The organism is Micromonospora sp. NPDC048947 (assembly GCF_040649495.1).
Taxonomy (GTDB): domain Bacteria; phylum Actinomycetota; class Actinomycetes; order Mycobacteriales; family Micromonosporaceae; genus Micromonospora; species Micromonospora alfalfae.
This window is the reverse complement of sequence record NZ_JBEZFO010000002.1, coordinates 57,672-112,724: the sequence shown is the minus strand read 5'-3', so window position 1 is coordinate 112,724 and position 55,053 is coordinate 57,672. Positions and strand designations below refer to the sequence as shown.

Below are 55,053 nucleotides of genomic sequence, written 5' to 3'. Positions count from 1 at the left end.
GCCGGTCACGGCGTACCTCTTCGGGTTGGCGGTTGGCCGGGGCGCGGAGCCGGCGGACGTCGCGGCCCGGCTCAGCGCGCTGGCGGGCGCCTGGCCGGTCGAGTTGGGCGCCGACCCCACGGACCCGACGGCCCCCTGACCGCCGCTGTCCGATCCCGGTCGGGGCTGATTCGAGCCACGGGCGGCGTGGGTAGGGTGATCGTGACGGACGGAGGCGATCATGACGGCTGACCACCCCTCGGCGCCGCACGGTGAGCTGCCCGGTGCTTCGACTGAGCCGGCGGAATCGATCCTGCTCGACGAGCCCAGCACCACCGACCTGCGGGCGAAGGTGACCGAGGCGTGGCGGGAGTTCGCCCGCGCGCTCGCCGTACGGCTGCGGGAACTTCCCGTCGGCGCGCACCTCGACGTGACCCTGGACCCCACCGCGTCCGGCACCGGGGACGCCGTCTATTCGATAAGCGTCGACGTGGACGCGGACCGGGTGTTGTCCGCCCGCGCTGTCGGCAACGCCGCTCTGCCGGCGGGCTACCGACTGGACCGGGGCGCGGTGGCGGACATGGTCGCGCTCGGTTGGTCCCCGCCCGGGGTGGTCGCCGGCTCCGGCGGTTCGTTCGGGCTGAACGCCACGACGGCCGAGTCGACCCAGGTCGCCACGCTGCTCTCCCGCACGCTGCGGGACGTCTACGGTGCTCCGCACCCGGCCTTCCTCGTCTATCTGGTGCACGACGCGGAGGGCGAGCCGCTGACGGTGGAACCGCTGGGCACCGCCCGCAGCGAGTTCGGTCCGGACGCCGACGTCGAGGCGGACCTGGAGGAGGCGCTGGCCGAGGCGGCTGCCGCTCAGGTCGAGCAGGACGACGTGCTCGACCTGGCCGATCGGGTCCGCACAGTGGTCTCCACCATGTTGAAGTCGGACACCGACCGGTTGCAGATCGACTCGGACGGCGACATCACCATCCGCGCAGGCTCGGCGATGGTCTTCGTGCGGGTGCGGGACAATCCGCCTCTGGTGGACGTCTTCTCCCCGGTGCTCACCGAGGTGGAGCCGACCGAGCGGCTCTACGTCAAGCTCTCCGAACTGACGAACCGGATGCCGATCGGCCGCCTCTACTGCGCCGACGACACGGTGTGGGCGTCCATCCCGGTGTTCGGCCGCAACTTCCAGGCGACCCATCTGATGCTGGCGGTGCAGGTGATGACCGGTCTCGCCGACGAGTTGGACGACCGCCTGCACGGCGAGTTCGGTGGCAAGCGGTTCTTCGGTGAGGGTGACAAGCCGGTCCGGCGCGACGAGTCGGAGCACCGCACCGGCATGTACCTCTGAGCCCGATCAGGCCACGTCCAGCAGGGTCTTGCCGATCGTCGCGCGCGCCTCGATGGCGGCGTGCGCGTCGGCGGCGCGTTCCAGTGGGAAGCGCTGGCCGATGAGCGGCCGGAGCTGGCCGGCCGCCGCGTCCGCCAGGGCCCGTTCGGTGTACGCCCGCAGCCGGGCCGGTGGCACGTCCGGGCGGACCACTGTGACCTGGCGTGCCGTGGCGGCCTCCGCCGACACCGGGGACCACTCCCCGCTCGCCAGCCCGAAGCTGACCATCCGGCCGCCCGGAGAGAGCAGGTCGAAGGCGGTGCGGGCCACCGGGCCACCGACCCCGTCGAGCACCACGTCGACCCCGCCCACCGCAGCGCGGACCTGCTCGGCCCATTCAGGCAGCAGGTAGTCGACGGCCAGCTCGGCGCCAAGGCCGGGTAGCAGGTCCACCTTGCGTCGCCCACCGGCCACGCCGATCACCCGGGCCCCGGCCCGGACCGCGAGCTGCACCAACAGGCTGCCGACGCCGCCGGCCGCGGCCTCCACCAGCACCCGGTCACCTGGGCGGACGCCGACCGCCTCGATCAACATGGTGGCGGTCCGCCCGTCGGCCAGCAGTGCCACCGCCTCGTCCAGAGCCAACCCGGCCGGCACCGCGATCGTCGCCGACGCGTCCACCGCCGCGCGTTCGGCGTAACCGCCGGAACCTCCGGTGGCGCTGACCACCCGCTGCCCGGTCAGCGCCGGGTCGACGTCCGACCCGACCGCCGTGATCACCCCGCCGACGCCGTTGCCGGGGATCAGTGGTGGGGTGAGGCGGAACGGGCCGGGGTGGCCGGCGCGCAGTTGCGTCTCGATGAAGGTGATGTTCGCGTGCGCGACGTCGATCAGCACCTGGCCGGGACCGGGGACCGGGTCGGGCGCGGGACCGGGCACCAGCACCTCGGGTCCGCCGAACTCACGTAACCAGATCGCCCGCATGACAGTCCCCTCGGCCCGGATGGGCTGCCTCGCCCACTCGGGGCCAGTCAATCTCCTCAACCTGGGTTGAGGTCAAGAGGTGCTGGCGGACGGGCCGACGCCGGGCGATTCGACCAGTCGGGAGAGCACGATGGTGCTGCGGGTGGAGGTCACGAAGGATTCGCCACGCAGCCGCTCCAGTGCTGCCTCCAGGTGGGCGATGTCGGCGGCGCGTAGGTGTACGAGTGCGTCCGCCTCCCCGGAGACGGTGTAGGCGCCGACCACCTCGGGGTGTCGGCGGGCGGCCACGCCGATCTGCGCCGGGGTGGTCCGGCCGGCGCAGAAGAGCTCGACGAAGGCCTCAGTGGTCCAGCCGACGGCGGCCGGATCAACGACGGCAGTGAATCCCCTGATCACGCCGGTGGCGCGCAGGCGGTCGACGCGCCGTTTGACCGCTGGGGCGGAGAGTGACACCCGGGTGCCGATGTCGGCGTAGGACGCACGGGCGTCCGCGACGAGTAACGCAATGATCCGCTGGTCTACCGCGTCGATCTGCAACGTTCCGCCTCTGGAAAGCAACGCTTGTGGCTGTTTTCAAAGTTCTACGGTACCTACTCTTGGTGACCGTGAACCAGCAGCGTTTCCCGCGAAAGCGGACATATCTCATGTGCTCGCCGGAGTATTTCGCTGTCGAGTACGCGATCAACCCGTGGATGGACGTGACCACACCGGTGGACCGGGACGCGGCCGTCAAGCAGTGGGACCGGCTGCGTGAAACGCTTGTCGGCCTCGGCCACGAGGTGCATCTGCTCCCCGCCGAGCAGGGCCTGCCCGACATGGTCTACGCCGCGAACGGTGGCTTCGTGGTGGACGGCAGCGTCTACGGCGCCCGTTTCAAGCACGAGCAGCGGGCCGCTGAGGCCGCCGCCCACCACGCCTTCTACGAGGCGCAGGGCTGGCGGTTCATCGCACCCAGCGAGACCAACGAGGGTGAGGGCGACTTCGCGTACGTGCCGGAGGCGCACGGGGGGCTCATCCTGGCCGGGCACGGCTTCCGTACCGAGATCCCCGCGCACGCGGAGGCGCAGGAGGCGCTGGGCCGTCCGGTGGTGTCGCTGCGTCTGATCGACCCCCGCTTCTACCACCTGGACGTGGCGCTCGCGGCCATCGACGACGCGAACGTCGTCTACTTCCCGGGCGCGTTCTCGGCGGCCAGCCAGCGGGTGCTCACCCAACTCTTCCCGGACGCGGTGATCGCCGACGACGAGGACGCGATGGCCTTCGGGCTCAACCTGGTCAGCGACGGCGCGAACGTGGTGCTCAACAGCGAGGCCACCCGCCTGGCCGGCAAGCTCAAGGCGGCCGGGTACACCCCGGTCCCGGTCGAGTTGGCCGAGCTGAAGAAGGGCGGCGGCAGCGTGAAGTGCTGCATCGCCGAGTTGCGGCACTGACCCGCGAACGTCTCGGGGCCGGCCTCCCACTGGGAGACCGGCCCCGAATCGTGCTCCGGGTGGGCGTTCAGCCCAGCGTGGCCAGCTCGTTGATCAGCACGTTCGACATGACCTGACCGTCGCGCTGCACCTCGCGCAGGTACCACTTCTGCTGCGGGGTACGCGGCTGGTTGAACTGCCAGATGCCACGCGGGCTGTCGATCTGGCCGATCTTGCCCAGTGCCAGGTTGACCTGCTGCGGAGTCGGTTTCCCACCGGCCAGTTGGATGGCCTGGTCGAGCACCTGCGCCGCGTCGTACGACGCCATCGCGTACGTGGTGGGGGTGACCTGGTACTTCTTGCGGTACGCCGAGGCGAAGACCCGGTTCGACGTGTTGTTCAGGTCGGCCGAATAGTTCAGCGCGGTCTGGATGCCCAGCGCGTTGTCCTTCAGGTTCTCCAGCACTGTGCCCTCGGTGAGGAAGCCGGGCGCGTAGATCGGCCCGGCGAACTTCTCGCGCAGCTGCTTGATGAACTCCACAGCGGCCGCTCCGGCGAAGAAGCAGAAGACCGCTGTGGGCTTCTTCGCCAGCGCCTTGGTGATGTCCGAGGCGTACGTCGTCTTGCCGGGGTTGGAGGTGGCGTTGGTGTAGGTCACCGGGTCGCCGATCCGCGGGTCGGTCGCGCCGAACTCCTGCCGGAAGCCGCGGACCACGTCCGGGCTGCCGACGTTCTCCGGCATGATGATCGCGATGCGGCCGTTCGCCGGCAGTTGGTCGCGTAGGTAGCGGCCCAGCGCCTTGCCAGCCTCGTCGAGCACGTACGAGGTCCGCCAGATGTAGAAGACGCTCTGGAGGCTGCTCGGTGAGGCGTTGGAGCCGATCAGTGGGACCCGGGCCTGCTCCACGGTGTCCCGGATGCCGACCATCACCGCCGAGTTGACCACGCCGGTGAGTGCCAGCACGCCCTGCTTGAGCAGGCCCTCGACGGCAGCCTTGCCCGTCTTGGCGGTGTCGCCCTCGTCGGCGGTCAGCAGATCCACCGGATGGCCGCCCAGCCGCTGGTCGTGCAGGTCGAGGAAGAGCTGGAAGCCATTGGTGATGTCGTCGCCGATGCTCTTGAAACCACCGGCCTGCGGCGTGATCAAACCGATCTTGATCGGGCCCCGGTCGGCGGTCTGATCGGCGTCACCGTCTGAGCCACACGCGGCGACGAACCCGGTGGTCCCGAGCGCGGCCAACAGTTGGAGCGCCCGCCTGCGATTCATCTGCGACACCGAGTTCCTTCCAAGGAAGCGTTACAGGGCCGAACACCGCCCCACCGGCGTTCTACCTGGTCCGCGACGCTGCGTCAATGGCTAGTGATCATCGTGCAGGGACCGCAACACGGCGAGCACCTGAGACCAGGCGACGGCCTCCGGGTCGATCAGCCCGAAATGCTCGCATCCGGGCAGTTCAACAAGGGAAATATCGGAACCTGTGACACGCGCCTCTGTGACGAAATCCCGGCTCATCTCCACCGGGACCTGACGATCGTCGGAGCCGTGCACAACTACCGTCCGTGTTCGTATCGGTACCAACATCCGTGGATCCGCTGCCGCGTACCGGTCCGGGACCTGTGCCGGTCCGCCGCCGAGCAGCGCGGCGACAGCGCCCGAGTCCAGATCCCGCCGGTACGCCTCGCCCAGATCGGCCACCGGGGCCAGGGCCAGCACCGCGCCCACCGTTGCCGGGGCGGTGGCCGCCACGTACAGCGCCAGGTGGCCGCCGGCGGAGTGCCCGACCAGGATCGGCGGGGCCGGGCTCACCCGGCCGGGCAGCGCCTCAGCCGCCAGCATCGGCAGCTCGGCCACCCCGGTCAGCACGTCGGTCAGGGTGCCCGGCCAGCCACCTCCGGGCTGCCCGGTACGGCGGTATTCCAGCTGCGCCACCGGGTAGCCGTCAGCGGCGAGGGCCGCGGCCAGCGGGCTGGTGTGCCGTCTGTCGTACTCGGCCCGCCAGAAGCCGCCGTGCACCACGACGACCAGCGGCCGGGCCGGCCCGGTTCCCGCCGGGAGACGCAGATCGGCCACCTGATCCGGGTGGTCCCCGTACGCCACTGTCCGGTCGGGTTCCGGTGCGGGCCGGGTCAACACGGCGCGCGGGTCGACAGGCATGGCGCGACGGTAGCGCGCCCCGCCCGGGTGGTTCGGCCCCGGTAGTCGGTCCCGGCCGGCATGGCTCGCGTCCGCTGGGTAAAGATGGACCCCATGACCGAAGCGCGCTCCGCTGGACAGAACGACGAGCCCGGCCCCGACGACTCCGGCCACTCCGGCACGGTGGTGGTGGTTGGCCCGGACGGCCGGCCGATCGGCACGATGCAGACCGACGAGGGCCAGGGCGAGGACCCGACCCGCCTGGTCGAACAGCCGGCCAAGGTGATGCGGATCGGCAGCATGATCAAGCAGTTGCTGGAGGAGGTGAAGGCCGCGCCTCTCGACGACGCCAGCCGCAACCGGATGCGGGAGATCCACGAGCGGTCGATCGTCGAGCTCAAGGAGGGCCTCGCCCCTGAGCTGCGCGACGAGCTGGAGCGCATCTCGCTGCCCTTCGCCGAGGACAAGGCCCCCAGCGAGGGCGAGCTGCGGATCGCGCACGCCCAGCTCGTCGGCTGGCTGGAGGGCCTGTTCCACGGCATCCAGGCGGCCCTGGTGGCCCAGCAGATGGCCGCCCGGGTGCAGCTGGAGCAGATGCGCGGCGGCCGGCAGGCGCTGCCCAGCGGCCCCGGTGGGGTCGTCCCCGGGATGCCGGGCATCGGCCAGCCGGGCGGCGGCGAGGGTCACAACACCGGTCAGTACCTCTGACCTCAGTCCACCCCGAAGACCTTCTCCAGGTACGCCGCCACGCCGTCCTCGGTGTTCGCCGTCGTCACGTCGTCGGCGACCGCCAGGACGGCGCGGTGCGCGTTGGCCACCGCCACGCCACGCCCGGCCCAGGTCAGCATCGGCACGTCGTTGGGCATGTCGCCGAAGGCCAGCACGTCAGCCGCGGCCACCCCGAGCTGGTCGCAGTACCAGGCCAGCCCCGCCGCCTTCGTCACCCCGGCTGCCGAGATCTCCACAAGCCCTGAGGACGACGAGTGCGTTGCCTCGGCCAGCCCCGCCACCGCCGTGGCGATCAGCTCGGCGAAGGCATCCGGGTCCTGCTCGCCGGCGCGGGCGAGGAGCTTCACCGCCGGCACCGAAAGCAACTCCTCCGGCGTCTCGATCGGCCGGATGCCGTTGGCGTCGGCATCCCAGCGCAGCGGGTAGTGCGCCTCGTGCCGCATCTCCCGGCTGTCCAGGATCTCCACGGCGAAGCTGATCCCGGGCACCTCGGCCCGTAGCCTCCGGGCGACCTCGGCCAGGTGGTGCGGGGCGAGCGGGTCAGCCCGTACCACCTCGTCGGAGAACGGGTCGTAGACGACGGCGCCGTTCGCGCAGACCGCCGGCAGCGGTCGGGCGAGCTGGTCGTACACCATCTTGAGCCAGCGGACCGGACGGCCGGTGACCAGGACGACCGGCGTGCCTCGCGCGGAGATCCGCGCGAGCAGGTCGGCGGTGCGTGGGCTGACTGTGTGGTCGTCGCGGATCAGCGTGCCGTCGATGTCGGTGGCGATGAGGCGGGGTGTGTCTCCCATTACCGGGACAGTAGCCGGTCCAGATACACCGCCACCCCGTCGTCGTCGTTGCGCAAGGTCACCTCGTCGGCGGCGGCGCGCAGCGTGGGGTGCGCGTTGGCCACTGCCACCCGCGACCAACCGGCCCATTCGAACATCGGCAGGTCGTTGGGCATGTCACCGAAGACCAGCACATCGGCCGGGTCGACCCCGAGGGTCTGCGCCACCACTGTCAGCCCGGTCGCCTTGTCCACGCCGGGCGGGCAGATCTCGATGAAGCCGAGCCCGGCCTGGGTGAGCGTGGCGACCTGCGGCGGGACGATCCGGCGGGCCACCGCCAGCAGTTCGTCCACGTGATGGTCGGCGGTCCGGGCGAACGCCTTGATCACGTCGCAGGCGAGGCACTCGTCGCGAGTGCGCGCCTCGAAGCGGTCCTGGTAGGGCCAGCTCTCGTGGTAGTCGCCCCACAGCGGGGCGTCGTGCTCGTCAGACGCCTCGACCATCACTGTCAGCGGGCCGACCTCCGCCTCCAGGTCGGCGAGGAGTCGGGCCAGCACCTCGGCGGGCAGCCGCTCATCGCGGAGCACCACCGGGCCGCTCGGGTCGCTCTGGTCGACCACCCGTCCGCCGCCGGCCATCACCAGGAAGTCGGCGGCCCGGATGTCGTTGCGGGTCAACTCGGTCAACCGAGGGCCGCGTCCGGTCGCGCCGACCACCGGAATCCCGGCGGCGCGCACCCGGTCGAGCACCCCATGGGTGTACGCGGAGACGGTGTCATCGCTGCGGACCAGCGTCCCGTCGAGGTCGGTCGCGATCAACTTGGGCAGTCCCGGGCGGGTCATCGTTCCTCCTTCGCCCGCCGCCGTCGCACCGCCAGGGGTCAGGGAACCCGAGTCCCAGAGTGACGGCGGGCAGCAACCGTACCTCGCGGAACGGGTCGCATCCATGGCTTCCAGGCGAATCGGACGCCAACCCCGCCCCCGCGCGCCGTCCCCCCACCCGTCCCCGCGATCTTGCACTTTCGGTTGCCGTTCTGCGTGTTATGCGCTGTATGTCGGCGCAGTAAGTGCAAGATCGCCGCAGGGAGAGTGGGTGGGGTGGGGGTGGGAGTGGGGGGTGGGGGGCGGGCTAGGGCTGGGGGTCGGGGCGGGTGAAAGGGGCGGCGGGGGTGACTGTCAGGTCGGCTGGGGCCGGTAGGCCGTCCTCGATCGGGTCGGGGCCTCTGCGGCGGCGCCAGGGGCGCGGTGCCGGCGGGTCGGCGGAGCGGTCGTCGTCCGGCGGCCCGAACGCGCCGGAGGGTGCGGCGGGGGCCAGCTTCAGGGCGGCCCCGAACAGCACACAGGCGACGAACGCCATCACCAGCCCACGGCCGTACTCGATGTGAAAGCCGTCCTCAAGCGAGTAGAAGAAGTTTCGCTGACCGGGGTTGTCGAGGCTGGCAGTGGCGGCCAGCAGCAGCATCAGCAGGGCACCGGCCAGGGTGAGGCCGGTCAGCCGAGCGTTCGGCCGCACGGCCGCCGTGCCGCGCAACGTCAGCGCCACGGCGCAGACGAGGGCGAGAAGCCCAACCAGATAGCCGACCCCGAAGCCACCGACCTCGGACACCCCGGCGGGCACCTCGAACGTCGCATTGCCGTCGGGCCCGCCGTTCGGCAGGCTCATCACCAGCCACTCACCGATGAGCGAGGCGATCGCGGCCACCGCGCCCAGACCGGCGAGCAGCAGGGGCAGCCGAGGATCCTGCGCGAGGTCGCCCAGGGACCAGGCGAAGCGGCGTCGCGGGGTCGGCTCGTCGGCACCCCACTCGATCACCGCCGGGGCCTCGGATCGGTCACCCTGTCGCGGGATCGGAAGCTCCTCGGACATCGGCCACCCTTCCGCCGGTCACGGACCTGTGTCGCATCATGGCACAGCAAGCTGGTGGTGACAGGGATCGCAGGGCTGGCGAGCGCGCCGGTCTGTCGCTCGGCGGTCGCCTTTCCGCTAGCGTTTGCCCCATGCCTATCCGTACCGCTTCAGCACAATGGCAGGGCAATCTCACCGAGGGCGCGGGCACCATCCGCACCGGTAAAGGCGGCCTGTCCGGCAACTACTCCTTCAAGTCGCGCTTCGAGGAGGGTGAGGGCACCAACCCCGAGGAGCTGATCGCCGCGGCGCACGCCGGCTGCTTCTCGATGGCGTTCTCCAAGGCGCTCGCCGACGCGGGCTCGACGGCCACCTCGGTCGAGACCACCGCCAAGGTGCACCTGGACAAGACCGACGCCGGCATGACGGTGACCCGGATCGACCTGGAGACGGTCGGCCAGGTCCCGGGGATCGACGACGCGGAGTTCCAGAAGCTCGCCGAGGCCGCCAAGGCCAACTGCCCGATCTCCCGCCTGCTCTCGCCGGGTGCCGAGATCACCCTCAACGCCCGCCTGGCTGCCTGAGCAAGCAGACCCACACCGTACGTCCACGGAAGGAGCCTCCGCCCGATCCTGGGTGGTCGCTTCTTCCGTGCATGTGCGGACGACGGCCACTGTCGTCCAGCAGGACCGGGCCGTGTGCCCCCGCGTCGGGCACAATGGGCGAGGTGCCGGTGGAGATGAGCCGTGAGCGCTTCGAGGAGTTGGTCGGCGAAGCCCTCGACGAGGTGCCCGAAGAACTACTCGGCCTGATGAACAACGTGGTGATCCTGGTCGAGGACGACCCGCCACCGGGCGAGGTCGACCTGCTCGGCCTCTACGAGGGACATGCGCTCACCGAGCGCGGCTGGGACTACTCCGGCGTGCTGCCCGACCGGATCTTCATCTACCGCCGTCCGATCCTGCGGATCTGCGACAACGACGAGGACGTCATCGACGAGGTGGCGGTGACAGTGGTGCACGAGATCGCCCACCACTTCGGCATCGACGACGCGCGCCTGCATTCGCTGGGCTGGGGCTGAGCCCCCGCGCCGCACGACCCGCCGCACGACCCGCCCGCGCCGCGCCGTCTGTCCGACGGCCTGTGCTTGCCGAGGTCGCCTACCGTCGGTGCAGCGAACGCGACACTATTCAGGAGGCCCTTTCATGCGCAGCGAGCTGTTCTCCGCGGAGAATCTGGAGAAGGAGTCCGCGCAGCCCGGCATGCGGTTGCAGAACTCCAAGATGTTGAAGATCGAGCTCAACGGCGAGGCGATGGCCCGGGTCGGGTCGATGGTCGCCTACCAGGGGAACGTGCAGTTCCAGGCGTTGGGTTCAGGTGGGCTCGGCAAGTTCCTCAAGCAGAAGCTCACCGGCGAGGGCGTCCCGCTGATGAAGGTCACCGGGCAGGGTGACGTCTTCCTCGCCGAGCTGGCCAAGGACGTGCACATCATCGACCTGGAGCCGGGCGACGCCCTCTCCATCAACGGCAGCAGCGTGCTCGCCTTCGACTCCACCCTCCAGTACGACATCAGGATGGTCGGCGGCGCCGGGATGGCGTCCTCGTCCGGCCTCTTCAACTGTGTGTTCAGCGGCTACGGGCGGATCGCCATCACCACCAAGGGCACCCCGGTCGTGCTGAACGTGGACGCTCCGACGTACGTCGACCCCCAGGCCGCGGTCTGCTGGTCGGCCAACCTCCAGACCGGCTACCACCGGGCCGAGCAGCTCGGCCTCGGCACTCTGCTCGGACGTCGCACCGGTGAGTCGTTCACCATGAGCTTCGCCGGTCAGGGCTTTGTGGTGGTGCAGCCGTCCGAGGAGCCGCCGGTCATGGGCAGTGGCCAGCAGCAGCAGGAGGGCGGCCTGCTCGGCGGTCTGCTGAGCTGATCGCGAGTGGCGCGGGGCGCACCTGATCTGTCGAGCTGACCGCGGCGCGGGCGCCCCCGTTCTCCTGGGGCGCCCGCGCCGGTCAGGTCAACTCGCCGGTACGCAGGCGGGTCAGCCAGGCCGCCGCGTCGGCGTAGTCGACGTCGGAGAGGCCCGCTGGCGCGGGCACCGGGCGTTCGCCCGCCTCGGCCCACCGGTGCCGGGGGTAGGAGCCCAGGAAGCGGACGTCGGCACAGACCCTGCGGAGCCCCTGCAACGCCTCACCCAGGCGTACGTCGGCCACGTGGCCGACACAGTCCAGGAAGAAGACGTAGCGGCCCAGCGCCTCGCCGGTCGGCCGGGATTCGATCCGGGTCAGGTTGACCCCACGGACGGCCAACTCCATCAGCACGGACAGCAGCGCGCCGACCCGGTCGTGGGCGATGTAGACCGCGAGCGAGGTGAGGTCGTCACCGGTCGGCGGCGGTGGCGGCCCGGGGCGGGACACCAGCGCGAACCGGGTCACCGCGTCGGGGTGATCGGCGATCTTGTCGGCGAGTGTGGTGAGTCGGTGCCGGGAGGCCCCGATCGGTGCGCAGATCGCCGCGTCGAACTCGCCAGTGCCGGCACCGGCGGCGGCCGCGCCGTTGGAGAGCACGTCGACCACCACAGCGTCGGGCAGGTGGTCGCGTAACCAGCCCCGGCACTGGGTGGACGCCTGTGGATGGGCCGCCACGGTGCGGATCGAGGTCAGCGGGGTGTCGGGCCGCGCGGCGAGCACGAACTCCACCGACAGGACCACCTCACGGGTGATCACCAGCGGCTCGCCCTCGGCCATCTCGTCCAGCGTGACGCCCACCGCGCCGCCGATCGAGTTCTCCAGTGGCACCAGCGCGGCATCGGCGTCGCCGGCACGGACGCTGTCCAGCGCCTCTCCGACGCTGCGCGCGGGCGTACGGGTGCCGCGCTCGGCGGCGGGTATGGAGCGCAGGGCCTGCTCGGCGAAGGTGCCCTCCGGCCCGAGGAAGACGAAACGTGTCGGCGGTGTTCCCGGCATGCCGACCAGCCTACGCACCCGGCCCGTTGGCCGGGCCGGCGTCGCAGGCGAGGGCGCGAATCCCGGCCGGGCTGGTGGCGCGTACCTCGATGGTGCAGACGTCCGTTCCGGCGGTGACCAGCACCGGGGAACCGGGCTCGCCCCGGGTGACCACCTGGAGTTCCTCGTGCCCGGTCACAGTCAGCACTGTGAACTGCCAGTCAGCGGCGCAGAGCGGCCCGGTGCGGACCTGGACCCGGACGTTCGCCGGCAGCACTCCGGCCCGGCCGCGCAACAGTTGCAGCACCCGCTGGCCGGTCGGCCCGTTGCGGCAGGCCGTCGCGACCAACCCGGCGTCCGGGGTGGGCGTGACAGTACCGAGAGACGGCGCGGTGGTGGGCGGGGTGGCCGGTGGGGTGCTCGGGCCGAACGGTGTCGGGGCCGCGGTGTGAGTGGGAGCGCTGGTCGGCTCCCCCAGCCCGGGTGGTGCGCCGCAGCCGGCCAGCGCCGCGACGGCGAGCGCCATCGGCAGGACTCGGGCGAGGCTCCGCGCCGCAACGCGGTCGGCTGCCCGGCCAGGAGCCGCCGGCGAGGGGTGGATCGTCGACCGCGGTGAGGGGGACGCGGGCGGGGGTGGGGTGAACGGCACGGGCCGATCCTCGGGACATCGGAGAATTCGTCGCGGCCGGGGTGGCCGAGCCCATCGTAGGGCGAGCGGCCGGTCGGGTGAAGGTCAGCCGGTGACGCGGTGCCCGGCGCGCTGGAGCGCTGCGGTGCCCTCAGTCAGCCGGACGGAAGGCACCAGCAGGTAGTCGGTGTCGAACGTGGAGAACGTGACGGCGCTGACCCGTGCCTCGGCGAGCGGGTCGACCAGCGAGGCCAGGCTGCCGGTGCCGGCCAGCGTCACCGGGGCGGTGACCCGTAGGCAGCGCCAGGTCGTCTCCACCACCGCCTGTGCCGGCGCCCGCTCGGTCGGGCAGATCACGGAGATCCCGTCGGAGGTCCAGCTCACCGTCACCACGTCCGCGCCGCGCAGCCCGCTCGACAGCGCGTCCGGCACTGTGCTGCCGGCGGCCAGCCGGCACAGAGCGTATTCCCCGGGCAGCAGAGCGATATCGAGCATGAGGGCACCCTACGGCCTTCGTACGGACCCATCCAGGCCACGCCACGTGCGGCGAAGGACACACTGCGCCGCAGGTCAGACCTCGGAGAAGAAGGTGAGGGAGCCGGTGACGGTGCCGTCGGTGAGCACCGGGGTGGAGATCGCGTCGACTGTCGCGTCGGAGCTGTTCGCCGAGGCGGCCTGCACCCTGAGTAGCCCACGGGCGAGTCGGCCGGAGGAGAGCGCGAGCAGGGGCGGAATCTTGTCGATCTCGGCTTCGGTCAGCTCGCCCCGGTTGGCGGTGAAGTCGAGCAGGCGCAGCCCGCCATCGAGCAACGGTCGCCCGATCAGCCCGGCTGGCTCCCCGAGACAGAGCAGCTCGCAACCGGCCGTGGAGATCGCGACCACCCGGGTGTCGGCGTCGATCAGCAGGCACGGCTCGTCGGCCCGGGAGACTGTCGACGACCATTGGCCGACGTTGTCGGACTCCGGCTCTGTCGAGGCCCGCACCGCCGGCACGAACGCTTCCGAGAGCGAAAGTTCGACGTGGGCCACCGCGCCTCCTATGTGCACCGATCGACTGTCCACGCTAGCGGGTCGCCGACGGAATCACCGAGCGCACCGGGTCACCGGGGCGCGCAGCGTGAACCGAGGCGACCGGTGACGGCGCGGAGACCGGTGAGGCGAACGGGGGGACCGGAGCCGCGTGGCGTCGCCGGTGACGTTACCGGCGGTGGGCCGGCTTGTCAGCGGCCGTTCGGCCCTCGTCGTACCACCGGTAGTCGGCGGTTGGACGGTACGTGCCGTTCAGCCAGGTGCCCGGGTTCTGTGCGACCCGGGAAAGCTTCTCGGCGGTGGCGGGGCTGATCCGGCTGCCGCCGGCCACGAGCAGCCGGTCCAGTTCCCGGTGGGTGGCCATCAGGCAGTCCTTCGGAAGGCCGTAGACGCTGATCACGCCCGAGCCGACGAAGGTCAGCACCGGCGTCACCGGAACGGGCAGCCCCACCGCGTCCGAGAGGGCCTTGCTGGCCCGCTTGGCGTCCCGGCGGGACTCGGCCACGTACGGGGGCCGCTTGCCGTTGATCTGCACCACGTCGCCGGCGACGAGCACCCTGGCCCGGCCGTGGTCGGCGATGGTGACGGCGAACAGGCCACTCGGCCCGATGGCGAGGAACCCGGCTCGGTCGTCCTGACCGCGGTCGAGGACGTCTGTCACGTCGGTGCGCGGCCACTCGATCACGTGCCAGGCAGGCCCGAGATGGTCGAGTTGGCCCAGCGCCCGTGCCCCGGCCGCCTCCAGGCGGCGTGCACCCCGCTCGGCCCGACGGCGGCGGGCCCATTCGAGCGGTGTCGGACGGACCGGTTCGAGAACCCCCGGCGCCTCGACGCGGGGGTGTGGCACCGCGACGGGCGGCAGTGCCCGAGCGGACGGTACGGCTCGTCGTGCGGGAAAGACAGTCATCGCGACCTCCGGCAAAAGGTCCCTCGAAGTTATGTCCTCACTACCCTACGTTGCCACTACCGGTGTTCGGCAAGCCGGAGCGCCGGAGTGACTGTGGATGAATGCCATATTCATCCACAGTTCTTTTCTCGGATGCCGCTAAACCCTGCCCTACGCTGCGGGAGTGACCCACTACGTCGACAGTGAAGTCGGGCGGCTCGGCACCGTACTGCTGCACCGGCCCGGTCCCGAACTGGCCCGGCTCACCCCGCGCAACAACGACTCGCTCCTGTTCGACGCGATCCCCTGGGTGGGGCGCGCCCAGGAGGAGCACGACGCGTTCGCCGCCGCCCTGCGCGAGCGCGGCGTCGAGGTGCTCTACCTGGCCACCCTGCTGGCCGAGACGCTTGCCGTCGCGGACGCCCGGGCCGAACTCACCGAGCAGGTGCTGCGCTCCCGGCGGCTCGGCGACACGCTGCGCGCCCGCGTCGCCGACCACCTCTCCTACCTGGACCCGGCCGCGCTGGCCGACGTGCTCACCGCCGGGCTGGCCCACGAGGAGTTGCGGATCAGCTCCGAGCGGCCGGGCGGACTGGTCTACACGCTGATGGACCGACACGACTTCGTCATCGACCCGTTGCCCAACCTGCTCTTCACCCGCGACTCGTCGCTGTGGATCGGCGACCGGGTGGGTGTCACCAGCCTGGCCATGCCGGCCCGCCGCCGGGAGACCACACTGACCGACGCCATCTACCGCCACCACCCCCGGTTCGCTGGCACCGAGTTCGTCTACCGCCCCGGCCTTGAGCATCTGGAGGGCGGGGACGTGCTGCTGCTCGCGCCCGGGGTGCTGGCGGTCGGGGTGGGCGAGCGGACGACACCGGCCGGCGCGGAACGCCTCGGCCGGCAGGTCTTCGCCGCCGGCCTGGCCCACACCATCCTGGTGGTGCCGATCGCCCAGAAGCGCGCCACCATGCACCTGGACACGGTGTGCACGATGGTCGACGTGGACGCCGTCCTGATGTACCCCAACATCGCGAGCACGCTGTCGGCGTACACGGTGATCGCCGGCGGGGACGGCGAGGACCCGCGGGTGGACGGGCCGGCGCCGTTCCTGCGGGCCGCCGCCGACGCGATGGACCTCGACCTGCTCCGGGTCATCGACACCGGGCTGGATCCGGTCACCGCGGAACGCGAGCAGTGGGATGACGGCAACAACACCCTCGCGCTGGCCCCTCGCCTCTGCGTCGGCTACGAGCGCAACACGGAGACCAACGCCCAACTGGAGCGGGCCGGCATCGAGGTGATCCCGATCGCCGGCTCCGAGTTGGGCTCCGGTCGCGGCGGACCGCGCTGCATGTCCTGCCCGATCACCCGCGACCCGCTACCCGTCGCCGGCTGAGCACGCGACGAGCGCAGCCGTCGCCGGCTGAGCGGAACGACCGCCCCGGCTCAGCGCAGGGTGAGCTGGCGGCCGAGCAGCCCCTGACGGGCCCGGCGGCCGGCGGCGTCGAGTGGGTCGGTGACGGTGAGCGCCTCGGCGTACCGCTTGGCGAACTGCGCCACCGGCTCCTCCCACTCGGCGGCCGGGGTCTCCTCCGGCAGGTCCCACACCGGCACGAGTCGACCGTGCGCGCGGAACATGCCGGCGAACTTGGTCTGCTCGCCGAGCGTCAGCGTGCCGGCCGCGCCGAGGCGGGCCAGCGCATCCAGGGCGGCGTCCTCGTCGTCCGGCAGCACCCAGCGCACGTGGGCCTTCTCCGGGACCTGACACCAGTACGCGGCCTTGGCCGCGGTCAGCCGGACCGTCGGGTAGATGGCCGCGTTCGCCCGCTCCAGCGACGCCTGGACGGTCGGATCGTCGGCGGCCCCGGGATCGAGCCAGAAGTCGAAGCCGTCGTGCATGGTGATGTCCAGTGGACCGTCCGCGAGGATGTCCTGGAGCCGGGGCCCGGGGCCGGGCAGTGGCGCCACGGCCACCTGGCCACCCGGCTCGGTACGCAGCGCGCTGAGCAAAGCGTCGGCCAGATCCCGCGACACGTCACCGGACTGCTGGTGGCGCTGGAGACCGATCAGCACCCGGCCGTCCGGCTTGGTGATGGCCGGGGCAGCCATGGGCAGCACCGTGGCGAGCGTCGCCGTCCGGTCGCCGAATTCCTCGACCAGGGCGGGCGCCAGCCGCAGCGGGGCGGAGGCGGCGGGCACCAACTCGCGCAGCGCGATCCACTCGGACTCGTCGACCAGCCCGTCGAACGGACGTGGCACGAAGATGTCCCGCACCTTCTCGCGACGGGGCGTGGTGTCGGCGGCGGCGCGCTGGCTCTTTCGACGCTTGGTCACGGCGTCACAGCCTAGAGCCCCGAGCGGCTCGGCGTGACCGGGACCCGCCCGAGCCGTCCTCAGCCCGCTGACACCAGGTTGGGTCGGGGTGTCGGTACCGGGTCGAACTCCGCCCAGACGCGCTGGCCCATGCCGTCCTGCTCGACGCCCCACCGGGTGGCCAGGCCAGCCACGATGTGCAGCCCGCGCCCGTCCGCCGCGTCCGGGCTGGCCGTCCGGAGCCGTGGCCCGGCGCTCGCGCTGCCGCCGTCGGTGACCCGAAGCTGAATCAGTGTGCCCTCGGCCGAGGGCCGCAGCTGCCAGGCAACCCGGATCACGCCGCCGGGCAGCGGTCTGGCGTGCCGCACCGCGTTGCCCACCAGTTCTGCGAGCACCGCGATCAGGTCCGCGAGGAGCGTCGGGGGTACGACGTCCGCCAGCTCGGCGGCGAGCCGGTGTCGGGCCAGCCGTGCCCCGCCCGGATGGTGGGGAACCACCACGCACCAGGCTCGATCCCTCGTTGCCGCTGCCACCGTCGCCTCCACGTCGCGCCACCCCTGGTCAACCGCGTGGTAGCCGCACCTCTGCGACCGTACCGCCGCCGGTCCTCGGACGTAGGGATACCCATCCATTCTGCTGTTCAACGATCCGGCGGACGAGATAGAGGCCGAGCCCGGCCCCCGGGTAGCCGCGACTGTCGCCGGACTCGCCCTGCCAGAACCTGTCGAACGCCCGTTCCACGTGCTCGGGTCGGATGCCGATGCCCTGGTCGCTGACCCGGAACGCCACCAGATGACCGTCACCCGAGGCGGTGATCTCGATGGGAGAACCAGGTGCCGAGTACTTGCCGGCGTTGGTGGTCAGCTCGGTCAGCACGGTGGCCAGGCTGGGCCGGTGACCGAGCGCTTTGGGCAGGTCGCTCGGGAGGCGGAGCACCAGCCGGCGGCGCAGCTCCGCCGGCAGGTCGACGACCGCGGAGCGCAGCGCCTCGCCGAGGTCGAACGGGGTGGGAGGGTCGTCGCCCGGCCCCACCTCGGCAGCCGAGCTGAGCAGACGGTCGACCAACCGGGCCAGCTCGTTGGCGCGTTGCCCGATCACCCGGGCCGCCTGCCGGCGGTCGACGTCGGTCAGCGACTCCCAGTGGTCGGTGAGGGTGTCCGCGTACCCCTTGATGACAGTGACCGGGGTGCGCAGCTCGTGGCTGGTCACCGCGACGAACAGTTCGCGGTCGTGGTCGCGGCGCTGCTGGTCGGTGATGTCGCGGAAGGTGACCACCCGTAACGTCCCCGGGCCGGGCAGGTCGCCAGAGGTGATCCGCAGCCAGCGGCCGTCCGGCATCCGGTGGTCCCGAACCTGCCCGGAGGGTGGCAGCGGGAACGGCAACGGGCGGCTCAGCGCCTGCTCGACCGTCCGGCCGGTGACCTGGGCGGCGGCCGGGTTCCAGAGCCGGACGTGCCCGTCCCGGTCGACGACGGCCAGCCCGTCGGCGAGAGCCGCCACCACCGGGCCGTCGCCGTGCACCGGCAGGCCACTCTGGTCGCCGTACATGTGCCCGACGCAGGAGGCGAGGTAGGCGATCACCCCCTGCTGCTCGGCGCCCGGCTCGTCGTCGCCCGGATAGAGGGCGTGCAGGCTGCCGACCGTGTGACCGCCGATCTCGGCCCGGGAGACGACCATCCGGCGCAGGCCGCTGCCGGCCAGTTCGCCGGCCAGCTTGCCGTTGAGGTCACTCACCCGCGCCTGGAGCACCCGTGGCCCGGAGAGCAGGCAGACGGTGTCCGGGTCGTCGACTGCCAGTGGTCGGCCGAGGGCCCACTCCGCCGCGCCGGTCGCGGCGATGACGCGACCGCCGGTCGGACCGAACTCGACGAACGCCATCCCGGTCGCGCCGAGCGCCGGCTGGGCCACCCGGAGCAGTTGGGTGAGGACCGGCAGGCCCGCGTCCCCAGAGTTGATCATCTCGATCACGACGGTGTGGCCGGCGAGGAGAGCGGGGAAATCGATACGCTCCGGCATGTGCCGAGTCTGCCCCGCCGACCCGGTTTTGGGCACCCCCGCCCGGTCGATGGGTCAGCGGTCCAGCCGGGCGAGGGCGTACGCGGGCCGGTCGGTGATGATCCCGTCCACCCCGGCGGCCAGCACCAGCTCCAGGTCGGTCGGCTCGTTGACCGTCCAGACGTACACCTGGTTGCCGGCCGCCCGCAGTGCGGGCAGCAACTGCGGGCGGGCCCGGACCAGGCCGATGCCCGGGCCGGCGATCCGGGTGCCGAACGGCAGCCGACCCAACCGCAGCCAGCGCGGCAGCACCTCCAGCAACAGCACCGTGGGCAGCGTCGGGGCCAGCTCGCGCACCCGACGGACCGCCAGCGGGGAGAACGACATGACGGTGACCTGCACCGGATCGTCCGGTGCGGGGTCGGCCAGCCCGTACCGGCGCAGCAGGCTGACCAGTCGCCGTTCCACGTTCGAGCCGTAGCGGGACGGGTGCTTCGTCTCCACGAGCAGTCGGACCGGCCGCCCGGCGGCGAGCACCGCGTCCAGGAGCCGGGCCAGGGTCAGCAGCCGGGTGTGCGACTCGTCCGGTGGCAGGTCGCCGTCCGGGGCGCTGCCCGGGTGCCACGAGCCGAAGTCCAGGGCGTCCAGCTCGGCGAGCGTACGCGCGCTGACCAGACCGCGACCGTTGCTGGTGCGGTCGAGTCGTCGGTCGTGCACGCAGACCAGGTGCCCGTCCCGGGTCAGCCGGACGTCGCATTCCAGGCCGTCGGCGCCCTCGTCGAGGGCGCGCAGGTACGCGGCGAGGGTGTGCTCGGGTAGGTCGAACGAGGCGCCGCGGTGCGCGAAGACCAGTGGCCCGCCCATTCCGCCGGCCTCAGATGACCTGGCCGGGCTGCCCGTTCGCGTCGACCACCGGTCGGCCGACCGCAGCCCACTGGCGCATCCCGCCGTCGGCGTTGCGCACCTGCTCCCAGCCGTTGTTGATCAGGTAGGCGACGACCTGGGCGGACCGCCCGCCGGAACGGCAGACGACAGCCACCTCCCGGTCGGTGGGCACCTCGGCCAGCCGGGCCGGTAGTTCCATCATCGGCAGGTGGTGGGCGGTGGGCGCGTGGCCGGCCGCCCATTCGTCGTCCTCCCGCACGTCCAGCAGGTAGGTCTCGTCGGCGATCTCGGTCACGGGCACGGTGGGAACCTGGGGTCCGAACACAGGAAGCAACACTAGATCCTCGTGGCCCGGTTCGGCACCGACCGGGCCGTCGGCACTGTCACAACCGGGTCACCCAGCGGGGGTTGGCCTGCGCCCAGGCCGGCACCCGGGTCCCGCGCAGCGCCTCGAAGAGCCCGTTGCCGCCGTTGTCCAGCACCACGTACGAGACCTCGTCGATGGTCTGCGGCGAGGAGGGCACCTGGACGCCGCGCATCCCGTCGGGCGGCAGGGCGCGCAGCGCGAGGAGCAGGTCCTCCAGGGGTACGCCGTTGGTGTCGACTGTCAACGAGCTGCCGACCGCCCGGAGCACCTGGTCCAGTTTGACGGGGTTGCTCCGCAGGTCCGCCCTGCCGGCGCTGTCCAGCATCGCCCGGAGCAGCTGCTGCTGGTGGTGCTGCCTGTCGTAGTCACCGCCGGGCAGGTCGTAGCGCTGTCGGACGTAGTCCAGCGCCTGCGCGCCGTCCATCTGTTGGCAGCCGGTGGCGAAGACCCGGTTGGTGTGGATCGAGCGGACCTCGGTGTCCACGCACATCTCCACCCCGCCGAGCAGGTCGATCACCTTCCGGAAGCCGGAGAAGTCGATCAGCGCAGCGCCGTCGAACCGGATTCCGGTGAGCCGGTGCAGGGTGGCGGAGAGCAGTTGGGCGCCGGCCTGCCCGCCGCCGCCGTGCTCGTACGCTGCGTTGATCTTGTCTTGACCGCCGCCGAAGCCGTTCGCGGGCGGGATCGTGACCAGCAGGTCACGCGGGATGGAGACCAGGTACGCCTCCCGCTGCCCGGCGGGGACGTGCACGATGAGGATGGTGTCCGAGCGTTGGTCCGGGCCGCTGTCGCCCGGGCGCCGGTCCGAGCCGACCAGGAGATAGTTGAGCGGCCCGTCCAGGTCGGTGCGCTCGGTGCGGGCGTCCGCGTCGAGCAGTTGCTCCTTTGTCACGGTGCGGTCGTAGCGGTGGCTGAGCGTCTTGAGCCCGGCCACGGCGAGCCCTGCCAGCAGGACGAGAGCCAGGCCGGTGCCGAGCAGGATCCGCGGCCAACGGGCGCGAGGCGAGCGGGCGGACGGGCCCGCTCCGGCCCGGTCCGCTGCGTTCCGTCCCCACCTGGACGTGACCGCCTCCCCGCAGCCGATACGTGAAACCTGCTCACGTCAGGCTACGGGCGGTGAGGAGGCCGTCGCTGGCTTTCCGCGACTCCGGGCCTCACTTGCGGCTGGAGATCACCTCGGGGTGGGTGAAGACGAACTCGGCGAGTTTGTCCTGCTTGACCGCCTGGAACATCGCCATCGTCTCTTCGTTCAGGCCCTCGGTGTTGTTGTTGTTGGCGTTGAAGGTGCCGTTGTTGGTCTTGAGCATGGTCAGCTCGTTGCCGGTGACCCCGCGCATGGTGAAGATGAAGTCCTCGATCGGCACGCCGCCGGTGTCCAGCACGAACGCCTTGCCCGCCGCCTTGATCAGGTTGTTCATCTTGGCCGGGTTGGACAACATCCCGCCCTCGGTGGCCTTCTTCGCCATCGCCTTGATCAGCTGCTGCTGGTTGGCCTGCCGGTCGTAGTCGCCGTTCTTGAGGGACTTGCGCTGGCGGGAGTAGTCGAGCGCGGCCCAACCCTCCATCTCCTGGCAGCCCTTCTTGTGCACCACCGGGGTCCGCTCCTTGCCAGTCTTCTTGGCGTCGGCGTTCCACATCGGCTTGCCGTCGACGTACGACATGTGCAGCGACTTGACCTCCTGGCTGACACAGATCCGCACGGTGCCCAGGGTGTCGATGACGTTCTTGAAGCCACCGAAGTTGATGATCGCCGCGCCGTCGAAGCTGATCCCGGTGAGCCGCTTGATCGTCTGGGCCATCAGCTGGGCGCCACCCTCCCAGCCACCGCCGTTGGCGGCACCGGCCTGGAACGCGGCGTTGATCTTTCCGGAGCCGCCGCCGTAGCCGCTCTTCTTGAACGCCGGGATCTGCGCCTCGGTGTCCCGGGGGATCGAGATCAGGTACGCCTGGTCGTGCGTGGCCGGAATGTGCAGGACGATGATGCTGTCCGAGCGGACGTCGTCGGCGGCCCAGCGCTCCCGTGCGTCCACGCCGAGCAGCAGCATGTCGATCGGGCCGTCCAGGCTCGCGCCGCCCTCTGCGTCGGACTTGCCGGCGTCACCCAGCAGGTTGCCCTTCGCGATGCCGCCGGTCGCCTGCCCGATCAGCGCCTTGCTGCCGACGATGGCCACCCCGCTGCTCAGCATCAGCACGGCACCGAAGACAACTGTCAGCCTGGCCCAGAGCGGGTCCTTGCGCTTCGTCCGCTTCTTCGACCCACCACCACCCGGGCGGTCGCCACCGCCACCACCGCCGCTGCCGGGCGGACGCGAGCCCGGCCCGCCGCCTGAGGGGCGTGCCTGGGCGGGTATGGCCGCAGCGACTCGACCGCTGGGGGCGGCGGACCCGGAGGAAGAGGGGCGACGACTGGCCTGAACCGGCATGCATGCTCCAGCTCGTGATCAGGAGGGGGCGGCACCACTGTACGTACATCAAATCGACTTGGCGAGTTCATCCCGGGTCAATCCGGACGTCGAATTTCGCAGACTCAGTCGATCGTCGCCGCTCGATGACCCGAACGGCTGGTGCCAGCCGGGCCGCGGTCAGCCGCCGTCGTTGCTCTTCGGCGGGTTCGCCTTGACCCAGTCGGCCATCGTGTCTCCGGACATGGCCTGGTACATCGCGAGCGCCTTCTCCCGGTCCGACACCACCACCGACTCGCCGTTGATGGTGTCGCTGCCCGAGTTCGGGCTGGTCACAAAGGTGAGGTTCTGGCCGCGCAGGTTACGGAACTGCAGCGCCATGTCTGTAACCGAGAAAGTCTGGTCGACGGTTACGGCCGCGGTCACCGACTTGAGGAAATCGTTGAGCTTCTTCGGGTTCGCCAGTGTGCCGGTGCTGGCCGCCTTGTCCATCAGTGCCCGAAGGAACTCCTGCTGGTGCCGCATCCGGGCGAAGTCCCCGTCGGGGAACTGCTTGCGCTGCCGGATCCAGTCCAGCGCCTCCGCGCCGTCCATGTGGTTGGTGCCCTTGGTGAAGGTCCGGTACGGCTTGTGGATCGACGTGATGGTGCGCTCCACCTTCAGGTCCACACCACCGAGAGCGTCGGTGACCTCCTTGAAGCCGCCGAAGTCGATCGCCATCACGTGGTCGATCCGAACGTCGGTGAAGCACTCCACGGTGCGTACCGCCAGCGGCAGCCCACCGAACGCGAACGCTGCGTTGATCTTCGCGCGCGAACCGGAGCCGCAGTCCGCGCCGGCGCTCTCCGGGATCGGCACGTACAGGTCCCGGGGAATGGAGACCAGGTAGGCCTCCTGGTGGTCGGCCGGAATGTGCATGACGATGATCGTGTCGGCGCGCCACTGACTCTTGCTGTCGACCGGCGCGTCCGGGTCCCGTGAGTCGCTACCGACCAGCAGGATGTTCAGCGCGCCGTCGACGGTCTTGGTGGGCCGACCGCCGGTGATCTCCGCGAACGGGTCGGTGCGGGCCAGGTCACCGTTGAGGTTGCGGGCGTACAACCAGGCGCCGACGCTGCCGAGCAGCGCCAGCACCAGCACCGCGGCCCCGGCCACCAGGGCGATCCGACCCCAGCGCGGTCGCGGGCCGCGCCGCCCCGGTCCGCCGGTGCCACCCGGGCCGCCGGGCCCGTTCGGCCCCGACGGGCCGCCGGAGCGAGGCTGCTCCTCGTCGTACGACGGGTAGAAGCGCGCCTCGGTCGGACGGGCACGCCCGGAGGCGCCCCGATCGGGGCCGGGCACCGATGCGCGCCCGGCGCTGCGGTGCAGGTACGGATGCGGGACGCCGGCAGACGAGGTCGCGGACATGTAACTCAGGGTACGTAGCGGAGGCCACTGCCGCCTTCAGGCGACACTCAGCGACAGGCGGTACGCGAGAATCTGGTTACCCTAGCCGCGAGCGGAAGTACTCGATCGTGCGTCGCAGGCCATCTTCGGGCGCTACCGACGGCTCGTACCCGAGCAGTTCACGAGCGAGCGTCAGATCAGGGCGGCGCATCTCCGGGTCATCCGAGCTGCGGGTGACATAGGTCACCTTCGAGGTGCTGTCGGAGAGCGACACGATCAACTCGGCGAGTTGCCGCATGGTCAGCTCGTGCTCGGTGCCGCAGTTGACCGGCCCCGTCTCGGTCGAGTCGAGCAGCAGCAGGATGCCGCGCACCAGATCCTCGACGAAGCAGATGGACCGGGTCTGGTTGCCCGTGCCGTGCACGGTGATCGGCTCGCCGCGCAGCGCCTGGGAGATGAAGGTGGGGATGGCGCGGCCGTCGTCCGGGCGCATCCGCGGGCCGTACGTGTTGAAGATCCGGACGATCGCCGCGTCGAGCCCGCGATAGCGGTGGTACGCCATCGTCGCGGCCTCGGAGAAGCGCTTGGCCTCGTCGTAGACGCTGCGGACCCCGATCGGGTTGACGTTGCCCCAGTAGGTCTCCCGCTGCGGGTGCTCCTTCGGGTCCCCGTACGCCTCGGAGGTGGAGGCCATCAGGAACCGGGCGCCGTCGGCGGCAGCGCGCTCCAGCAGGTGCAGGGTGCCGACCGAGCCGACCCGGAGGATCTCCACCGGCAACTGGGCGAAGTCGGTGGGGCTGGCCGGAGAGGCCATGTGCAGGATCGCGTCGAACCGCTCGGCCAGCGCAGGGTGGTGGGTCGGCAGACCGTCGGAGATGTCCGCCTCGACGAGGGTGAAGGTCGGCCGATCCAGCAGGTGGGCGACGTTCTCCTTGGAGCCGGTCACGAAGTTGTCCAGCGCCACCACCGTGCAGCCTCGGGCGATCAGGGCGTCCACCAGGTGCGACGGGACGAAGCCAGCCCCGCCGGTGACGAGGACGCGGTGATCGGAACCAAAGCGCTCAGCAACCTTCATGCGGCTCAGCCTACCGACAGCCGAATTCGCGGAAGGGGTCCCCTGTTGACGTCGTACGTCAACAGGGGACCCCTCGACAGGTGCCGCGATCAGTGGGCGCCAGCGCCGGTGAGGGCGCGCACCTCCAGCTCCGCGTACTTGTCCTCGTCGTGCTCCTTGGAGATGACAGTGCCGATCCACCCGCAGAGGAAACCGAACGGGATGGAGAGGATGCCCGGGTTGGACAGCGGGAACCACTGCCAGTCGTGGTCCGGGAACATCGAGGTCGCCGCACCGGAGACCACCGGCGAGAAGAACACCAGCAGCACTGCCGAGAGCAGTCCGCCGTAGATCGACCACACCGCGCCGGAGGTGTTGAACCGCCGCCAGAAGAGGCTGTAGAGGATCGCCGGCAGGTTGCCCGAGGCGGCGACAGCGAAGGCCAGCGCCACCAGGAACGCCACGTTGAGGTTCTGCGCGTAGATCGACAGGGCGATCGACACCGCGCCGATCCCCAGGGCGGAGATCCGCGCGACCCGCACCTCCTGCCGCTCCGACGCCTCACCCTTCTTCAGCACGTTGGCGTAGAAGTCGTGCGCCAGGCTGGACGACGACGCCAGCGTCAACCCGGCAACCACAGCGAGAATGGTGGCGAAGGCGACCGCCGCGATGATCGCCAGCAGGGCTGCCCCGCCCAGTTCGCCGCCGAAGAATTCGATGCCGAGCGCTTCGGCCAGCTGCGGCGCCGCGGTGTTGCCGGCCTTGTCCTGTGCCGTGATCGCCTGGCTGCCGACCAGCGCCGCCGCACCGAAGCCCAGGGCCAGGGTGAGCAGGTAGAAGGTGCCGATGATGCCGATCGCCCAGAGCACGCTCTTACGGGCCGCCTTCGCTGTCGGCACCGTGTAGAAGCGGATCAGGATGTGCGGCAGACCGGCGGTGCCGAGCACCAGGGCGATGCCAAGGGACAGCAGGTCGACCTTGTTGTAGAACGTCTGCGTCGAGTTGCCGGCCACCTCGACGCCGTACCGGAGCCCGGGTTCGAGGAACGCGCTGCCCTTGCCGGATGCGGCGGCCGCCTGGCCGAGCAGCTCCGACAGGTTGAAGTTGAACTTCGCCAGCACCAGGATGGTCATCAACAGCGCGCCGCTCATGAGCAGGAACGCCTTGACGATCTGCACGTAGGTGGTGCCCTTCATGCCACCCACGGTCACGTAGATGATCATCAGCGTGCCGACCATGATGATGGTGGCGACCTTCGCGGTGTCCGCGTCCATGCCGAGGAAGGTCGTCCCCGGCCGGATGCCGAGCAGCAGCGCGACCAGCGCGCCCGCGCCAACCATCTGGGCGAGCAGGTAGAAGATCGACACCGTGATGGTGGAGACCGCCGCCGCCGTACGCACCGGACGCTGACGCATCCGGAAGGCCAGCACGTCCGCCATCGTGTACCGGCCCGAGTTCCGCAGCAGTTCCGCTACCAGCAGCAGGGCCACCAGCCAGGCGACCAGGAAGCCGATCGAGTAGAGGAAGCCGTCGTAGCCGTACAGCGCGATGATGCCGGCGATGCCGAGGAACGAGGCGGCCGACATGTAGTCGCCGCCGATCGCCATGCCGTTCTGGAAGCCGGAGAAGGACCGGCCGCCCGCGTAGAAGTCGGTAGCCGTCTTGGTCTGCCGGCTGGCCCAGATGGTGATGCCCAGGGTCACCGCCACGAAGACCAGGAAGAGCGTGATGGTCAGGTTGCGGGCTGTGTGATCGCCCGCCTCGGCCGCGAGGAACGTCTCAACCGCGAGGACCTTGCTCATGGGTCACCTCCCCGATCTCGGCGCGGATCCGGTCCGCGATGGGGTCGATCTTCCGGTCCGCGTACCGGGAGTAGAGCCAGGCGATCAGGAACGTGGAGACGAACTGGAGCAGGCCGAAGACCAGTGCGACGTTGATGTTGCTGTCGAACAGCTTCGTGCCCATGAAGTCCCGGGCGTACGCGGAGAGAATGACGTAGAGCGCATACCACAGGAAGAACGCGACGGTCATCGGGAAGACGAAGCCGCGCAGCGCACGCCGCAGCCCGGCGAACTCGTCCGACCGTTGTACGGCCAGGTACTTGTCCGACTGGGAAGCAGCCGGAGCGGGTGTGTCCGTGGACATCTGTGGATCACCACCTTCACAGGCGTCAGAGGAGTTTCGCGCACCGTAAAGAGCGCACTCCCCGGCAGGGAAGGCTGAGATCGACGCCGGTCGGCGAGTGCGCCGAGCGGTTGCCTGGCTGCGCCAAGTGACTCAGGTCACTGCGGTGATCGGTAGCCCCTGGCGAGGTGTCCGTTCAGACCGGCAGCTCGTGGTAGCGACCCCGGTAGTGCAGCAGCGGGGTGGCCTCCCCGGTCAGGTCGACCGCCTCGATCGTGGCCTCGACCAGCAGGCCCCAGCCGTACTCCCGGGCGGTGTCCAGCCGGCACCCGGCCCAGCCGCCGGCGTCCGCCGGAACCGGCCCGTACGGCGTCTCGTTCCACGCGCCGGTGGCGAAGAGCCCTCCCGGGGCGGGGAAGAGGCCGGCGAACCGGTCGGCGAGCTGCCGGTGTGGCGGGCCAAGCGGCGTGACGGCGAACCGACCCGACTCCTCGACGGCCGCCCAGAGGTCGGACTCCGGGTCGATAAGCCCGATCAGCCGGTCCGGTTCCCCCTCGGCGACCAGGGTGGACGAGACGGTCAGCCCGGCCGGACCGGGTGCCGTCCAGAGGGTCACCGGTGCGGCGAGGCGACCACGCAGCCGGCGTACCGGCGACCGTTGCCCGGTCGGCACCGCGAACGGATCGGTGTGGTGGATCTCGGCACCCGGCTCATGATTCACGTGAAACATTGTGACCCGCCCCGCCCGTCGCCCGTACCCGACCGGCGAAGGAGCGAATCAGGGCGGCGACCTCATCCGGTCGCGTGTCGAGCACGAAGTGCCCCCCGTCGAGCAGGTGCACGTCCGCCCCCGGCACGTCGGAGCGGTACGCCTCGGGTTCGGTGACCTCGAACGAGGTGTCGTACCGACCCCAGACGACCAGCAGCGGCGGCTGGGTCCGGCGGAGCCAGTCCTGCCAGGCCGGGTACGAGGCGACGTTGGTCCGGTAGTCGTACTGGAGGTCCACTTGACGCTCGATCTCCCCGGGGCGGCTGAGGAAGGCGTGCTCGTCGACCCACAGGTCGGGGTCGTACCGCTCCGGTTCCGGATCGTTGCCGACGTGCCGGGTCCGGATCGCCGCCAGCGAGAGGATGTTCTCCCGGACCGCCGCCTCGTGCGCGGCCCGGTCCTGCCAGAAGGCCCGGCGGGTGCCCCAGAGAGGGCCCAGCCCGGTGTCGTGGGACACCGCGTTCTGCACGATGAGGCCGCGCAGGCGACCCGGATCGGCGAGGGCCATCCGGAACCCCACCGGCCCCCCGTAGTCCTGCACGTAGAGCAGGTAGCGCTCCGCGCCGACGGCGGCGGCGAAACCCGCCATCGTCTCGGCGATCCGGTCGAAGGTGTACGGACTCCGCGGATCCGGGGCGGCGCTGTGCCCGAAGCCGGGGTAGTCGGGCGCGATCAGCCGGAACTGGTCGGCGAGCCGATCGAACAGCGGCTCGAACATCCGCGACGAGGACGGGAAACCGTGCAGGAGCAGCAGCACCGGCGCGTCCGGTGCACCCGCCTCCCGGTAGAAGATCGAGAGTCCGTCGACGACGACGCTGCGGTAACGCGTGTGCGAGCCCATGCCGACCAGCCCCCTTCGTCCCGACTGCTCGCACCATAACGAGGGTCGGGCGCCCCCGAGCGGCGTTCGGCCGGACGGGGAGCGGCCCGCGCTCAGCGCCGAGGCGTGACAGTGGCCAGCAGCTCCGGCTGACGTCGATCCAGCACGTCGCCGGCCAGGTACGCGCCCAGCAGCGCCGCGCCCAGCCCGTACGCGGCGCCGACCGGCAGGGCCAGCCAGAGCCACGCGTCACCGAGCAGCGCGGCGGCCACCACCATCGGCACCGCGGCGACCACCGAGGCGAGCATGGCCAGCAGGGTGAGCAGGCCCTTCGCCAGGCCCGCACCGCTGTTCATGGCGAACGGGTTGCTCGTCTCCGGCAGTGAGTACGCCCCGAGCACCGAGATCAGGCTGTTCACCGCCAGCCCGGCACCGTAGGTGGCGACCAGGCCGCCGATGGTGAGCCCGATCCACTCCGGTCGACTGAGCAGGAACGACAGCACCACCGCGACGACGCCCAACATCGGCAGCACGTACAGCGAGAAAGCCGTCATCCTGGCCCGCAACTCGACCCGGCCGGGCACCCCGGCCACCACGTTCGCCGCGTACGCGCTGCCGTCGAAGCCGAACTGGTTGGCCAGGGTCACGGCGGCGAGGACGCCCACGAGGAGCATGGAGATGGTGACCACGACGGGCGAGCTGTCGCTGGCAGCCGCAGTGAACCCGGCGCCGTCCTCGAACGCGAAGTCCCCACCCGTAACGTTGATCAACACCGGCACGAAGATGCCGACCACCGCGATCGTGATCAGGTTGGCGCGGCGGCGCGCGTCCCGCCACCAGTAGCGGGCCTCCCGGGCGACCAGGGCACCGAACTGGTCCCGGCCGGCCCAGGTGGCGACCCGGGGAAACAGTTGGGCGACCGCGCCGCCGGTCACCCCGCGCCGCACCGGGGCCTTACCGGCGCTGGCCGCGCCCACCATCGCCGACTCGATCGACCGGGACCACCAGGCCAGCAGGGCGCCGAGAGTCACCACCGTGATCAGCAACTTGACCGGTGCCGCCCACACGCGCCCCTGGGCCACGTCGATGCCGACGGTCCACGGCGCGCCCAACGGCGTCCAACCGATCACGGTCGCCACGCCGGAGAGCCGGTCCCAGTCCGCCTCGCGCAGCGCGGCGAGGCCGAAGACCTGCAACGGGCCGAGCAACGCGGCCGTCACCGCCAGCAGCACGGCCGCCAGGTCGCGGACCCGTCGGGACCGCAACATGCTGGCGAACGCGCTGGTCACCGCCCGGCTGGCGGCGACGCAGAGCAGCAGCCCGGCGAGCACACCCACGACGGCGACCAACCCCGCCGACCAGCCACCCAACGACCAGGAGGTCAGCACCAGCCCGAACGACGCGATGAGCACCGCCAGCACCGGCACGCTGATCAGGGCCGCCACGAACAGGCCGGTCACCAACGTGCGCCGGGGCAGCGGCAACAGCGCGAACCGGGCCGGGTCCAGTGTCTCGTCGACACCGAAGAAGACCAGCGGCAGAAACAGCCAACCCAGCACCAGCAGCCCGCCACCGGCCGCCGCGATCAGCACCGCGTACTCGCCGTTGCCGGCCAGGCCCGGCGCGGCGAAGAGGAAGAATCCGCTGGCGGCGAACCAGAGCCCGAGCAACGCACCGCCGACGAACAGGGCGATCCGCCAGCCCTGGCCCCGAAAGTTGTTGCCCATCACCCGCAGCTTCAGCCGCGCGAAGTGTCGAGCCGAGACGGCGCGTACGGGCGCGGCGGGGGTGGCGTCCACGCTCACTGGGAGAGCCACGACAGCTCCTCGCCGGTCGCGGTGCGCCCGCCGACCACCTCGACGAAGACCTGCTCCAACGAGCGACCGCCGCGGACCTCGTCGATGGTTCCGACGCGCTTGATGGTGCCGCCGGCCAGGATCGCCACGTGCGAGCAGAGCCGCTCGACGACCTCCATGACGTGGCTGGAGAAGACCACGGTGCCGCCGCCGGCCGCGTACCGGGTGAGGATGTCCCGGATCAGGGCTGCGGAGACCGGGTCGACCGCCTCGAACGGCTCGTCCAGCACCAGCACCCGGGGGCCGTGCAGCAGCGCGCAGGCCAGGCCGATCTTCTTCTTCATGCCCGCCGAGTAGTCCACCACCAGCGTCCGACCGGCGTCGCCGAGCGCCAGCACGTCCAGCAGCTCGGCAGCCCGCTGGTCGACCACCGCCGGGTCCATCCCCCGCAGCAACCCGTTGTACGCCAGCAGTTCCGCGCCGGTCAGCCGGTCGAAGAGCCGGACCCCGTCGGGCATCACACCGAGCAGCCGCTTGGCGGCGACCGGGTCCTGCCAGACGTCGTGCCCGAGCACCCAGGCCGAGCCGGCGTCCGGTCGCAACAGCCCGACCGCCATCGACAGGGTGGTCGTCTTGCCGGCGCCGTTCGGGCCGAGCAGGCCGTAGAAGGAGCCGGCGGGGACGTCCAGGTCGACGCCGGCCACCGCGATCGTGCCGTCGAACCGCTTGGCCAGGCCACGCAGTGCGAGCGCGGGGTGCTCAACAGTCATGCGCCGACGTTATCCGTCGATCGCCAGTTCCGCCGTCCGGCGACGGGCGGACCCGCGATCATCCCCGAGGCGGACGAGCCCTCAGAGCCCCTGGTACGGGTGCTGACGACCGTTGTCCCGCTCCCACTCGGTCACCGCCCGGGTGCGGTCCGGGTCCTCTGCCAGCAACCGCCAGTACTGCGCCACCACCCGCCGGGTCTCCGCGAGCGGGTAGTGGGCCTTGAGCACGTCCCGCCAGAGGTTCTGTAGGTCGACGCCGTTGGCGCTGAGCTCGGCGGCCCAGGCGTTGCCCTCCCAGCTCTCGCTCTCCTTGCGCCCCGCCGCGATGTCCTCCAGATCGGCCAGCAGGTCCAGGCAGAGTTCGTGCACCACCTGGATGTCGTCGGTCAACCACATCCCCAGGCAGGCGAGCCGCCGGTCCGTGGAGTGGTACTCCGCGATCCGCTCCTCCGACCAGCGGAACTCGATGCTCAAGGAGTGCCTCCAGGAAGAGTGGGGAAACCGTGGGCGAGAGTATCGGTCTCCGGATCGTAGAAGCCTCTCAGATGCACACCGTTGAACTTGCCCGACCACCGTCCGGTCTCCGGGTCCTTCACGACATCGGGGGAGTGGAACCCCCTGGTGATCGCGTTGTCGACGTCCTGGGGTGTCCAGTGGTCAGGGAAGAAGGTGCTGCCGCCGCGCTTCTCCCGCCACTCACCGTTGCGCCGGTTCAACATCGCGACCCTGGCGTTGTAGACGCCGGTGCGGTTGTCCCGCCTCGTCACCTTGATGACTTTCGCGCCGGGCGGGTCGATGCCGCCCGGGCGGTGGTGCCATCCCGAGGCTCGGCCGTCGCGCTCGCCCAGCAGGGTGTGCCGGAGGCGTTCCGGCGTCATGCCGTCCGTCCGTTGCCCGCGTCGCGCTCGTGCCCGCTGTTTGCGCAGGTGGGACAGGGCGGCCCGGATGAATTTTCCCCGGGCCCGCTTACCCATCGAGGAGCGCTCCGATCACCTCGTCGATCAACAGACCGACGATCTCGCGGGTGATCATCTGAAAGATCGGGATCTCCGCGAGGGTGGCCCCGAACGTCGCGACAGCTGTCGCCACCGCCTGCGCGATCTGGATGCCCAGGATCACCAACTGCACGATGACCTGGATCTTCAAGGCGAGCACGATGGCTCCGACGATCATGAGCCCGGTGCCGGCCAGGGTGGCCGCGAGAGCCCCGTCCTGCAACACCGGCAAAGGGCCCTCCTGCTCGGTCCAGTACCGCTGGAACGCCTCGATGTCGGCACCGGCGTTGCTGGCCCCGACCGGCTCGGCCGCCTGGCCCGCCTCCGCCGTCAGGGTCTGCAACGTGCCGCTGAAGGCGAGCCAGCGCTGCCCCATCTCGACAAGGGCGGTCTCGTCCGCCTGCGGCCAGTCGTAACCGATCATGCTGAGGAAGGTGGTCAGCTCACCCGGCAGTTGCAGCCCCATGTCAGCTCACCCCAGCTGCTGGCCGAGCCCGGCCATGCGCTCCGCGACAGCCCGCTCGTCCTCGTCGATCAGGTGCGCCATCCGGTTGAGGTCGACGCCGACCACGCCGAGCTCCTCGATGGCGGACTCGAAGCACTCGGCGGCGTACGCGGTCACCTCCTCGCAGGCCGCACCGATCAGGCTGCCGATGTCGTCGCCGCCCCAGGGCGCGCCGAACCCCTGCAGATCGGCCAGGAACGTCCGTAGCTCGGTGAGGAAGCGGTCGGAGATGTCCTGAAGGTTGGTGCCGGCATCGCGCAGCCCGGCCGGGTCCACAACCCGGCCCATCTCAGGGCCGCCCACCGGAGGCGAGCCGCTCCTGGACGCCGCTGAGGGTGTCCATGATGCCCTGCAACTGCGGCACCGCGCTGCGCTGCACCTCGCGCAGCTGCTCCAGCAACGCCGTCGTGTCCGGTGCGGCAGTGGCGGCGGCAAGTGCCGAGCGTAGGTCGGTCAGGGCGGCATTGGTGGCCTCGCGGATCTCCTCGGCCAGATTCTCCGAGGCCCCGCGCATCATGCGGGGGTCGATCCAGACCGACTCGATCTGTCCACCGGGGAGCGCCACCACCCGGACCATTCCGTCGGCCGCCTCGCCCACGCCCTGCACGACCGGCTGCGCCTCCGCCGCGCCACCTGCGTCGCCGCGGCCGAGTGTCGACAGCAGCTCGGAAATTGACCTGTTCAGATCCGAGGGGTACGTCACGAACGCAGTGTAGTAAGTCCTCCGTTGCCACCTCAGCCCTCGATTGCGCCCCGCCGGTTGGCAGGGGTGATCACTGCATCCGCAGGGCTTCCGGGGTGTGCAGGCGGAGCATTGTGGCGGCGACGTCGGCCGGGGCCCGGCGACGGGTCGCCATCGACACGGCGACCATCACCGTGAAGGCCAGCGGCACCGTCCAGGCGGCCGGCTGCGCGATGAGCGTGGCCGGCCAGCCGGACAGCGGTGGACCGAGCACCGTGACCAGGACCGCGCCGATCGCCGCGCCGCCGCCGGCCACCACACCGGCGGTGGCGCCCACATCGGTCAACCCACGCCACCAGATGCCGAGCACCAGCAGCGGGCAGAAGCTCGACGCGGCGACCGCGAAGGCCAGCCCGACGACCTGCGACACGTCCAGTCCGGAGACGTGCAGCGCCAGCACCGCTGGCACACCACCGGCGATGACGGTGGCCAGCCGGAACCCGCGTACCGAGCCCCGGCCGAGCACGTCCGTCGAGATCACCCCGGCGACGCTGGTCAGCAGGCCGGACGAGGTGGAGAGGAACGCCGCGAAGGCGCCCGCGGCAACCAGCGCGGCGAGTAGCCGCCCGGTCAGGCCGTCACCCAGGGCCGCTTCGGGTAGCAGCACCACCACCGCGTCGGTCTGGCCGCTGAGCAGCAGCTGCGGGGTGTAGATCCGGCCTAGGACCCCATACAGGGTGGGCAGCAGGTAGAACGCGCCGACCAACGCCAGCACGACCAGTGTGGTCCGACGGGCCGCCGCGCCGTCCGGATTGGTGTAGAAGCGCACCAGCACGTGCGGCAGGCCCATGGTGCCCAGGAAAGTGGCCAGGATCAGCGAGTACGTGGCGAACAGGCCCCGGTCGTCGTCACCGGCGGCGCTGGGCAGCAACCAGTCGTTGGCATCGGTGGCCACCCCGGAGACCTCCGGCACCGGATCACCGGCGGCGAAGGTCAACTCGTCGCCGGGGCGTACCTCCCGGATGTCACCGTCGGGCAGGGTGAGGGTCGCGCGGTGCTCGACCACGACTGTGGTCGCGGCCCGGAACGTCGGCCCGTCGGGCGGGGTCACCGCCGGGCGGCCGTCGGCCTGCCACTGCAGGGCCAGGAAGATCACCGGTACGGCGAGTGCGGTCAGCTTGAGCCAGTACTGGAACGCCTGCACGAACGTTATCGCACGCATGCCGCCCAGCGCCACGTTCGCGGTGACCACGGCCGCCACCAGCAGGGCTCCGAGGGGGTACGGGGAGCCGGCCACGGTGGCCAGGGTCAGCCCGGCGCCCTGGAGCTGCGGCACCAGGTACAGCCAACCGATGAAGATCACGAAGGCGGTGGCAAGGATGCGGAGCCGACGCGACCCCAGCCGCACCTCGCAGAAGTCGGGCAGTGTGAACGCACCGGAGCGGCGCAGCGGCGCGGCCACGAAGAGCAGCAGGGCCAGGTAGCCGGCGGCGAACCCGACCGGGTACCAGAGCACGTCCACGCCGTACTTGAGGACCAGCCCCGCGATGCCGAGGAAGCTCGCCGCCGACAGGTACTCCCCGCCGATGGCGGCGGCGTTCCAGGTGGGACTGATCGCCCGCGACGCCACCAGGAAGTCGGACGTGGTCCGGGCCAACCGCAGCCCGTAGAAGCCGATCCCGACGGTGACCAGGGTGACCGCGACGATGGCCGGGACCACGAAGTCGTTGCCCACTCAGCGCTCCGGCCGTTGCACCAGGTCGGTGAAGTCCTGCTCGTTGCGCTCGGCCAGCCGCACGTACGCCCAGCCGACGGCGATCAGGAACGGGAAGGAGACCACTCCGAGCAGCAGCCATGGCAGGTTGACGCCGGCGACTGTGGTCCGGCCGAGCGAGGGCGCGATCGCGAACAGCCAGGGCAGCCCGCCCAGACCGATGGCCACCACCAGGGACAGCCGCAGCGCCAGCGCGAGTTGCGCCCGGACCAGGCCGCGGACCAGCGCCTCGCCGACCTGGGTCTGCTGGGCCAGCTCGGCGCGGGTCCGCTCAGCGCGGGTGTCCTGTCTGGTGATCTCGGCCAGCACGATCCGGGACCGCCGGGGCGGCGGTACCGCACCGCTCGACCCGACGTCGGGGAGTTGCTTGGCCACCCCGGCAGTCTCGCCCGCCGTACGCGATTGTCAAGCGTTCATGCTCACCAGCGTTCCAGGTCGAGACAGTAGGTCAGGGTGTGGCTCACCGGAATCGTGTCGAGTTCCGCCCGGGCTCGCAGCCGGCCGAGGTTCGTCGCCCAGAGGCCGTCCCGGGGCTGCTCGACGGCGATTCGCGTCAGTGCGCAGGTGCGCATCGGTTCGGGCAGTCGGGCCAGCGCCGGTACGGCGTCGGCCGACAGCCCGGACACGTAGTCGACGTCCAGCCGGCCGGTCTTCAGGTACCTGTCGACGTTCCGGTCGGCGATCAGCCGGTCGGGATTGACAAGTGCCAACCCGAGCAGGGCCAGCACCGCCGTGCCGATCACCAACCTGGGCAGCCACTCGGCCCGCAGCCGCACCACGGCGACCCCGACCAGGAGGAAGAGCAGCCCGAGCCACAGCTCCATGGTCGTCACGACGAGCCGTAGCCGGGTGGCGCCGTACGCGTCGGCGTAGACCTGCATCCGGTAGAGCGCCGAAGCGACGATCACCAGACTGAGCGCGGTGAGCGTGCCGAGCAGGACCCGGACCAGCAGCCGGTCCGCCCGGGTGGCCGTCGCCGCCCGGCGGGCGGCGACCGCGATCACCAGCAGGGTGAGCGCGGTGACGGCGAGCAGTTGCCAGAACCCGCCACGGGCGTACTGGGCGTAGGTGAGCCCGGCCGTACGCAGCACGTGCCCCGCGCCGCCGAACAACACAGTCAGTTGGACCAGCACGAACACGGCGAACAGGGCGTCGAGCAGCACCAGCGGGAGGGTCCACTCCAGTCGGTGGGCCGGTCGTGACGGCGTCGGTCGCAGACCCTCCAGGTCCGGTGGGCGGCTGACCAGGTACGCGCCACCAAGCAGGGGGCCGCCGATCAGCAACAGGCGGACCGTCCAGCCGATCACGCCGGGTAGCGAGATGTCCGGCAGCAGGCCGGCGACCAGTTCGGCGAAGACCGCGTCGGCGGAGGAGAAGAGCATCCCGAACAGCGCCAGCAGGACGGCGGAGATCGCAAGGCTGGTGAGGATGCGTCCGAAGCCGATCCCGGACCCTGTCGGGCGGGTGTCGCGTATTCCGCGTGCCGCCCAAGGGAGCGCCCGTACCGTCGCGGCCGGCGGCAGCGTCGCCGCGACCAGCATGCCGAGCGGGCTTCGCCCGCCGGTCACCGCGAGTGTCCCGGTCACCGCCGCCGCGAGCAGGCAGAGGACGAAGAGCCAGCCCGCCGCACGGACCGTGCCGACGGCTGTCAACGCGACCGTCGCGGCGGCCCAGATGGCCTGCTCCGCCCGCCCCGGTGCCCCCGTGGCACCGGGACGGGCGGTGACCGCCTGGACTGTCGGCTCGGGTGCAGCGGCCGGCCCCGCCGGAGTCGTTGGTGCCGCCTCGCCGGTCCGTGTGACGGGGTTCGTCGCCGGGGACGACGTCCCGGAACGAACGACGCTGGCGGTGACGAGGGCAGCCGTGGCGGCCAAGGCGGCGACCAGCCAGCCGAGGCCCGGACGCACCATGGTGAGCACCGAGGCGCCGACGACCGCCGCAGCCGTCAGCGCTCCCAGCACCTGCGGACGGGCCGGGCCGGATGGCCCCGGCCAGCGGCGTTGGACCAGCGACGGTGGCCTGGGCAGGGCGGGTGTGACCGGCCACGCCTGAGGCCGGCTGGCTGCCGGTGTGGCCGGGCCGGCGCCGACGGTCGGGGCGACCTGCGCCGGCCCGGCCGGTCCGGTCGGTCCGGTCGGTCCGGTCGGTCCGGTCGGTCCGGTCGGTCCGCTGGCCGGGAGTGGGGTGCTGCCGGGGCTGGTCATGCGGCCTCTTCTCGGTATGGCCCGTCGCACGGGATGGTGACCTGGATGCGGCAGCCGGGCCGGTCACTCCGGTCTGGTCCGGCGGGGTCGAGGACACCGATCCGCCCGCCGTGCAGTTCGACGACCCACCGGGCGATGGCCAGGCCGAGACCGGTCCCGCCGCCTGCGGCACGGTCGCCGCGGGTGAACCGCTCGAACACCCTTGAACGCTCGGCCGGCGGAATGCCCTGACCCTCGTCGCTCACCTCGAAGCGGAGCTGGTCGCCGTGTTCCTCGGCGCACACCCGTACCGTGCCGCCGGGTGGGCTGTGTCGGGCCGCGTTGTCGAGGAGGTTCGCGAAGACCTGGTGCAGCCGCCACGGGTCCGCGTGGACCGTCAGCGGTGTCGGCAGGTCACGGAGCTGGAAGCGCACGTCCAGCCCGGCGCCGGACGCGCTGGCCGTGGCGTGCTCCACCGCCTCGTCGAGGAAGTCCCCCACGTCCATGCGTACGCGGCGCAGCGGCACCACCCCGGCGTCGAGTCGGGACAGGTCGAGCAGGTCGGCGACGAGGTGCCCGAGCCGTTCGGTCTGGGCCAACGCCGAACGCAGCGCCGCCGGTTCGGGGTCGGCGACCCCGTCCACCATGTTCTCCAGCACGCCCTGCAACGCGGTGATCGGCGTACGCAGCTCGTGCGAGACGTTGGCGATCAGCTCGCGTCGACGCTGGTCGGCGGCGTGCAGATCCTCGGCCATCTTGTTGAACGCCTGGGCCAGCTCGCCGACCTCGTCGCGGGAGGTGGCGCGTACCCGACGTGTGTAGTCGCCGCGGGCCATCGCGCCGGCAGCCGCCGTCATGTCCCGTAACGGCGAGGTCATGCCGTGGGCGAGCACCTGCGAGGTGAGCAGGGCGACGGCGATGGCGGTGGCCGAGGTGATCGGCGGCGGCCAGCCGATGCCGTACGAGAAGTAGGCGAGCCCGGCCGCCCCGGAGGCGACAAGCAGCACACCCAGCTTCAGCTTGATCGAGCGCACCGGGTCCAGTGGTCGGGGCAGCAACTCCAGCACCCGGTCCACCCAGGTGAGCACTGTCGCCGTCATGACGGCAGCTCCAGGGCGTAGCCGACCCCGTGCACCGTGCGGATGAGGTCGGCACCCAGCTTGCGGCGCAGAGCCTTGATGTGGCTGTCCACGGTGCGGGTGCCGCTCCCGTCGCACCATCCCCAGACGTCGGCGAGCAGCCGTTCCCGGGGGAGCACGGTGCGGGGCCGCCCCGCGAGGTGGACCAGCAGGTCGAACTCGGTCGGGGTGAGGTGCACGTCCGCCCCGGCCCGGCGGACCCGTCGCTCCGCCTCGTTGATCTCGATGTCGCCGAGGCGGAGGGCGGGCGGCGCGGGAGTGGCGGCGGCCCGCTCCATCCGACGCAGCAGGACGTGCACCCGGGCGGTGAGTTCCCGCATCGAGAACGGCTTGGTGAGGTAGTCGTCCGCGCCGACTGCCAGCCCCACGAGCAGGTCGGTCTCGTCGTCCCGGGCGGTGAGCATCAGCACCGGCACCGGCCGGTCGGCCTGGATCCGGCGGCACACCTCCAGGCCGTCGAAGCCCGGCAGCATCACGTCGAGGACGACGAGATCCGGCTGTCCGGCGTGGAACTGGGCGACCGCGCTGGGCCCGTCCGCCGCGATCTCCACAGTGAAACCCTCGGCCCGTAGCCGGGCGGCGATGGACTCGGCGATGGTCCGTTCGTCCTCGACCACCAGTATCCGGCGTGCGCTCATGGGTCCTGACTGTAGGGAGCGGCCGTGGAGATCAGTGGTTTGCGTTGTGAATAACCTGTGGAGAACCGGTCGCGGCTGTGGATAACTCGTGGATCATGCCGGCTGGCGTGTGGGAACTCCGGAGGCTCGTTGTGGACAACCGACCTTCTGACCCGCCGGGCTTGATCCACTCAAGGTGCGGAAAGTCGGGCCATCCGGGTCGGTGGGATGGCCCGACTTTCCGGAACCCTCGGCGTCCGACGGTCACTCCAGGCCGATGCGCTCCGGCCGAGCCGAGGCCGAGCCGAGCCAGGTGTGCGGGTTGCCGTACCAGCACCAGCCCAGCTTGGGCGCACCCTGGCTGATCCACAGCGCCGGCACCCGCTTGTCGCCGCAGCGGGAGCCGACCAGTGAGAAGCACCTGTTGCTCGCCAGCGCGGCCGGGTGCAGCGTGATGAAGGCGAGCCCCTCGTCGATGCTCAGCGGCAGTCGGCCCTGGGCGGTGATCCCCTCCATGGCCGTGGCGGGTGCCAGGTTGCGGTACTCCTCGCCCCGGTCGACGTCGAAGAGCAGGTACGCCGGACCGGCCGGCACCTCCAGCTCCTTGATTGGATCGAAGCGGGGCAGGTCGTCCTCGGCGTAGTTCCGATCGACGACGCCGGGCTTGCTCTTGCCGGCCAGGGTGGTGAGCTCCACCCGTTCCGGCACACCGATCAGGTCCCGAGTGGTGACCAGCAGGAACGGCACCCGGGCGTCGGTGGGGGCGGGCAGCCCGGCGGCGCCCTCGACCGCAGTGGCCCGCAGTGGCGCGACCAGGGCGCGGAAGGCGCTCTCGGTCAGCCCGGCGAGGGTGGGGTAACCGAGCTGCACCAGTCGGTCGAGTTGGTTGTCGAACTCGGATTCGGCGTCGAACGGGGTCTCGGTCACGGCAGGCCTCCCGGAAGTCGTACGGACTAGCGTACAACGTACGGTAGGGCTGCTTCCATTCCCGGCTCAGCGACTCCAATCCTGCTTCGCGGCCCTGACCAGCTTGTCCTTCAGCTCCCGGGTGTGCCGCCGGCTCACCGGCAGCTCGGTCGAATCGATCATCACCACGTAGCCGGAGTTGACCAGCCGCAACTCCGCGATCAACTTCAACTGCACCAGGTACGACCGGTGCACCCGGACGAAACCGGCATCGGCCCACCGCTCCGCCAGCGTGGCCAACGAGACCCGCACCAGGTGTGACCCGTCCGCCGTGTGCAGCCGGGCGTAGTCGCCCTGCGCCTCCACCCAGCGCACCGCCGAGCGTGGCAGCATCCGGGTGGTGCCGGCCAACTCGATGGGAATGGTCGGGTCCTCCTCCGCGCGGGCCAGCGCCGCCGGGTGCGACGGCACCACCCGCGAACCGATCACCCGACGCAGCGACTCGGCCAGCCGGTCGGCCCGAACCGGTTTGCGCACGTAGTCGGTGGCACCCAGATCGAAGGCGTCCACAGCGCCGTCGTCGTACGCGGTGACGAACACGATCGCCGGTGGTCGGGCGAAGCGGCGCAACACCCGGGCCAGCTCCATGCCGTCCAGGCCGGGCATCCGAATGTCCAGGAAGACCACGTCCACGTCGCCGTCGCGCAGCAGCCGCAGCGCCTCGGTGGCATCCCCGGCAGTGTGCAGCCGGGCCACCCGGGGGTCGGCCCGCAGGTGGTACGCCAGCTCGTCGAGCGCTGGCGGCTCGTCGTCCACGGCGAGGACGCGCAGGAAACCGGACGCGTTCACCGCACCCGTCCCGGCCCGCTCGCTCACGACCCTGCCCGCACGCCCGGGTGGAACTTCGGCACCCGCATGCTCACCTTCGTGCCCGAGCCCAACCCGGTCTCCACGACCAGGCCGAACCGGTCCCCGAAGACAGAGCGCAACCGCTCGTCGACGTTGGAGAAGCCGACGTGCTGGCCCGTGTCGTCGCCAGGGTCGCCGGTGCCGCGGGCCAACTCGGCGATGCCGGCGGTCAGCGTGGTCGGATCCATTCCCACTCCGTCGTCCTCCACCGTGATGTGGCATTCGGCTCCCGCGTCCCGGGCCTCGATGCTCACCATGCCCGTGCCCGGCTTGCGGGACAACCCGTGGCGAACCGCGTTCTCCACCAGCGGCTGGAGGCAGAGGAACGGCAGCGTCACAGGCAGCACCTCCGGGGCGATCTGCAACCGCACCTGCAACCGGTCGCCGAACCGGGCCCGCTCGATGGTCAGGTAGCGGTCGATCGACCGCAGCTCCTCGGCCAGCGTGGTGAACTCCCCGTGCGCCCGGAAGGAGTACCTGGTGAACTCCGCGAACTCCAGGATCAGCTCCCGGGCCCGCTCCGGGTCGGTGCGGACGAACGAGCCGATCGCGGTCAGCGCGTTGTAGATGAAGTGCGGGCTGATCTGCGCCCGCAACGCGCGGATCTCGGCGCGGGCAAGTCGCTCCCGCGACGAGTCCAGCTCGGCCAGGGCGAGCTGGTTGCCGGCCCAGTGCGCCGTCTCCAGGGTGGCCTGCACCAACCCCGGAGGCGGCGGGCTGTCGGCGACCGCCACCAGCGCGCCCACCACCCGGCCGTCCGCCCCCAGCAACGGCGCGACCACCGCCCCACGGACCGGGCAGTCGACCCGGTCGCAGTGCAGTTCCTGCTCACCCAGCACCGTCGAGCGGCCGCTGTCCACCGTCCGCCGGGCCGCCGCGAGCAGTTGCTCTCCGTGGTGCGTGCCGCGCCCGTCGACGGCCAGCAGCCGGTCGGCGTCGGTGAGCGCCAGCCCGACCGCGCCCACCAGCGCCCGCAGATGCCGTACGGCCTTCGCCGCGCCCGCCTCGCTCAACCCCGCTCGCAGCGGCTCGGCGGCCAGGCCGGCGGTGTGCAGCACCTCGTAGGTGGCCCGCTGGGTGGCGGTGGCGATGCCACGGCGGGCCCGCAGCCGCAGCACCGCCAGCAGGGCCGCGGTCAACGCGGTGACGAGTGAGACGACGCCGACCACGGCGGAGAGGTTGGCAGCCACGCAGCGATCCTCGCCCCTGCGAGCCGGCGCGCCAACCCCTCTAGTACGCGCCCTTGCGGGCGAGCACCACCCCGACGGTGCGCCACAGGATGCTCAGGTCGTACGCGAGCGACCAGTTGTCGACGTAGTAGAGGTCCAGTCGGACCGACTCGTCCCAGGACAGGTCGGAGCGGCCGGAGACCTGCCACAGCCCGGTCATGCCGGGGCGGACCAGCAGTCGACGCCGCACGTCACCCAGGAAGTCACCGTCGTCGGCCGGTAGCGGGCGGGGCCCGACCAGCGACATCTCGCCCCACAGCACGTTGATCAGCTGCGGTAGCTCGTCCAGCGACGTGGCCCGCAGGAAGCGACCGACCGGGAAGACCCGAGGGTCCTCCTTCATCTTGAACAGCATGCCGTCGGTCTCGTTCCGATCGACAAGGCTGGCCAGCCGGTCCTCGGCGTTGACGTACATGGTCCGGAACTTCCACACCCGGAACGTGCGCCCCTCGTGCCCCACCCGGGGCTGGCGGAAGAAGACCGGGCCGGGGTCGGAGATCCGGATTGCCACGGCGATGGCCAGGAAGAGCGGAATCAGCAGCAGCAGGCCGAGACCGGCGGCGACCCGGTCCATCAGGTTCTTGGCCAGCAGCGCCGGCCCGGAGAGGGTCGGCTCCTCGACGTGCAGCAGCGGCAGACCCTCGATCGGCCGGATGTGCACCCGGGGGCCGGCGATGTCGGTGAGCTGCGGGGCGACAACCAGGTCGACGCCGGAACCCTCCAACTGCCAGGCCAGCCGGCGCAACTCGCCCGGCTCCGCGCTGGCCGACCCGCAGACGGCGATGGTGTCCCCACCGACCTCACGGACCAGGGCCAGGACGTCGCGTCCGGCGTACACCGGAACCGGGGTCGGCATGCCGCGGGCCGCCGCGTACCCGTCGGTGATGTGGATGGCGACGGGCATCAGCCCGGCGGCCGGGCTGCGGGTGACCGCCGCGTAGACCTCCAGGCACTCGGGCAGGGTGCCGACCAGCACCATCCGGTGAGCGGCCTGGCCGGCCCGCCGCCGGATGTAGTGCAGCGCCCAGCGGGCCACGAAACGGCCCCAGAGGATCAACAGCGTCGCGCCGACCAGTGCCGTGCCCACTGTGAAACGGGAGAGCTGGGTGACTGTGGAGAAGGCGAGGAAGGAGACACTCGCGGCCACCGTCACCGATGCCCGGATCACCCGCTTGAACTCGTCCGGGCCGAGCCCCAGGTAGCGCCGGTCGTAGGCCCGGTTGCTCCAGAGGATCACCACCCAGCCGAGCGGAAGCAGCAGGTAGGAGACGGTGTGGAACCAGGTCGGGTCCTGCTGGGTGCCGGAGAAACCGGAGGCAGCCTGGTCGAAGAGCTGGATCGCGATCCAGCTGGCGAACGCCGCCGCGCCGAAGTCGAGCAGCAGCAGGATCGCGATGTAGGGGCGGTGCCAGCGGGAGACACGGCGTCGCGCCCTCGTCCACGCCGACCGAGGAACGCCGTTGTGGGACGGCGGCGTCGGCGGCTGGATCTCGAAGCTGTCGACGTGCCGCACGAGTCTGCTCCGGCCTTCGTTGGTTACCGGGCGCTGGAGGCTTGCCGTCACCTCACCCATGTCCTCCCGCATGACACGGGCCGCTCACTCGGCGTGAAGGCCCGGGTCGCCCACCGTCCCAGTCTCCCACGCGGGCCCCGACCGGTCGTCGCCCCGAAGGAGATTGGCGACCGACGGTGCTGGCGGGATCTGGCCGGCTCCGCACCATTTCAGAAGCCGGGGACCGGGCCACTATACCGATGGATGCGCGCGTGGCGAGAAGGGCGGACCGGAGCTTCCGCTCAGGGAGGGCGATTCCGCTCCGTAGTCCTGAAGTGCAATTACTCACCGTACGAGGCGAGACAACCGACGGTCAGCGAGCGGCTTGCCGCCGGTCTGGCAGGTGGGGCAGTACTGGAGGCTGGAATCGGCGAACGACACCTCGCGCACTGTGTCCCCGCACAGCGGGCAGGGCAGCCCGGTGCGCGCGTGCACCTTCAGCCCGGAGCGTTTCTCGCCCTTCAGCTCCGCGGCCCGCTGACCGAGGGACCGCTCGACCGCGTCGCCGAGGACCTGCCGGGTGGCGGCGTGCAGGGTGGCGATCTGGGCGTCGGTGAGCCGATCGGTGATCGCGAACGGGGACAGCTTCGCGGCGTGCAGGATCTCGTCGGAGTACGCGTTGCCCACCCCGGACAGCACCGACTGGTCGGTCAGCACCCCCTTGACCTGCCCCCGCCTGCTCCGCAGCCGCTCGGCGAAGAGGGGCAGGTCCGCGGCGAGCGCGTCCGGGCCCAGCTTTGCCACCCCGGGGACCGTCGCGAGGTCGGTGACCAGATATGCGGCGAGCTTCTTCTGGGTGCCGGCCTCGGTGAGGTCGAAGCCGGAACCGTCATCCAGGCGTACCCGCACCGCGATCGGGCCCTTGCCCGGACGCAGCGGGGTGGTGGCGGGGAACGCCTCCCGGTAGTGCAGCCAGCCTGCTCGCGCCAAATGCACCACAAGGTGCAGGCCGCCCTCGAAGAGGACGTCGAGGAACTTTCCGTGCCGACTGGCGTCGACCACCGCCCGGCCGGCGACCTCGGTCGGTGCCGGCTCGTACGTCTTCAGGGCGCTGATCGCGGCGATCTCCAGCCGATCGACGCGCCGCCCCACCGCGCGCTGACGCAGGTAACCCGCGAGCGCCTCAACCTCCGGTAGTTCGGGCACGACACAACGGTAGCCTTCTTTCCCGTGAGAATCGTGGTGGCACACAACCGGTACCGGGAAGCCCAGCCTTCCGGTGAGAACACGATCGTCGACTCGGAGATCGCCCAGCTCACCGCCGCTGGCGTCGAGGTGCTGCCCTTCATTCGCAGTTCGGACGAGATCCCGTCGATGTCGACGGCGGCGAAGGCGCTGCTGCCGATCTCGCCGATCTGGGCGCCGCGCGCCCAACACGACCTGAGCCGACTGCTCACCGAGCACCGACCGGACGTTCTGCACCTGCACAACCCGTACCCCCTGATTTCGCCCTGGGTGGTGCGGACCGCGCACCGGCACGGCGTGCCGGTGGTACAGACGGTGCACAACTACCGGCAGGTCTGCTCGTCGGGGATCTACTTCCGCGACGGCGTGATCTGTCAGGACTGCAAGGGCCGGGCGTTGGGGGTGCCGGCGATCAAGCACCGCTGCTACCGCGACTCGGCGGTGCAGAGCGCGCTGATGGCGACCACCCTTGCCGTGCACCGGGGCACCTGGCGCTCGGTGGACCGGTACGTCGCGCTCACCTCGGCGATCGCCGATCACCTCCGCGAATACGGCATTCCGGACGAACGCATCGTGGTGAAGCCGAACTCGGTACCCGACCCGGGTCGGCCGGCGCCGCTCGGTGACGGGTTCCTCTACATGGCCCGCCTCTCCCCGGAGAAGGGCGTCGACCTGCTGCTGGATGCCTGGCGCCGGCACCCGGTGGGTTCGCTGGGCACGCTGCGGGTGGCCGGTGACGGCGAGCTGCGCCACCTGGTGGAGGCAGCCGCCGCCGAGCGACCCGACGTGGTCTATCTCGGTCAGCTCGACCGGGCCGGGGTGCGGGCAGCGATCGAGGCGAGCGCTGTGGTGATCGTCGCCGCCATGTGGCACGACGTGCTGCCCACCGTGATCATCGAGGCGTTGGCGAGCGGCCGGCCGGTGCTCGGTACGGCGTTGGGCGGCATTCCGTACCTGGTCGGTGCCGACGCCCCGCACGAGCCCGCCGGCACCGGGCCCGCCGAGATCGCCTCCGCTGTCGCCAGGGGTGGCGGCGGGCCGGCAATGCCGGCGGGGATCGGTCTGGGCGACGCCGGTTGGGTGGTCGCCCCGGAGCCGGCCGCGCTCGCGGCCGCGCTGCCGGTCGCCCGTGCCGGTGCGTCCGGGCTGACAGTGGCCGCCCGCGCCCGCTACGAGCGCATCTTCCACCCCGACGTGGTCACCGGGCAGCTCATCGACATCTATGCGGGCCTCGCCCGCACCCCCAACCACGTCTGACTCAGCCCGCCCTGCGCCGCCGGCCCACCTCGCCGCCTGCGCCGCCTGCGCCCCTCGGCCCCAAGATCGTGCTCGAACCAGGATGTAGTGGCCTCGGAACGATCGGATGGGCCTATTTCCTGGATCGAGCACGATCATGGGGGCGGGCGGCGCGATCTTGCGCGCCGGCCGGCGCGACCCGACGGCACAGCGCGCGGGTGGGTGTGGGTCAGCGCAGGGAGGCGCGGGCCGAGAAGGCGATGCTCGCCAGCAGGAAACCGCCGTTGACGATGGTGAAGGCGACCATCACCCAGAGGACCAGCGCGGGGGCCACGGCGAGCACCACGGCGGCCACGAAGACCACAGCGCCGTAGTCGCGGACCAGCTTCACCAGGCGCACCGGCAGCGAGGTCGAGGTGACCATGCTGGCCGCGTTCGGGCCGGCCTGCATCACCGACGTCACCAGGTTGACCATCCAGGTGCCCGCGAACGTGGCCACCAGCCAGGTCGGTGTGCCCGGCTCCTGCGCGACGGCGGTCGCGGCCAGCGCTGCCACCAGGGCGATCTGCGCGGCCACGTCGCAGAGCACGTCGACGCGCGCGCCGGCAGCGCTGCCCTGACCGGTCACCCGGGCCAGCTGCCCGTCCGCGCAGTCCAGGGAGTACGCCACCTGCCAGCCGACCAGGGCGAGCAGGCCGACCACCCAGGCCGGTACGTCCCCGGCGGCGACCGGGCCGGCGAGCGCCACCACGGTGACCGAGGTGGCCAGCCCGAGCACCAGGTTGGTGATTGTCAACGCGGTCGGTCGCAGCCCGAGCCGCTGGGCGACGAGCGCGAAGACGGCCCCCAGCCACTGGCTGATCGACTCGCTGAACAGGCCGCCGCCCCGGTTCACCCGGTGGAAGTCGGCGACGGTGGGACGGGGGTCAGCCAAGCTGGTCGCGGATTGCACCGGCGTAGTCTGCCAGCCGCTCCCGGGTCTCGGTAGGCGACAGTGCCAGGTGTTCGAGGATGGTGTACCGGTCCGGCCGGGTACGCGGCGCGAACTGCACCGCCTCGATGAACTGGTCGTCGGTGAGCGCCACCTCGGCGGGGAGCCGGGGCAGACCGTGCCGGGCGAGGCAGGCCGACATCTCCCCGAAGCGGCGGAGGTCTCCGCGCAGCCAGGTGCAGAACAGAGCGCCCAGCCCGGCCAGCTCGCCGTGCGAGGCGGTCCCCGGAAAGAGCGAGTCGACAGCGTGCATGATCTCGTGGCAGCCGCCGCTGCACGGGCGGCTGGTGCCGTCGACAGCCATCGCCAGGCCACTGGAGATCAACGCCTCGGCGAGGACGATCACGAAGGCGTCGTCGCTCATGTCACCCGGGTGGTTGAGCACCGCCTCGGCACCTGCCCGGGAGAGGGAGGCGGCCAGTCCGTCGACCGGCTCACCGCGTACCTGCCGGGACAGCTCCCAGTCGGCCAGCGCGCTGATGTTGCTGATCACGTCGCCGATGCCGGCCCTGTTGTGCCGGTCCGGACCGCTCTCCACGAAGTCCAGGTCGACGATCACCCCGATCGGGATGTGAACGCCGTAGGAGCCCTTGATCCCGTCGGTGATCAGGCTGGCCACCGGGGAGGCGATCCCGTCGTTGGCGAGGCTGGTCGCCACCGACACCATCGGCAGCCCTCGGCGGGTCGCCGCGTACTTGGCCACGTCGATGGTCTTGCCGCCACCGATGCCGACCACCGCGTCGTAGGACCGGGCGCGGAGTTTGCCGCCCAGGTCGTCGGCGGCGTCGAGCGTCCCGCCGGAGACGGTGAACACGTCCGCCGAGCGAAGCGACGGTCGGATCAGCTCCGCGATCTGGGCACCCTGACCCGGGCCGACCACCACCGCGACGTCGCCCCCGGAGGAGATCCGCCCGTCGGCCAGGATCGCGCCCAGGTCGGCGACCGCCCCGCGTCGCACGTCGATGTGCAGCGGGGTGAGGACGCTCCGAGCTAGTAGCGGCACGCGATCTCCCGCGCGCGGGCCAGGTCGGCGTGGTTGTCGACCTCGACCCACGGGACGTCACCGATCGGCGCCGCCCGCACCTCCCCGCCCCGGTCGGCGAACTCCTGGTAGCCGTCCTCGTAGTAGAGGTTCGGGTCCCGTCGCCAGGTCGCCTCCAGTGCGTCGGCGAGGGCGTCGGCGACCTGCGGTTCGATCAGCGTCGCGCCGATGTACTCCCCGTACGCCTCGCCCGGGTCCATGATCTTGGTGATGCGGGTGAGCTGACCGGCGGCGTCGAAGGTGGTCTTCATCTCCTCCTCGGCCAGCGGCTTGAGGGTGTCCACGGCCAGCAGGATGCCCGGGCCGCGCTCGGCCAGCAGGGTCTTCTCGATGCTCACCGGGTGCACGGTGTCCCCGTTGACCAGCAGCACCCCACGCGCGAAGTACTCCCGGGCCAGCCAGAGCGAGTAGGCGTTGTTCCACTCCTCGGCCTTGTCGTTGTGCACCAGGGTCAGCGTGACCCCGTACTTCTTCTCCAGCTCCGCCTGGCGGGAGACGACCGCGTCCGCCGCGTAGCCGACGACGATCACGATGTCGGTGAGCCCGACCTCGGCGAGGTTGCCCAGCGCGATGTCCAGGATCGTCGTCTCGCCGTCCACCGGCACCAAAGCCTTGGGCAGGGTGTCGGTGTACGGGCGCAGCCGTCGCCCCGCTCCGGCCGCGAGCACCATTCCGATCATCGCGACATCCTCCCTAGTCCTGCTCCCGTCACCGGTGGAGGATAGCGCCGGCTGGGTGCGCCGCTCCGGCCAACCGGTCAGCCGGGCAGTGCCGCCAGGTCGGCGAGCATTGTCAGGCGCTCCTCCGCGCTGAGCGTTGCGTACGGGCCGGCGGCCCGCCGGTCGGTCTCCAGTTCGATGGCGAGTCGCTCGGGACCGGCCGGCAGGGCGGCGATGCTCGACGCGGTGTGCCCGGCGGCGGTCCAGGCGGCGGCGTGCGCGTCGGCCCGGTGGTGTCGCAGCGTGCTGAGCCGGTTGAGCAGCAGCACGCCCGACGGGGTGCCGTCCGGCTCGTACGGGGGTGCCAGCGCGGCGAAGGCCGAGGCGACCGGGTGCGCCTCCTCGTCGGCCAGCACCAGGGCGTACGACAGCAGTCGGCCGAGCATCGCCACGAGCCGGGCCACCCGGTCGTCGTGGCCGGCCCACAACTCCTCGGTCACCTCGGCGTGCACCTGGTACAGCTCGGCGAGGAAGGCTGCGCCCCGCTCGGTGGCGGACAGGGCGCCGCCCGGGCCGCGGTAGATCATCCCGTGGGCCACCTGCTTGTCCACTGTCCGCCGGCAGGCGACCGGGTCGTGGTAGCGGGTGATCGCCGCGAACCCGGGCCCGTCGACAGTGCCACCGGGTGCGGCCAGCCGGGTGCGCAGGTCGACCAGGAAACCGGTCGCCGTCACCCCGCCGTAACGCTGGGACAGTTCGGCGCCACCACCGTCCCGGCCGGCCAGGATGCCGGCGCGGAAGGTCCGGTCCACGGCAGGTGCGAGCAGCCCGGCGATCCGGTGGGGCGCCAGTTCGACGGTGTTCACAGACCGATCGACCGCAGGACGGCGAAGCCCTCCTCCGCGATCCGCCGGATCAGCCCGTCGTTGACGTGGCGGTGCTCGTCGAGCAGTGTCACCTCGTGCTCGGCCAGCCAGCGGTACTCGGTGTGCTTGCCGGCCTCCAGCATCGGGCGGTCGAGGTCACCGTCGACGCGGACCAGGAAGTCGTACTCGGTCCGGGCCAGGCCGTCGTCGCCGACGTAGCTGTACTCGCCCACCTGGCCCAGGACGTGGGAGAGAACCCAGCCGGTCTCCTCGGTGATCTCCCGGCGCAGTGCCTCGTCGATGTCCTCGCCCGGCTCCACGTGGCCACCGACGATGTCCCAACAGTTGGGAAACAGGCGTCGGTGTGGTGAGCGGCGCTGAAAGAAGATGCGGCCGTCATGGTCGACGATCAGCGCGCCGGCGCAGCGCAGGGGCTCGGTGGACACCATCCGACAGTAGCCAGCGTCCGCAGCTTGTGCGATGCCGCTCTTGTCCCGGAAACATCCACCGACCACCATGTCCGTACCGAATGCCACCGTCCCAAAGGGGTGATGTGTGATGCAGGTACGGGATGCGATGTCCAGCCAGGTCCTCGTCGTCGGTCCGGAGCACACGCTCCGCCAGGCGGCCCGGATGATGTCGGCCCGCGGTGTCGGGTCGGCGGTCGTGATCGACCCGGATTCCGAGGGCGTGGGGATCATGACCGAACGTGACGTGTTGAAGGCCATCGGCGCCGGCCTCGACTGCGACGTGGAACGCACCGGCGCCCACCTGACCTGGGACGTGGTCTACGCGGGGCCGGAGTGGACGGTGGCCGAGGCCGCCGCCGCGATGGCCCGGGGCGGATTCCGGCACCTGGTGGTGCTCGACGGCCGGGAGGTGGCCGGCGTGATCTCCGTGCGGGACATCATGCGGGTCTGGTCGGAGAGCCAGGCGGTCGCCACGACCTGACCGGAGGTGGTGTGCGGGGCCGGATCGATGGGTAGACATCCCTTGCGGGCGCGGAGGTGCCGTGGCCCGTGGGGGAGGTCCCGATGCGCGACGCGGAGCGGCTGGTCGAGCAGCAGTACGCGATGCTCCTGCGTCGGGACGTGGCCCGGCTGCCGGATCTTTACGCCCCGGAGGCGTTCTACGCCATGCCGGGCGTGACGGTCCGTCCGATCGAGCTGCCCGCGCTGCTGCGTACCTGGACCGGCGCCTTTCCGGATCTGCGGGTCGACCCGATGGGTGCGGTCCGCACCGGCGGTGGCGCCGCTGTCGAGCTGCGGCTGACCGGCACCCACACCGGCACCCTGCATTCGCCGTACGGCACCGTCGCGCCCACCGGCCGGCTGGTGAGCTGGGAGGTGGCCGACGTGGTCCGGGCCCGCAAGGGCCGGATCACCGCCTGGCGCTCCTACTTCGACTGGAGTCAGCTCCTCGACGCGCTCGGCGTGCAGTTGGAGGGGCTTTCCCGGGCCGCGCAGCACGACGCGCTCGCCCTTCCGGTCTGATCTGCCGCCGACCGGTGGAGTGCCGTCACCCGACCCGGTGGCTCAGGATGCGGACATCGCCGTGCCGACCGCGCGTCCCCCGCCGCCGCCCGTACGCTCAATATCCATGACCGCCGAGCAGTTGATCTCCTTTGCCCGTGGGGCTCCCTCGCTGGACATCGTCGATGTCGAGGGGCTCAAGGCCGCCGCCGTACGCGCCTTCGACGCCGACCCCGCTGGGGTGACGGCGTACGGCACCTCCGTCGGGTACCTTCCGCTGCGAAAGTGGATCGCCGAGAAGCACGGGGTCGAGGCCGACCAGGTGCTGGTGACCAACGGGTCGCTTCAGGCCGACGCGTTCCTCTTCGACCACCTGGTCCGCCCCGGCGACGCGGTGGTGGTGGAGCGCCCGACGTACGACCGGACGCTGCTCAACCTCCAGCGGATGGGCAGTGAGCTGCACGGCATTGCCGTCCAGCCGGACGGCCTGGACACCGCCGAGCTGCGCAAGCTGCTGGAGTCCGGGGTCCGCCCCCGGCTCGCGCACGTCATCCCGAACTACCAGAACCCGGCCGGCATGACGCTCTCGGAGGAGAAGCGCCGGGAGCTGCTCGACCTGGCCGCCGAGTACGAGTTCACGATCTTCGAGGACGACCCGTACGCGGATGTCCGCTTCCGGGGCGAGGCGCTGCCGTCGATGCTCTCGCTGGACACCCGCAACGTGGTGGTGCACGCGTCGAGCTTCACCAAGACGGTCTGCCCGGGTGTGCGGGTCGGTTACCTGGTCGGCCCGGCGGACCTGATCGCCTCCATCGCGAAGAACGCGACGAGCCTCTACATCTCCCCGGGGATGGTGTCCCAGGCGATCGTGCACCAGTTCTGCGTCTCCGGTGACATCGACCGCTCGATCGAGACGGTCCGGGCGGCGTTGGGTGAGCGGTCCCAGGTGCTCGCCGAGTCGTTGCGCCGGCACCTGCCGCAGGCGCGGTTCGTGGAGCCCGACGGTGGCTACTTCCTCTGGGTGGAGTTCCCCGAGGACGTGCTTGTCGACCGGCTCGCTCCGGCGGCGGCCGAACGCGGGGTCGCCGTGGTCAAGGGCAGCGACTTCATGCTGGACGGCGGCCGGCATGCGCTCCGACTGGCTTTCTCGGCGGTGACCGCCGACCGGATCGACGAGGGTGTCCGGCGGCTCGCCTCGGCCGTCGAGGCCGTCCGCAGCTGATTTAACTGTCGGGTTCCTGACAGAACGACGATGCCGGCCGTCCCGGGTCTCCCCTGCGGGCGGCCGGCTGGCCCACAATGCTGCGAGCGTCACCCCGCCAACTGCGGAGTTCACCGCCCGGCCTCCGGACCGGCCCCGCCGGGTTGACGCGGCAGCACAACCTCCCGCCCCCACAGGTGCCGGGTGGGCCGTGTCGTCCCCCGCACACCCCCCGATGCGGCCCGGCCCGCCCGGCGCCGCCCCACGCGACCGCCGTCACACCGGTCCTCGACCGCGATCGGCGTAGCCTGCAAGCCGCAGCTGAGCGCGGGAGGTGACGCGATGACGGATCGGACAGAGCGGGACCGGACGGCACCGTCGACCACCGGTCGGGTGCTGCGACCTCGGGCGTGGCCCTCCCCGGTCCGGGCGATGACCCGGATCCTCAACGCCGACGGTTCGCCGCCCGTGCCGGCTCCGACGGGCACCGGCACCGGCCGCAGCGCTGTGGTCGACTGCGCGCTCTACGTCGACGGCAGGAGACAGCCCGGCGACTGGACCTACGCGGAGGCGTTGGCCGCTGCCCGCCGCGAGGAGCACGGCTTCGTCTGGATCGGTCTGCACCAGCCGGAGCTGGCCGAGATGACAGCCATCGCGGAGACCTACGGCCTGCACGAGCTGGCGGTCGAGGACGCGGTCAAGGCCGAGCAGCGCCCCAAGCTGGAGCGGTTCGGCGACGTCGTCTTCCTGGTGCTGCGCACCGCCCGTTACTGCGAGCACACCGAGCTGACCGAGAACTCCGAGGTGGTGGAGACCGGGCAGGTGATGCTCTTCATCGGCCCGAACTTCGTGATCAGCGTCCGGCACGGCGATGCCTGCCGGCTCGCCCCGATCCGCGCCGACCTGGAGACCAAACAGGAGTTGCTCCTGCACGGCCCGTGGGCTGTGGCGTACGGGGTGACCGACCGGGTGGTCGACCTCTATCTGGAGGTGGCCGAGCAGATCGAGGACGACCTGGACGTGCTGGAGGCGGAGGTCTTCGACCGGCACGGCCATGGGCGGATCCAGCGGATCTACCAGATGAAGCGGGAACTGGTCGAGTTCAAGCGGGCGGTGGTGCCGTTGCAACGGCCGCTGATGACGCTGACCTCCCAGGTCAACCGGGACGTGCCCAAGGAGATCCGCAAGTACTTCCGGGACGTGCAGGACCACCTGAGCCGCACGGTGGAGCAGGTGAACTCCTACGACGACCTGCTGAACTCGATCCTCCAGGCGCGGCTGGCCCAGGTCACCGTCGACCAGAACAACGACATGCGCAAGATCGCCGCGTGGGCGGCCATCGCCGCCGTCTGGACCTCCATCGCCGGCGTCGAGGGCATGAACTTCGACAACATGCCCGAGCTGAAGATGACGTACGGCTATCCGGTGGCCCTCGCCCTCATGCTCGGCGTCTCACTGGCCCTCTACCGCTGGTTCCGCCGCAACGGCTGGCTCTGATCCCTGCGACAGCGCCGCTCACGCGGAAGCGCCGGCGAGGTGGGGGACCCACTCGCCGGCGCCCGATGCGCTGCTGGTGACCTCAGCGGCGGCCGTTGGTGCGGGCCGTGTCCTTGCCCAGCGCCTTGGTGAGGTCGTCGGTCGGCCGACCGGAGACGTCGGTGGCACCCTCGGCGACCGACGGGACCTTGTCGGTCGGGCGGACACCGGTCTGCTTGGCCGGGGCGGTGGTGTTGGCGCTGGAGCCGCCGGCCACCGCCGAGCTGCCCGCGCCCGTCATCCCCGCCGCGCCGGACATGGCGGACCCGTCGGACCCCCGGGCCGCAGACGGCGTACGCACCTCGATCGAGTCGACCTCGTCGCGCATCGGCTCCAGGGTGCTGCGGGTTGGGTCGTACTCGGCCCACTCCTGCTGCTCCCGGCGGCGGCGCAGCGCGACCGCGCCGGCCACGCCGGCGATGGCACCCGCCGCCAACAGGCCGGTCATCATCGAGCCGCGACGACGCGGCTGCTTCTTCTTACCGGTGATCCGCATGGTCTTCGACTTGGCCTTCCTGGTCAGCGGCCCTGCCTGCGCGGCGCCGTCACGAGCAGCCGCCGCCAGCGGTGCCAGCGTGGTGAGAGTCGTCCCCCAGCCGGTCGACGCGCGGTCGCGTACCAACGCGGCGGTCGGTGCGACGTAACCCCGGGCCACCTGGACCCGCGGGCCGACGGTCGCGCCAGCGCCCTTCGCGGCGTGGTTGGCTGCCAGCATCAGGTGGTTGATGCTTTGGTTCAGCTCGGCCAAGGCCTGCTGCCCCTGGGACTTACGCCGCCCGAATCCAAACACGGTCCTACCTCCTGGGAGTTGTTCCTTCGTCATCCTCCACCTTCGGATGCCTCCGCGATGCCAGATCGGGCACATGGGAGGATCCGCATGGAACTGACCAACGAGTGAGGAGTACCCGTGGCCGAGGCTGTCTACGCCACCCTGCACACCAACGCTGGCCCGATCCGGCTGGAGCTCTTCCCCAACCACGCGCCGAAGACCGTCCGCAACTTCGTCGACCTGGCCGAGGGC

The 55,053-nt window shown here is 71.1% G+C and carries 61 protein-coding genes and 1 pseudogene (2 of these 62 running past the window's edge); 14 read left to right on the top strand and 48 right to left on the bottom strand.

Going from position 1 to position 55,053, the window contains the following annotated elements; translation table 11 throughout:
- Nucleotides 1-139 carry the 3' portion of a DUF6457 domain-containing protein gene (locus AB0B98_RS03920; protein WP_357268139.1) on the top strand. 128 nt of this gene lie to the left of the window's left edge, so the window shows 139 of its 267 coding nt (coding positions 129-267); its start codon lies off the left edge, out of view; its stop codon occupies nt 137-139.
- An 81-nt stretch (nt 140-220) separates the two neighbouring features.
- Entirely contained in the window at nt 221-1,327 is a 1,107-nt protein-coding gene (locus AB0B98_RS03915) for a YbjN domain-containing protein (protein ID WP_238670022.1), read from the top strand.
- A 6-nt stretch (nt 1,328-1,333) separates the two neighbouring features.
- On the opposite strand, the gene AB0B98_RS03910 is transcribed toward AB0B98_RS03915, so the two are convergent.
- Both AB0B98_RS03910 and AB0B98_RS03905 read right to left on the bottom strand, forming a co-directional pair.
- Nucleotides 1,334-2,290, bottom strand: a complete 957-nt coding sequence (locus tag AB0B98_RS03910) for a zinc-binding dehydrogenase (protein WP_357360727.1) — start codon at nt 2,288-2,290, stop codon at nt 1,334-1,336.
- A 72-nt stretch (nt 2,291-2,362) separates the two neighbouring features.
- On the bottom strand, nt 2,363-2,827 hold the full coding sequence (locus tag AB0B98_RS03905; protein ID WP_357360725.1) for an Lrp/AsnC family transcriptional regulator: 465 nt from the start codon (nt 2,825-2,827) through the stop codon (nt 2,363-2,365).
- Nucleotides 2,828-2,886: 59 nt separating this feature from the next.
- Between AB0B98_RS03905 and ddaH the strand changes: the two genes are divergently transcribed.
- Nucleotides 2,887-3,720, top strand: coding sequence for a dimethylargininase (ddaH, locus tag AB0B98_RS03900; protein ID WP_238670019.1), 834 nt, complete (start codon nt 2,887-2,889; stop codon nt 3,718-3,720).
- A gap of 67 nt (nt 3,721-3,787) precedes the next feature.
- On the opposite strand, the gene AB0B98_RS03895 is transcribed toward ddaH, so the two are convergent.
- Both AB0B98_RS03895 and AB0B98_RS03890 read right to left on the bottom strand, forming a co-directional pair.
- A complete protein-coding gene (locus tag AB0B98_RS03895) occupies nt 3,788-4,975 on the bottom strand; it encodes an ABC transporter substrate-binding protein (protein WP_238670018.1) in 1,188 nt (395 codons plus the stop codon).
- A gap of 81 nt (nt 4,976-5,056) precedes the next feature.
- A complete protein-coding gene (locus AB0B98_RS03890; protein ID WP_357360722.1) occupies nt 5,057-5,854 on the bottom strand; it encodes an alpha/beta fold hydrolase in 798 nt (265 codons plus the stop codon).
- A gap of 84 nt (nt 5,855-5,938) precedes the next feature.
- On the opposite strand from AB0B98_RS03890, the gene AB0B98_RS03885 reads away from it, so the two are divergent.
- Nucleotides 5,939-6,541: a bacterial proteasome activator family protein gene (locus AB0B98_RS03885; RefSeq protein WP_091396749.1), complete on the top strand. Its 603-nt coding sequence runs from the start codon at nt 5,939-5,941 to the stop codon at nt 6,539-6,541.
- Between the two features lie 2 nt (nt 6,542-6,543).
- Here AB0B98_RS03885 and AB0B98_RS03880 read toward each other — a convergent pair whose 3' ends face one another.
- From AB0B98_RS03880 to AB0B98_RS03870, 3 genes are all read right to left on the bottom strand, one after another.
- Nucleotides 6,544-7,356, bottom strand: a complete 813-nt coding sequence (locus AB0B98_RS03880; protein WP_357360720.1) for an HAD family hydrolase — start codon at nt 7,354-7,356, stop codon at nt 6,544-6,546.
- Complete coding sequence (locus AB0B98_RS03875; protein ID WP_357268152.1) at nt 7,356-8,177, bottom strand: HAD hydrolase family protein; 822 nt, start codon at nt 8,175-8,177, stop codon at nt 7,356-7,358. The genes AB0B98_RS03880 and AB0B98_RS03875 overlap by 1 nt, the downstream gene beginning before the upstream one ends.
- 286 nt (nt 8,178-8,463) lie before the next feature.
- On the bottom strand, nt 8,464-9,201 hold the full coding sequence (locus AB0B98_RS03870) for a hypothetical protein (RefSeq protein ID WP_357360718.1): 738 nt from the start codon (nt 9,199-9,201) through the stop codon (nt 8,464-8,466).
- Between the two features lie 131 nt (nt 9,202-9,332).
- Here AB0B98_RS03870 and AB0B98_RS03865 point away from each other — a divergent pair, with 131 nt between their 5' ends.
- The 3 genes from AB0B98_RS03865 (at nt 9,333) to AB0B98_RS03855 (ending at nt 11,108) form a co-directional block, all read left to right on the top strand.
- Nucleotides 9,333-9,764 (top strand): OsmC family protein, encoded by a 432-nt coding sequence (locus AB0B98_RS03865; RefSeq protein WP_091396762.1) that lies wholly within the window; start codon nt 9,333-9,335, stop codon nt 9,762-9,764.
- A gap of 149 nt (nt 9,765-9,913) precedes the next feature.
- The gene (locus AB0B98_RS03860; RefSeq protein ID WP_238670058.1) at nt 9,914-10,261 is read left to right on the top strand and encodes a metallopeptidase family protein; all 348 of its coding nucleotides are present in this window, start codon (nt 9,914-9,916) and stop codon (nt 10,259-10,261) included.
- A 124-nt stretch (nt 10,262-10,385) separates the two neighbouring features.
- Nucleotides 10,386-11,108, top strand: coding sequence for an AIM24 family protein (locus tag AB0B98_RS03855; RefSeq protein ID WP_354969821.1), 723 nt, complete (start codon nt 10,386-10,388; stop codon nt 11,106-11,108).
- A gap of 82 nt (nt 11,109-11,190) precedes the next feature.
- On the opposite strand, the gene pheA is transcribed toward AB0B98_RS03855, so the two are convergent.
- The 5 genes from pheA to AB0B98_RS03830 all read right to left on the bottom strand — a co-directional run bounded on the left by pheA (nt 11,191) and on the right by AB0B98_RS03830 (nt 14,687).
- Nucleotides 11,191-12,144 carry a prephenate dehydratase gene (gene pheA / locus AB0B98_RS03850; protein WP_357360715.1) on the bottom strand — a complete coding sequence of 318 codons (954 nt, stop codon included), beginning with the start codon at nt 12,142-12,144 and terminating at the stop codon, nt 11,191-11,193.
- Nucleotides 12,145-12,154: 10 nt separating this feature from the next.
- Entirely contained in the window at nt 12,155-12,649 is a 495-nt protein-coding gene (locus AB0B98_RS03845; RefSeq protein ID WP_357360713.1) for a hypothetical protein, read from the bottom strand.
- Nucleotides 12,650-12,856: 207 nt separating this feature from the next.
- The gene (locus AB0B98_RS03840; RefSeq protein ID WP_357360711.1) at nt 12,857-13,246 is read right to left on the bottom strand and encodes an ACT domain-containing protein; all 390 of its coding nucleotides are present in this window, start codon (nt 13,244-13,246) and stop codon (nt 12,857-12,859) included.
- A gap of 75 nt (nt 13,247-13,321) precedes the next feature.
- Nucleotides 13,322-13,780, bottom strand: coding sequence for a hypothetical protein (locus tag AB0B98_RS03835; RefSeq protein ID WP_355004481.1), 459 nt, complete (start codon nt 13,778-13,780; stop codon nt 13,322-13,324).
- Nucleotides 13,781-13,949: 169 nt separating this feature from the next.
- On the bottom strand, nt 13,950-14,687 hold the full coding sequence (locus AB0B98_RS03830) for a hypothetical protein (RefSeq protein WP_238670008.1): 738 nt from the start codon (nt 14,685-14,687) through the stop codon (nt 13,950-13,952).
- 163 nt (nt 14,688-14,850) lie between these two features.
- On the opposite strand from AB0B98_RS03830, the gene AB0B98_RS03825 reads away from it, so the two are divergent.
- The gene (locus AB0B98_RS03825; protein WP_357268164.1) at nt 14,851-16,068 is read left to right on the top strand and encodes an arginine deiminase; all 1,218 of its coding nucleotides are present in this window, start codon (nt 14,851-14,853) and stop codon (nt 16,066-16,068) included.
- A gap of 50 nt (nt 16,069-16,118) precedes the next feature.
- Here AB0B98_RS03825 and AB0B98_RS03820 read toward each other — a convergent pair whose 3' ends face one another.
- The 30 genes and pseudogenes from AB0B98_RS03820 to AB0B98_RS03675 form a co-directional block, all read right to left on the bottom strand.
- Entirely contained in the window at nt 16,119-17,006 is an 888-nt protein-coding gene (locus AB0B98_RS03820; protein ID WP_238670006.1) for a DUF5926 family protein, read from the bottom strand.
- A 59-nt stretch (nt 17,007-17,065) separates the two neighbouring features.
- Nucleotides 17,066-17,485 carry an ATP-binding protein gene (locus tag AB0B98_RS03815; protein WP_238670057.1) on the bottom strand — a complete coding sequence of 140 codons (420 nt, stop codon included), beginning with the start codon at nt 17,483-17,485 and terminating at the stop codon, nt 17,066-17,068.
- 61 nt (nt 17,486-17,546) lie between these two features.
- A complete protein-coding gene (locus tag AB0B98_RS03810; protein WP_357360708.1) occupies nt 17,547-19,001 on the bottom strand; it encodes a PAS domain-containing sensor histidine kinase in 1,455 nt (484 codons plus the stop codon).
- Between the two features lie 54 nt (nt 19,002-19,055).
- Nucleotides 19,056-19,844 (bottom strand): glycerophosphodiester phosphodiesterase family protein, encoded by a 789-nt coding sequence (locus AB0B98_RS03805; protein ID WP_238670004.1) that lies wholly within the window; start codon nt 19,842-19,844, stop codon nt 19,056-19,058.
- 10 nt (nt 19,845-19,854) lie between these two features.
- The gene (locus AB0B98_RS03800) at nt 19,855-20,190 is read right to left on the bottom strand and encodes a rhodanese-like domain-containing protein (protein WP_030487745.1); all 336 of its coding nucleotides are present in this window, start codon (nt 20,188-20,190) and stop codon (nt 19,855-19,857) included.
- Nucleotides 20,191-20,248: 58 nt separating this feature from the next.
- Entirely contained in the window at nt 20,249-21,211 is a 963-nt protein-coding gene (locus tag AB0B98_RS03795; RefSeq protein ID WP_357361119.1) for an LCP family protein, read from the bottom strand.
- Nucleotides 21,212-21,386: 175 nt separating this feature from the next.
- Complete coding sequence (locus tag AB0B98_RS03790; RefSeq protein WP_357360706.1) at nt 21,387-22,655, bottom strand: LCP family protein; 1,269 nt, start codon at nt 22,653-22,655, stop codon at nt 21,387-21,389.
- Between the two features lie 159 nt (nt 22,656-22,814).
- Complete coding sequence (locus AB0B98_RS03785; protein ID WP_357360704.1) at nt 22,815-24,041, bottom strand: LCP family protein; 1,227 nt, start codon at nt 24,039-24,041, stop codon at nt 22,815-22,817.
- 76 nt (nt 24,042-24,117) lie between these two features.
- On the bottom strand, nt 24,118-25,095 hold the full coding sequence (locus AB0B98_RS03780) for an NAD-dependent epimerase/dehydratase family protein (RefSeq protein ID WP_210782732.1): 978 nt from the start codon (nt 25,093-25,095) through the stop codon (nt 24,118-24,120).
- 89 nt (nt 25,096-25,184) lie between these two features.
- Nucleotides 25,185-26,876, bottom strand: a complete 1,692-nt coding sequence (locus AB0B98_RS03775; RefSeq protein ID WP_238670001.1) for a cation acetate symporter — start codon at nt 26,874-26,876, stop codon at nt 25,185-25,187.
- Nucleotides 26,854-27,219 (bottom strand): DUF485 domain-containing protein, encoded by a 366-nt coding sequence (locus AB0B98_RS03770; protein ID WP_238670000.1) that lies wholly within the window; start codon nt 27,217-27,219, stop codon nt 26,854-26,856. The genes AB0B98_RS03775 and AB0B98_RS03770 overlap by 23 nt, the downstream gene beginning before the upstream one ends.
- A gap of 175 nt (nt 27,220-27,394) precedes the next feature.
- A pseudogene (locus tag AB0B98_RS03765) lies at nt 27,395-27,946 on the bottom strand (flavin reductase family protein); the annotation flags it as partial.
- Complete coding sequence (locus AB0B98_RS03760) at nt 27,909-28,808, bottom strand: alpha/beta hydrolase (RefSeq protein ID WP_357360701.1); 900 nt, start codon at nt 28,806-28,808, stop codon at nt 27,909-27,911. The pseudogene AB0B98_RS03765 and the gene AB0B98_RS03760, both read right to left, overlap by 38 nt.
- 92 nt (nt 28,809-28,900) lie before the next feature.
- Entirely contained in the window at nt 28,901-30,592 is a 1,692-nt protein-coding gene (locus AB0B98_RS03755; protein ID WP_357361117.1) for an ABC transporter permease, read from the bottom strand.
- A complete protein-coding gene (locus AB0B98_RS03750) occupies nt 30,589-31,353 on the bottom strand; it encodes an ABC transporter ATP-binding protein (RefSeq protein ID WP_238669999.1) in 765 nt (254 codons plus the stop codon). The genes AB0B98_RS03755 and AB0B98_RS03750 overlap by 4 nt, the downstream gene beginning before the upstream one ends.
- Before the next feature lie 81 nt (nt 31,354-31,434).
- On the bottom strand, nt 31,435-31,827 hold the full coding sequence (locus AB0B98_RS03745; protein ID WP_357360698.1) for a hypothetical protein: 393 nt from the start codon (nt 31,825-31,827) through the stop codon (nt 31,435-31,437).
- Nucleotides 31,824-32,231, bottom strand: a complete 408-nt coding sequence (locus AB0B98_RS03740; RefSeq protein WP_357360696.1) for an EndoU domain-containing protein — start codon at nt 32,229-32,231, stop codon at nt 31,824-31,826. Before AB0B98_RS03740 ends, AB0B98_RS03745 begins: the two co-directional genes overlap by 4 nt.
- 88 nt (nt 32,232-32,319) lie before the next feature.
- Complete coding sequence (locus tag AB0B98_RS03735; protein ID WP_357360694.1) at nt 32,320-32,814, bottom strand: hypothetical protein; 495 nt, start codon at nt 32,812-32,814, stop codon at nt 32,320-32,322.
- A gap of 6 nt (nt 32,815-32,820) precedes the next feature.
- Complete coding sequence (locus AB0B98_RS03730) at nt 32,821-33,141, bottom strand: hypothetical protein (RefSeq protein ID WP_357360692.1); 321 nt, start codon at nt 33,139-33,141, stop codon at nt 32,821-32,823.
- 1 nt (nt 33,142) lies between these two features.
- Complete coding sequence (locus AB0B98_RS03725; protein WP_357360690.1) at nt 33,143-33,556, bottom strand: YbaB/EbfC family nucleoid-associated protein; 414 nt, start codon at nt 33,554-33,556, stop codon at nt 33,143-33,145.
- 70 nt (nt 33,557-33,626) lie between these two features.
- Nucleotides 33,627-35,270, bottom strand: a complete 1,644-nt coding sequence (locus AB0B98_RS03720; RefSeq protein WP_357360688.1) for a cation acetate symporter — start codon at nt 35,268-35,270, stop codon at nt 33,627-33,629.
- Nucleotides 35,271-35,684: a hypothetical protein gene (locus tag AB0B98_RS03715; RefSeq protein ID WP_238669992.1), complete on the bottom strand. Its 414-nt coding sequence runs from the start codon at nt 35,682-35,684 to the stop codon at nt 35,271-35,273.
- Between the two features lie 44 nt (nt 35,685-35,728).
- Nucleotides 35,729-37,513: a DUF4153 domain-containing protein gene (locus AB0B98_RS03710; protein WP_357360686.1), complete on the bottom strand. Its 1,785-nt coding sequence runs from the start codon at nt 37,511-37,513 to the stop codon at nt 35,729-35,731.
- Nucleotides 37,510-38,592, bottom strand: coding sequence for a HAMP domain-containing sensor histidine kinase (locus tag AB0B98_RS03705; RefSeq protein WP_357360684.1), 1,083 nt, complete (start codon nt 38,590-38,592; stop codon nt 37,510-37,512). The genes AB0B98_RS03710 and AB0B98_RS03705 overlap by 4 nt, the downstream gene beginning before the upstream one ends.
- The gene (locus AB0B98_RS03700) at nt 38,589-39,269 is read right to left on the bottom strand and encodes a response regulator transcription factor (RefSeq protein WP_357360682.1); all 681 of its coding nucleotides are present in this window, start codon (nt 39,267-39,269) and stop codon (nt 38,589-38,591) included. Before AB0B98_RS03700 ends, AB0B98_RS03705 begins: the two co-directional genes overlap by 4 nt.
- 243 nt (nt 39,270-39,512) lie before the next feature.
- The gene (locus AB0B98_RS03695) at nt 39,513-40,175 is read right to left on the bottom strand and encodes a DUF5701 family protein (protein ID WP_357360680.1); all 663 of its coding nucleotides are present in this window, start codon (nt 40,173-40,175) and stop codon (nt 39,513-39,515) included.
- 66 nt (nt 40,176-40,241) lie between these two features.
- A complete protein-coding gene (locus AB0B98_RS03690; RefSeq protein WP_357361115.1) occupies nt 40,242-41,003 on the bottom strand; it encodes a LytTR family DNA-binding domain-containing protein in 762 nt (253 codons plus the stop codon).
- 23 nt (nt 41,004-41,026) lie between these two features.
- Nucleotides 41,027-42,253, bottom strand: coding sequence for a histidine kinase (locus tag AB0B98_RS03685; RefSeq protein ID WP_357360678.1), 1,227 nt, complete (start codon nt 42,251-42,253; stop codon nt 41,027-41,029).
- Nucleotides 42,254-42,293: 40 nt separating this feature from the next.
- Nucleotides 42,294-43,865 carry a sugar transferase gene (locus AB0B98_RS03680; RefSeq protein ID WP_186718385.1) on the bottom strand — a complete coding sequence of 524 codons (1,572 nt, stop codon included), beginning with the start codon at nt 43,863-43,865 and terminating at the stop codon, nt 42,294-42,296.
- Between the two features lie 264 nt (nt 43,866-44,129).
- Nucleotides 44,130-44,990: a DNA-formamidopyrimidine glycosylase family protein gene (locus tag AB0B98_RS03675; RefSeq protein WP_238669986.1), complete on the bottom strand. Its 861-nt coding sequence runs from the start codon at nt 44,988-44,990 to the stop codon at nt 44,130-44,132.
- 24 nt (nt 44,991-45,014) lie between these two features.
- Here AB0B98_RS03675 and AB0B98_RS03670 point away from each other — a divergent pair, with 24 nt between their 5' ends.
- Complete coding sequence (locus tag AB0B98_RS03670; protein WP_357360676.1) at nt 45,015-46,286, top strand: glycosyltransferase family 4 protein; 1,272 nt, start codon at nt 45,015-45,017, stop codon at nt 46,284-46,286.
- A 208-nt stretch (nt 46,287-46,494) separates the two neighbouring features.
- Here the strand turns inward: AB0B98_RS03670 and AB0B98_RS03665 are convergent, their stop codons facing one another.
- The 5 genes from AB0B98_RS03665 to AB0B98_RS03645 all read right to left on the bottom strand — a co-directional run bounded on the left by AB0B98_RS03665 (nt 46,495) and on the right by AB0B98_RS03645 (nt 50,272).
- Nucleotides 46,495-47,217, bottom strand: a complete 723-nt coding sequence (locus AB0B98_RS03665) for a CDP-alcohol phosphatidyltransferase family protein (RefSeq protein WP_091396866.1) — start codon at nt 47,215-47,217, stop codon at nt 46,495-46,497.
- The gene (locus AB0B98_RS03660; protein WP_179781433.1) at nt 47,192-48,259 is read right to left on the bottom strand and encodes an iron-containing alcohol dehydrogenase family protein; all 1,068 of its coding nucleotides are present in this window, start codon (nt 48,257-48,259) and stop codon (nt 47,192-47,194) included. Before AB0B98_RS03660 ends, AB0B98_RS03665 begins: the two co-directional genes overlap by 26 nt.
- Nucleotides 48,247-48,978: a phosphocholine cytidylyltransferase family protein gene (locus AB0B98_RS03655; protein ID WP_238669981.1), complete on the bottom strand. Its 732-nt coding sequence runs from the start codon at nt 48,976-48,978 to the stop codon at nt 48,247-48,249. The genes AB0B98_RS03660 and AB0B98_RS03655 overlap by 13 nt, the downstream gene beginning before the upstream one ends.
- Nucleotides 48,979-49,055: 77 nt before the next feature.
- Complete coding sequence (locus tag AB0B98_RS03650) at nt 49,056-49,823, bottom strand: hypothetical protein (protein WP_357360674.1); 768 nt, start codon at nt 49,821-49,823, stop codon at nt 49,056-49,058.
- Nucleotides 49,820-50,272, bottom strand: a complete 453-nt coding sequence (locus tag AB0B98_RS03645) for an NUDIX domain-containing protein (RefSeq protein ID WP_357360672.1) — start codon at nt 50,270-50,272, stop codon at nt 49,820-49,822. Before AB0B98_RS03645 ends, AB0B98_RS03650 begins: the two co-directional genes overlap by 4 nt.
- A gap of 109 nt (nt 50,273-50,381) precedes the next feature.
- Between AB0B98_RS03645 and AB0B98_RS03640 the strand changes: the two genes are divergently transcribed.
- The 4 genes from AB0B98_RS03640 to corA all read left to right on the top strand — a co-directional run bounded on the left by AB0B98_RS03640 (nt 50,382) and on the right by corA (nt 53,993).
- On the top strand, nt 50,382-50,774 hold the full coding sequence (locus tag AB0B98_RS03640) for a CBS domain-containing protein (RefSeq protein ID WP_030487774.1): 393 nt from the start codon (nt 50,382-50,384) through the stop codon (nt 50,772-50,774).
- Between the two features lie 83 nt (nt 50,775-50,857).
- Complete coding sequence (locus AB0B98_RS03635; protein WP_124770741.1) at nt 50,858-51,316, top strand: ester cyclase; 459 nt, start codon at nt 50,858-50,860, stop codon at nt 51,314-51,316.
- 106 nt (nt 51,317-51,422) lie between these two features.
- Nucleotides 51,423-52,517 carry a PLP-dependent aminotransferase family protein gene (locus AB0B98_RS03630; RefSeq protein WP_238669978.1) on the top strand — a complete coding sequence of 365 codons (1,095 nt, stop codon included), beginning with the start codon at nt 51,423-51,425 and terminating at the stop codon, nt 52,515-52,517.
- Nucleotides 52,518-52,838: 321 nt separating this feature from the next.
- Complete coding sequence (gene corA / locus AB0B98_RS03625; protein ID WP_238669977.1) at nt 52,839-53,993, top strand: magnesium/cobalt transporter CorA; 1,155 nt, start codon at nt 52,839-52,841, stop codon at nt 53,991-53,993.
- Between the two features lie 82 nt (nt 53,994-54,075).
- On the opposite strand, the gene AB0B98_RS03620 is transcribed toward corA, so the two are convergent.
- Complete coding sequence (locus AB0B98_RS03620) at nt 54,076-54,855, bottom strand: hypothetical protein (RefSeq protein WP_357360669.1); 780 nt, start codon at nt 54,853-54,855, stop codon at nt 54,076-54,078.
- Nucleotides 54,856-54,939: 84 nt separating this feature from the next.
- Here AB0B98_RS03620 and AB0B98_RS03615 point away from each other — a divergent pair, with 84 nt between their 5' ends.
- Nucleotides 54,940-55,053, top strand: the 5' portion of a protein-coding gene (locus AB0B98_RS03615) for a peptidylprolyl isomerase (protein ID WP_124859782.1). It continues 417 nt past the right edge of the window; the window shows 114 of its 531 coding nt (coding positions 1-114); its start codon is at nt 54,940-54,942; its stop codon lies beyond the right edge, outside the window.

Excerpts from the sequence above, each read along its gene's own strand:
- AB0B98_RS03790 (WP_357360706.1), bottom strand. The coding sequence starts at position 22,655 with ATGCCGGTTCAGGCCAGTCGTCGCCCCTCTTCCTCCGGGTCCGCCGCC.
- AB0B98_RS03915 (WP_238670022.1), top strand. The coding sequence starts at position 221 with ATGACGGCTGACCACCCCTCGGCGCCGCACGGTGAGCTGCCCGGTGCT.
- AB0B98_RS03735 (WP_357360694.1), bottom strand. The coding sequence starts at position 32,814 with ATGGGGCTGCAACTGCCGGGTGAGCTGACCACCTTCCTCAGCATGATC.
- AB0B98_RS03870 (WP_357360718.1), bottom strand. The coding sequence starts at position 9,201 with ATGTCCGAGGAGCTTCCGATCCCGCGACAGGGTGACCGATCCGAGGCC.
- AB0B98_RS03780 (WP_210782732.1), bottom strand. The coding sequence starts at position 25,095 with ATGAAGGTTGCTGAGCGCTTTGGTTCCGATCACCGCGTCCTCGTCACC.
- AB0B98_RS03750 (WP_238669999.1), bottom strand. The coding sequence starts at position 31,353 with ATGACTGTTGAGCACCCCGCGCTCGCACTGCGTGGCCTGGCCAAGCGG.
- AB0B98_RS03830 (WP_238670008.1), bottom strand. The coding sequence starts at position 14,687 with ATGACTGTCTTTCCCGCACGACGAGCCGTACCGTCCGCTCGGGCACTG.
- AB0B98_RS03855 (WP_354969821.1), top strand. The coding sequence starts at position 10,386 with ATGCGCAGCGAGCTGTTCTCCGCGGAGAATCTGGAGAAGGAGTCCGCG.
- corA (WP_238669977.1), top strand. The coding sequence starts at position 52,839 with ATGACGGATCGGACAGAGCGGGACCGGACGGCACCGTCGACCACCGGT.
- AB0B98_RS03730 (WP_357360692.1), bottom strand. The coding sequence starts at position 33,141 with ATGGGCCGGGTTGTGGACCCGGCCGGGCTGCGCGATGCCGGCACCAAC.
- AB0B98_RS03875 (WP_357268152.1), bottom strand. The coding sequence starts at position 8,177 with ATGACCCGCCCGGGACTGCCCAAGTTGATCGCGACCGACCTCGACGGG.
- AB0B98_RS03740 (WP_357360696.1), bottom strand. The coding sequence starts at position 32,231 with ATGACGCCGGAACGCCTCCGGCACACCCTGCTGGGCGAGCGCGACGGC.
- AB0B98_RS03865 (WP_091396762.1), top strand. The coding sequence starts at position 9,333 with ATGCCTATCCGTACCGCTTCAGCACAATGGCAGGGCAATCTCACCGAG.
- AB0B98_RS03770 (WP_238670000.1), bottom strand. The coding sequence starts at position 27,219 with ATGTCCACGGACACACCCGCTCCGGCTGCTTCCCAGTCGGACAAGTAC.
- AB0B98_RS03655 (WP_238669981.1), bottom strand. The coding sequence starts at position 48,978 with ATGATCGGAATGGTGCTCGCGGCCGGAGCGGGGCGACGGCTGCGCCCG.
- AB0B98_RS03760 (WP_357360701.1), bottom strand. The coding sequence starts at position 28,808 with ATGGGCTCGCACACGCGTTACCGCAGCGTCGTCGTCGACGGACTCTCG.
- AB0B98_RS03810 (WP_357360708.1), bottom strand. The coding sequence starts at position 19,001 with ATGCCGGAGCGTATCGATTTCCCCGCTCTCCTCGCCGGCCACACCGTC.
- AB0B98_RS03640 (WP_030487774.1), top strand. The coding sequence starts at position 50,382 with ATGCAGGTACGGGATGCGATGTCCAGCCAGGTCCTCGTCGTCGGTCCG.
- AB0B98_RS03700 (WP_357360682.1), bottom strand. The coding sequence starts at position 39,269 with ATGAGCGCACGCCGGATACTGGTGGTCGAGGACGAACGGACCATCGCC.
- pheA (WP_357360715.1), bottom strand. The coding sequence starts at position 12,144 with ATGCCGGGAACACCGCCGACACGTTTCGTCTTCCTCGGGCCGGAGGGC.
- AB0B98_RS03890 (WP_357360722.1), bottom strand. The coding sequence starts at position 5,854 with ATGCCTGTCGACCCGCGCGCCGTGTTGACCCGGCCCGCACCGGAACCC.
- AB0B98_RS03680 (WP_186718385.1), bottom strand. The coding sequence starts at position 43,865 with ATGGGTGAGGTGACGGCAAGCCTCCAGCGCCCGGTAACCAACGAAGGC.
- AB0B98_RS03910 (WP_357360727.1), bottom strand. The coding sequence starts at position 2,290 with ATGCGGGCGATCTGGTTACGTGAGTTCGGCGGACCCGAGGTGCTGGTG.
- AB0B98_RS03785 (WP_357360704.1), bottom strand. The coding sequence starts at position 24,041 with ATGTCCGCGACCTCGTCTGCCGGCGTCCCGCATCCGTACCTGCACCGC.
- AB0B98_RS03705 (WP_357360684.1), bottom strand. The coding sequence starts at position 38,592 with ATGACGGCGACAGTGCTCACCTGGGTGGACCGGGTGCTGGAGTTGCTG.
- AB0B98_RS03635 (WP_124770741.1), top strand. The coding sequence starts at position 50,858 with ATGCGCGACGCGGAGCGGCTGGTCGAGCAGCAGTACGCGATGCTCCTG.
- AB0B98_RS03885 (WP_091396749.1), top strand. The coding sequence starts at position 5,939 with ATGGACCCCATGACCGAAGCGCGCTCCGCTGGACAGAACGACGAGCCC.
- AB0B98_RS03645 (WP_357360672.1), bottom strand. The coding sequence starts at position 50,272 with ATGGTGTCCACCGAGCCCCTGCGCTGCGCCGGCGCGCTGATCGTCGAC.
- AB0B98_RS03775 (WP_238670001.1), bottom strand. The coding sequence starts at position 26,876 with ATGAGCAAGGTCCTCGCGGTTGAGACGTTCCTCGCGGCCGAGGCGGGC.
- AB0B98_RS03845 (WP_357360713.1), bottom strand. The coding sequence starts at position 12,649 with ATGGCGCTCGCCGTCGCGGCGCTGGCCGGCTGCGGCGCACCACCCGGG.
- AB0B98_RS03840 (WP_357360711.1), bottom strand. The coding sequence starts at position 13,246 with ATGCTCGATATCGCTCTGCTGCCCGGGGAATACGCTCTGTGCCGGCTG.
- AB0B98_RS03805 (WP_238670004.1), bottom strand. The coding sequence starts at position 19,844 with ATGGGCGGGCCACTGGTCTTCGCGCACCGCGGCGCCTCGTTCGACCTA.
- AB0B98_RS03710 (WP_357360686.1), bottom strand. The coding sequence starts at position 37,513 with ATGACCAGCCCCGGCAGCACCCCACTCCCGGCCAGCGGACCGACCGGA.
- AB0B98_RS03630 (WP_238669978.1), top strand. The coding sequence starts at position 51,423 with ATGACCGCCGAGCAGTTGATCTCCTTTGCCCGTGGGGCTCCCTCGCTG.
- AB0B98_RS03880 (WP_357360720.1), bottom strand. The coding sequence starts at position 7,356 with ATGGGAGACACACCCCGCCTCATCGCCACCGACATCGACGGCACGCTG.
- AB0B98_RS03620 (WP_357360669.1), bottom strand. The coding sequence starts at position 54,855 with ATGACGAAGGAACAACTCCCAGGAGGTAGGACCGTGTTTGGATTCGGG.